Source organism: Companilactobacillus insicii (assembly GCF_003946015.1).
GTDB classification, from domain to species: Bacteria; Bacillota; Bacilli; order Lactobacillales; family Lactobacillaceae; genus Companilactobacillus; species Companilactobacillus insicii.
Window position 1 is genome coordinate 1 of sequence record NZ_RHNU01000010.1, and the last position, 57,671, is coordinate 57,671.

The window sequence follows — 57,671 nt, forward strand, 5'->3', positions numbered from 1 at the left end:
TCTAAAGTTATTGAACACTTTCTGGCAGAGTATTCACTACAGGAAAGACAACAAGTTCAATCTGTAACCATAGATCTCAACGCTAATTATCAAAACGTTATCCATAGATTATTCCCCAAAGCCGTTATTGTAATCGATAGATTTCATGTAATTCAACTTATTGGTAGAGCTCTAGACAAAGCCAGGGTTTCAGCACTCAACTCGATAGATGACAAGAGATCCAGAGAATATAAGGCGTTAAAACCAAACTGGAAGATGTTTCACCTGTTTGACGAAGAACTCAATGCATCCGATATTAGATACATATTCGGTATAAATGAATACATGACTGAGCAGAATCTTGTTGATATCGGACTTAATGTTGATGCAGTATTCAATGAAATCTATCAGACATATCAAAATATACTCAGATCAATCAGGCATAAAGATTTTAAATTACTAAGACAAACGTTAAAGAACTACAGGAAGACCAATACTTCAATGGATACCGTAATTACGACTTTCAAGAAGAATTTGAAATATATTGAGAATAGCTGTAAATTACGATACTCCAACGGTCCAATTGAAGGACTTATTGGAAAGATAAAAAAGCTTAAACATAACTGCTATGGTTTTAGAAACCTAGAACATTTCTTCAAGAGAATAAGATTAATCTTGGCATAAAAAAATCCACACCATTTCTAGTGTGGAAATTGCTCTAAGATGTCTCACCAATACTATTTGACATAGAGCCAGAAAAATATCTAGCTTTTTGATTATATTAAATTTCAAATAATATAGAACTTGTTTATCGATTTAGTTACATCGTATAAAAAATAACAAATGTATTAGTCTCTGGGTGCAAAAAATGTTGGTTGCGGTGAAGGTGGCGTTATGGCTTTAGCCATTACACCACGGGACGAGTTTTGAAATTCGCGCTTTTTTTGCGAAGTTCAAAATCGAGCTTGGAGACCTTGGCTCCAAGCGGTCCCCACAGCGCCAATATTTCTTGTACCCAGAGGCAACACAACCAAACTCTAGAAAGAACCGACTTTGGATTACTGGAGCCAATGTTTTAATCGGAAAAAGCTATGTTCGATTGCGCATTTACTCTGCAATAATTATTTTTTGTTACGTTTAAAACGTGTATCAAACAATGGACTTACTGGTTCATTATCATGAATACGACGAATTGCATCACCGATAAGTGGTCCAACAGATACTTGAACCATACGATCAATAACTTTTTCTTTAGGAAGATTGATTGAATCTGTAACAATCAATTTCTTGATTGGTGAAGCTTCAATTCTTTCGATAGCTGGACCTGAAAGAATTGGATGCGTACAACATGCATAAACTTCAGTAGCTCCAGCATCAATTAATGCTTGTGAAGCCAATGTGATCGTACCCGCAGTATCAATCATATCATCGATAATAATGGCACGTTTGCCCTTAACATTACCAATAATATTCATAACTTCAGCAACATTAGCACGAGGTCTACGTTTATCAATAATAGCAATCGGTGTCTTCAAGAATTCAGCAAGTTTTCTTGCACGTGTAACACCACCATGGTCAGGTGAAACAACAACCGCGTCTTCTTCCAAATGATTAGTTAAGAAATAATCAGCTAGAAGTGGTGCGCCCATCAAATGATCAACAGGAATATCGAAGAAACCTTGGATTTGTGCAGCATGTAGATCAAGTGCAAGTACACGGTCTACACCGGCACGTTGCAACATATTGGCTACTAATTTAGCAGTAATAGGTTCACGTGAACGTGACTTTCTATCTTGTCTAGCATAACCATAGTAAGGAATAACTACATTGATCAAGTGTGCTGAAGCACGCTTCAAAGCATCGACCATAATCAATAATTCCATCAAGTTATCGTTAACTGGAGCTGATGTTGATTGAACTAAAAATACTTCAGCACCACGAATACTCTCTTCAATATTGATTTGGATCTCACCATCACTAAAGCGTGTAACTGATGACTTTCCTAGCGGAATTCCAACTTCTTTAGCAATTTTTTCTGCCAAAGGTTTATTTGAATTCAACGCAAAAATCTTCATTGGTCGTTCGTTATTTTGATATGACATTAATTTCCACCCTTATTTCCAATCTTCACTTTTTGATAATGGTAATCTATCCCAAAAATCTTCTTTGTTAGTTTGTCTCTGTCTAGCAATTGCCATTGCATGCTTAGGAATGTCGTTAGTAATCGTTGACCCTGCAGCAATAAATGAATGATCTTCCATTTCAACTGGAGCAACGATATTTGAATTACTTCCGATGAATGAGTGATCACCAATATTACTGTGCCACTTCTTAACACCGTCGTAATTAACAAACACAACGCCGCAACCAACGTTAATATCTGTTCCAAGAGTGGCATCACCAACATAAGTTAAATGACCTACCTTAGTACGATCACCAATCTTTGCATTCTTAATTTCGCAGAAATTACCAACGTGAACATCCTTGCCAATTTCAGCTTTTGGACGCAAATGAGAATTTGGACCTATATCACTGCCATCATGCATTATCGCATTTTCGACGGTTGAACTAATAATTTTTACATTATTCTCGATTGTAGCATTTTCAAGCCTCGAGCCAGATCCAATCAAGCAATCCGAACCAATGACTGTCTTACCAAAAATCTTGGTATTTGGTTCAATGATTGTATCATTGCCGATTTTAACATCAACATCAATATAAGTATTGTCAGGATCAATAATCGTTACACCATCACGCATATGTGCTTCATTAATGCGAGTTTGCATTAATTTCTCAGCGTTTGACAATGCAACGCGATCATTAACACCCATTGATTCTGATAAATCAGCCATTTGATATGCAGCAATTTTCTTACCTTGATTTTTAAGCATAGAGATTAAATCTGGTAAGTAATATTCACCTTGAGCATTATCATTGTTTACATTGTGGAGATTGCTGAACAACAATTTGTTGTCAAAACAAAATACACCTGTATTTATTTCTTGAATCTTCTTCTCAGTCTCTGAAGCATCTTTTTGCTCAACAATCTTAACAACATTACCATCAGAATTACGGACCATACGTCCATAACCAAATGGGTTATCTGCATGTGCTGTCAAAATAGTAACAGCGGCATTTTGTTCTTCATGATAAGCAAATAATTTTTCGAAAGTTTCAGCGGTAAAGAGTGGACAATCACCATTGATAATCAGGGTAGTCCCTTCCTTATCAGCCAAAACATCTTCTGTTTGCAATACAGCATGAGCTGTACCTAATTGTTCCTTTTGCAAGGCATACTTAGTACGGTCACCTAACAATTCACGGACCTTTTCTGCACCACTACCAATAACAGTTTCAACTATAGAAGGATCGATTTTTTCTACTTGAGTTAAAACATGATCGACCATAGCTCTACCAGCTACTGGATGCAATACTTTGTACAATTTAGATTTCATTCTTGTGCCCTTGCCAGCTGCAAGAATTATTACATAACGATTCGACATTGGAAACTCCCTTTCAGTCACTCAAATATCCTTATATATAATAGCATTATTCACATACTCTACTCAATTATGTTTTTACTCAAAATAACTGAAATCTGTTTTTACTAAATAATCACCAGGTTCCATCTTAAGAATACGATTAACTGTGTCTATTTCCTGCACTTTGAATATAGAAGTAACCTTATTATCTCTAAATTCAGACTTAACATTAATATTTTCTGCGAAGACAGTTGCTCCAGCAAAAATTGCATTGAATTCTGAAATAAGGCTGCGCATACCGTTAATAGTACCGCCACCTTTCATGAAATCATCAACTACTAAAACGCGTGAACCTTCTGGTAAACTGCGTTTTGATAATTCCATTTTTTCAATTCGATCGGATGATCCTGAAGCATAATTAACACTAATAGTTGATCCTTCAGTAATCTTTGAATCGCGACGAACAATCACAAATGGAATATTCAAAAAGCTAGCGACACTCTGTGCGATCGGAATTCCCTTAGTGGCAACAGTCATCACGACATCTATGGCACTTTGTGAATATTGCGTAGCAATCATTCTTCCAATAGTTCTCAGAACTTCGGGATCTGCCAATAAATCCGTCAAATATAAATAGCCACCGGGCAAAATTCTGTCAGGTTCTTCTAATCTTTTAACTGTTTCTGATACAAAATCAGTGGCTTCTTTTTTTGAAATTCCAGGAGTAAAGATAACTCCACCACCAGCACCAGGCAATGTTTCCAAGGCACCAATGCCACGAATCATAAATGTTCGTCTTAAAATACTTAGATCCTCAGAAATTGATGACTTAGCTGACTCATATCTATCGGCAAAGAAAGCCAAAGAAATCAGCGTGTGTGGTCTCTCTAACAAGTAACGAGTCATATCAATTAATCGATCGCTTCTTCGTGTTTTCATATATATCTCTCCTAAAAAACCTGTCTCAGTTAAAATTATAAAGTAAATAGCATAACAATCAATTCATTTTCCACTAACTTGTTAAGATTTTCAAGACTTTTTGACCAATTAGGCATAAAAAAAGAGAATCGCGTCACTCGCAATTCTCTTTTGTTTCTATTATTCAGCGTCTACTACTTCTTCATCGGCGCTTGAATCTGCTTCTGTTGCTTCACTATCGAATGTAATATCAATAGACTTTGTTAGTAGATCAGCATAACTATATGAAACTCTTTCAAAAGAATTTTCATTTTGATCCAAATCAACTACAAAAACTGAATGGAATGTTTCTGCTAAAGTTCCGCGACGACGGATAACTTTTTTACGACCTGCTTGTGCTACAACCGTTAAGTTCTCGCCTAAATGCGCATCTAGACGACTCTTAATTGTTTTCAATGACGTTGGCATATTATAAATCACTCCTTAGGAGTGCAATTGTACCATGGTTTCATGAAAATTACAAGCATATTATCATTTTATGAACTAATTATTTTTTAGTTCTTTGACTAAGGTCATGCGCTAGCTTCTTATACTGTTCAATAGAGATCTGCTCGCCACGTGCATTCTCAGCAATTTCACAGTCATTGAAAACTTCCTTGATCATTGCACGATTTTCATCTGTACGACCTAACCAATTTAAGAAATTGTTCATTAGACTCTTTCTCTTTTGAGCAAAAGCAGAACGAATAACTTTGTTGAAGAAAACTGGATCTTCAATATTTATTTCATCTTTTGGTAATCTTTCCAAAACAGCTACAGCTGAATCAACTTTAGGTCTAGGAATAAAGGAATTTTTACCAACGATACGAGCAATTTTCGCGTCCATTTTTGTTTGAACGGCAATAGTTAATGAGCCATACTCACGGTGCCCCGGATTGGCGGTGATTCGCTCAGCAACTTCTTTTTGCATCATCAAAACTAATGCTTGGAATGGATAATCACTATTAATCAAATTAAGCATGATTGGAGTAGTGATATAGTAAGGCAAGTTGGCAACAACCTTAATTGTCTTACCTTCCAGATGATGTTCTTTAACGAACTTATCTAGGTCAACTTTTAAAATATCCTCGTTAAAAACTTCAATATTATCGTAATAACTTAATGTATCTTCCAATACTGGAATTAAAGTTGAATCAATTTCAAATGCATAAACTTTTTCAGCTACTTGTGCCAACTTTTCGGTCAACGCACCGATACCAGGTCCAATCTCAATTGCTATTTCGTCAGATTGTAAGTTACTTGCATCAACAATATCATCTAAAACTTTTTCACTTGTTAAAAAATTTTGTCCCAAACTCTTCTTAGCACGCAACTTATATTTGCGAAGAATATCATTGGTGCGAATCGGATCAGAAATACTTAATCTATTAATTGTCATGGGAACTTCCTTTATCAAATTTTTCAACTGCAGAGAGCAAATCTTGTGGATCAATCTGTAACATATTCAAGCGATTCAAAAATTGTTTGGCATTTGTATAACCAAGTTTCAATTCTTCTCCAACAAATTCTCGACGCTTTTGGGAATGAACATCCCCAATTAAGCCTAAGTCAATCATGTCATCAGTACTATAATCGTCAACTAAGTCTGAAGTCGTATATACGGCTGCCAACGCTTTTTTTATATCTTCATTCTTAGCATGTTCGATTCCTAGACTTCCGTCACTTTTCTTAGGAACGGCCTTATCTCTTGGCAAGAACGCTTGCTTAGCATCGGGAACAACTTGAGAGATCAACGTGCGAAGACGATTACCATTAAAGTCTGGATCAGTAAAAATAATCACTCCACGCTTTTTTTGAGCGATTTTAATTCTTCGAATCGTCTCTTCATTCAAGGCTGATCCGATGGTCTCGATTGTATCGACATCGCCTAAGCAATCCTTCAATCGATTAGTGTCAGACTTACCTTCTACTACAATTACTTCTTTTATTTTCATTATTTAATGTTATAAACCCTATGTGAGTTGTCAAATGTATGCTTAGCAACTATTTCAGGGTCCATATCCTTATATTTTGCGATTGCATCTAGTACAAAGCGTGTATATCCTGGTTCATTTTGATGTCCACGATATGGCTCTGGTGCCAAGTATGGTGCATCGGTCTCAACCAACAGGCGATCCAAAGGCGTGTTCTTAGCAGATTCATGAACTTCTGGTGCATTCTTAAACGAAACAACACCGCTATATGAAATCATCAATCCTAAATCCAAGAACTTATTCAACCAATCAAGATTTCCATTGAAACTGTGCATAATAATACCGGATTTAGACATATCATGATCTTTTAGAATATTATACATATCTTCAAAGGCATCACCACGGCAATGAATCGAAACTGGCATATCATATTGTTGAGCAACATCTAATTGTTTCAACAAAGTTGCTTTTTGAACTTCTGGCTCAGGATTCTCATCCCAATGATAGTCCAAGCCTATTTCACCTATGGCAACAACTTCTGGCAACTTGATTTGATTGACCAACTGTTCTTCATTGTATTCTTTGGCAAATTCAGGATGCCAGCCAATAACAGCATGAAGTGGTTTATAATTTTGCGCCAAACGGATGGCTTCAATATTGTATTCTTCATTTTGACCAATAATTGCCATCTCATCAACATCATATTCAGCAGCACGATCGATGTACTCTTGAGTTTTACCAGCAAATGCTGGATCATTCAAATGCGTATGCGTATCAAAAATTTTCATTATCCTAAGATAGCCCCATTTTTATGTGAATTATCAACAATGACCAACTTAACATCGTCACCCATTTCTGTAGATAGTAACATTCCGTTACTCCATTCACCACGGATCTTTCTTGGTTTCAAGTTGATGCAGGCAACAACTTTCTTACCGATCAATTCCTTAAAGTTAGGATAGAATTCGTACATGCTTGAAAGAATTTGACGATCAACACCTGTACCATCATCCAAAGTGAACTGCAATAACTTATCAGCATTTGCGGCACGTTTAACATCAAGGATTTCAGTTACGACCATCTTAACTTTGGCGAAGTCATCAAAACTGATTTCTTTAGGATATTCATCCTCTTCTTGTTTTTGTGCTTTTGCCTTAGCTTGAGCTGATTTACTCAACTTACCACTACCATTTTTGGCTTGTTCTTCGGCCATTTTTCCCTTGATATATTCAACTTCTTCTTTGGCATCAAGTCTTGGGAAAATTGGTTCTGGGTCACTAGTTACTGTCTTACCAACAACTGTATCCCCAAATTCCAAGCTCTTATCATTGTCATAGTCCAATCCCAATTGTGCAAAAATCTTAATTGGTGATTGTGTCATTACAGGACTGATCAACAACGCAATCAATCTTAATGATTCTGCCAAGTGACCAAGAACTGATTGTAATTCAGCCTTCTTAGAATCATCTTTAGCAAGAATCCAAGGTTTTGTTTCATCGATATACTTATTGGCACGACTGATAAATGCCCAAACACTAGCAAGTGCTTCGGGAAATTCGAACTTATCCATATGATCACGATAATCTGTTAGCGTGTCAGCATATGATTGTTCAAGATCCTTATCTAGGTCTGTCATATCAGCGACAGAAATAATCTTGCCATCGTCATACTTATTGATCATTGAAATAGTTCTGTTCAATAGATTTCCGAGGTCATTAGCCAAATCATAATTGATCTTATCAATATAGTCTTCTGGAGTGAAGACACCATCATTACCAAACGGCATTGCACGCATCAAGTAATAACGTAGTGAATCTAGACCATAGCGGTTAACTAACATTTCAGGGTATACAACATTCCCCTTAGACTTAGACATCTTACCGTCTTTCATCAACAACCAACCGTGTCCGAAGACTTGCTTAGGTAAGTCGATTCCTAGTGCCATAAGAATAATTGGCCAATAAATAGTATGGAAACGAACAATTTCTTTACCAACGAATTGAACATTTGCAGGCCAGAACTTCTTAAATAATGAATCATCATCACTCATGTAACCAAGTGCGGTTATATAGTTCAACAATGCATCAACCCAAACATAAACAACGTGCTTAGGATCACTAGGAATTGGAACACCCCACTTAAAACTAGTTCTAGATACAGCTAAGTCTTCAAGACCAGGCTTGATAAAATTGTTGATCATTTCGTTTTTGCGAATTTCTGGTTCGATAAATGTAGGATTATCTTCATAATATTTCAACAAACGATCAGCGTATTTACTCATCTTAAAGAAGTATGAAGGTTCCTTAACTAGAGTAACTTCATGACCTGACGGAGCTTTACCACCAGTAACGTTGCCATCTTTATCACGGAAAACTTCGGCTAATTGTGATTCTGTGAAGTATTCTTCGTCATCGACTGAATACCAGCCAGTGTATTCACCCAAGTAAATATCTCCTTGAGCAATTAGTTTTTCGACAATCTTTTGAACAGCTTTAACATGATAATCATCTGTTGTACGAATGAACTTATCATTTGAAATCTCTAGTGTTTTCCACAATTTCTTGATATCCGCTGCCATCATATCAACATATTCTTGTGGTTCCATATTCTTAGCTTCAGCTTTTTGTTCAATCTTCAATCCATGCTCATCGGTACCTGTTAGGAAGAATACATCGTAACCTTCATTACGCTTGTAACGAGCTAACGTATCCGCCGCAATAGTTGTATAGGAATTACCAATTGTCAATTTACCTGATGGGTAATAGATAGGAGTGGTTATGTAAAAAGTCTTATTATCTTTAGTCATTTATATTTTTAAGCCTCCGCAAATAAATAGTTATGCAATATTGTTATAAGTATATCATTTTAAATTTGAGAAAAAACATTAACTGCGTCATCAGAAATAGCCAAAACTTCTGAATCCAAATCCAAGTTTTCTTTATTAATAACTACTAACTTAGTATTTGGTTGAGCATATCTTAGTAATCCTGCAAAAGGATAAACTTTAAAGCTAGTTCCTACGACGACTAGCAAATCGGCATGTTCAACATCTTCAACAGCATGTTCAACATTATCCGGGTTAATATTTTCACCGTACAAAACTGTCGTACCAGGTCGGATGATTCCATTATCTTCGTGATGACGATAATCCTTGAGATAATATTTGTAATCAAATTCTTTACCGCAAGTTAAACAATGAATATTATCATATAAATTTCCATGAAATTCTACGACATTCTTAGCTCCAGCCTTTGTATGGAGTTTATCAACATTTTGAGTAACAATAGCGCCCTTTTTGTTACTTATTTCTGCCATTTTTTTATGAATAATGTTTGGTTCTGCATCTGGAAAGCACATGTTGTGTACCGTAAAGTCATGGAAAATATCAGGATGTTCAACTAAGTTGTCATGACTCAACATATATTCAGGTGGAAAATCATATTTTTCACGTTTATATAAACCATTCTTAGAACGATAATCCGGTATTCCCGACGGCGTTGATACACCAGCACCAGTCAAAAATGTTACAAATTTAGCTTGTTGAAGCAGTTCTTTGAATTCTGAAATTTTGTCTGTCATAATAATCCTCCCTATATTCTTCCAAAACTATCTAATAATGTATTGAACCCCACTTTGAGCAAATGCTTTTTCTACACTTTGTTGATAGTATGCTTGGTAAAACTCCGGTGTAGCCTTTTTAGGATCAATATTCAATGTAGCAACACTTTGACCATCACCAACACCTAACAAAATAAACGCATCTTTCTTAGTAGAACGATTAGTGTAAGGTGAATGCTTGATCTGGAATAATTGATTTAATGATAATCTCAATTGGCGATTAGATACAACTGGTGTTACGTTTAGGAATTCATGATAATGCATCCCTTCATAACCATTGGAAATAATCAAATTATTATATCCTTCCAATACATGAATCAAGGCACGTCTGAATTGGAATGGAACTGTCATGTCATTTTTCTCAACTTGTTCAACAAAACCAGCTGCAACCTTGTATGAAACAGGGAATTCCATCTTCCATTCAGCATCTTTAGCATGTTCACCGAAAATAATGCCGTCAAAGATGATTAAGGAACGATAGAATCTCATGTTAGCGAGATCCAACTGTACGTTAGGGTTCAAAGCGTGTTCAACACCCTTTAAATATTCACTCCTGATTTCATCTGTATAACTACCATCTTCAGTTTGTTTCTTAACTATTTCAGCATGTTCCAAGCTTTCAAATAATGAGTTAGCGGTTGAAAGAATTCTACCATCATCATCTTCTTTGCCAGTTGTTACGGCACAGGAAATAATTGGTTCACCTGAATTTTCTAATTCAATATGATAAAGTTCATGTAACAAAACAAAATCTTTATATTTTTCATTAGTAATAATCACTTCGATTTTGCCGTCTTTGTTTTCATGGCTTGCCTGATCAAGTGTTAAAAATTCATGATTAGAATAGTCACTATAAACAACAACTGGTCTACCAACCAATTGTTCAATTTTTCTAATCTGATTTACAATACTATCAGATAGATTTTTTATATCTATTTGTTCCATTATTATTACCTCACTACAAATATTTTTTTAAGGAGATGGGTTTATATGGAAATAAATGTACATTTGATTGATGGACTATTGCCAGATAAATATGGTAAATACGCTCCAGCAAACGATATTAAAAATGGGAAACCCATTATTAGTTTCCCAATTAAACTATCAAATATTCCCGCAGGTACAAAGTCAGTCGCTTTAACATTCACCGATCCAGATTCTATTCCTGTTTGTGGATTTGAATGGATACATTGGACAGCTGCTAATATTTCTCCAGAACAATTGGAAATTCCTGAGAACTTCAGTCGAACAGCGACAAAATCAATAGTTCAAGGAAAGAATAGTTCAGCGAGTCCTTTATTAGGTGATACTGACGAAGACCTTAAAGTTGGATACAACGGACCATACCCACCTGATAATACACACGATTACATATTAAAAGTATACGCCTTAAGCGAAATTCTTGATATTCATGAGGGTTATTGGATGAATGAGCTTCTCCACAAGATGGCTGGAAAAGTTCTGGATTCAGCTCAAATAACCCTACCTAGTCGTGCTTAGTTAATCTTTTTCTTGTATATTCATTTTGTGAAAATAATTAAAGACATAACCTTCTCTAACACCGAAATTCGAAAAACGAATTTCTTTAGAGGGGGTTTTTTTAATTATCTCAGAAATAATTAAAATACCACCAAGGATGACTTCATATCTGCCATCACTAAGTTCTTTGATTTGGCTTCTCTCTTCATTAGAGGCGTGAACTAAGCGATTAAACAACTTATCGATTTGATCAATAGTTACGATGGAATTATGAAGAGTCTTCTTACGTTTACCTTCACGATTCAAAATACTCGTAACAGCACGCAAGGTGCCACCTAATCCTACAAACGTTGCATTTGCGTTCATCCATTGTAAGCTATCCAAATGTTCAGAAATCTCACGTTTTGCGGCATTTAATTCACTTGATTTAATTGGATCACTCTTTAAATATAGATCCGATATAGATATTGCACCGATTGGTATACTCAACCCGTGTTTAAGTCTGCCTTTTTTAGCTAAACTTATTTCACTACTTCCACCACCAACATCCACAATTAGTGCATCTCTAACTCTCATTGTGTTGCGGACTGCAACGTAGTCATAAAAGGCTTCTTCTTTTTCATCAATAATATGGAGCTGCAATCCTGTTTCTTTTAAGACTGCAAAAATTAATTGTTCTTGATTTTTTGCCATACGAACAGCCGCCGTGGCAATTAAACTAATTCTGTCTACTTCATATCTTTGGATCCTATTTTGAAACTTCTCAAGAACATCAATTGTCTCTTCAATTTGTTCATTCGTCAATAATCGACTCTGTGCAATCGACTTTCCTAACCGAACAGGCTCTCGCCAACGGTCCAATGTCTTAAAACGATTCCGCTTTGAAGATTTATACACCGATGTCCTAATGGAGTTAGATCCGATTTCTATCACTGCTAACTTCACATTGCATCACATCCCATTGTGATAATTATATAAAAAAAAAGACCTACATAGTAGGTCTATCTTCACAAAGTTATAAAAACAAGTTATTTTTTATTTATATCATCGGCTTTTCCCATACACCACGAGTATCAATACCCGTTTCATAGGCTAATTTTTCCATTACTTCAACTTCTCCGTCAGTTAATTTTACTTTGGAGGCACTTGCAGCATCTTCCACTTGAGAGGCCTTCGTTACACCAAGGATCGGCACAGTCCCCTTTGAAATTGCCCAAGCGGTTGCAATTTTAGCAACGGATACATTCTTATCTTTAGCAATATCGCGCATTGCTTGAATCAAATTAGTCAGCTTTGGCATAACTGGATTGTATTCTTTTGCACGGCGACTACCATTTGGCATTGGATTGTTCACATCATACTTACCTGATAATGCACCTTGTTCAAGAACCATATATGAGAAAAAGACAATATTATTTTTCTTACAATAGTCAATAATACCAGCCTGCTCAGAGGCACGATATAACAAACTATAGTGATTTTGAACTGCTGAAACTTTCAATCCAGCATCTGCCAAAATACTAGCAGCTAACTTCAAGTCATCAAGATTATGGTTAGATAGTCCGATATGCTTTATCTTTCCTGATTTAACCAAGGGAATCAGCTGTGGTGTCCATTTCTTAACATCTGCAGAATTATGAATCCAATAAATATCAGTATAATCTGTATGCAATCTCTTGAGACTGCCATCAAGCATCTTTTCCATTGGATACTCCACATCTTCAGCAATTCTAGGCGTGAACTTCGTGGATAAAATCACATCTTTACGATCCACATTTTGTAAATAACTACCTAAAATGGTTTCAGAATCTCCCATCGCATAAACGGCAGCGGTGTCCCACAGATTCAATCCATATTTCATACCCGCATCAAAAACTGACTTTAGATTATCTTCAGTAAGGTGATTACCAAAAATCTGATCTCCACCATTATTACCAGATCCCCAAGACCAAGTTCCCAGCGCTACTGGTGGAATGGTTAATTTATCATCAAGCTCTACCATAATGATTATCCCTCTCAATCAATAATTTTATACAATCAACTTCATTATAGTATTAATTAAGAAAGCAAATCAGAGTTAAGCTGCTTTTGTTCATTATAAAACTGCTTATAAGCAAGGTAGCACGAAATAAATGAACCAATACTTGTAGATGCTAATAACATAAACGTAACCATAATTTGGTATTTAATAGCCTTAACTGGATCAACACCTGCAATAATCAAACCAGACATCATCCCTGGCAAAGCGACGAGTCCCAGTGTCTTAATTGAGTCAATTGTTGGCTGCATGCCACTTTTTATACTCTCACGAATAATATCTTCAGAAGCTAACTTAATGTCAGCACCTAGCGCGAGTTTCTCGAGGATTTGTTGATGCCTATCAGTGAACGATTGCTTCATATTGCGATAACAAAGTCCAATTGCAACCATAATATTGCTGGCAATCATTCCTGTGAATGGAACTATCTGTTCTGGAATAAATTGAATCGAACCTGTCCAAACTAAAGTACCTAGTGTAATAACTGTACCCACTGAGATGGCTAGTAGAGAGAACTGAAATGCCTTTGGAATACCGTTACCACGCTTACCAGCATTCCAAGAAGCATTGATGACAATTATCACAAAAAATGCCATGGTCAGCCAAACGTCATTTGCTTTTATAACAAATTTTAAAATATAACCGACAATTGTTAATTGAATAATTGCTCGAACAACGCCGATAATAATATCTTTGTCAATTTGAAGTTTTTGCCAATATCCAATAACTAATGCGATGATAACCAAAATAAATCCCAGTGCTAATGTTGAATTAGAAACTGTTAAATTAGACATTTAAACCACCTCGCCATTCTTAATCGTAATTTTATCCATTGCCTGTTCAATCTCAGAGTCATCGTGAGTAACTCGAAGAATCGTCAAACCATCATCTTGATTAAATCGATTCAAAATACTATGGACAATCTCTTTGTTTTCAGTATCCAAACCAGTAGTAACTTCGTCTGTAATCAGGACTTCTGGTGGAAAAATCAGATTTCTCAGCAAAGCTATTCGCTGTTTTTCACCACCAGAAACATCATTAACACTTTTATTTATATAACTCTCGTCCAAATTAACGTAATTCAAGAACTTCACTACTTGATCCTTATCAAATTCCTTACCACGAACAATATAAGGAAATTCCAAATTATCTTTAATCGTTTTTCCAAACAAAGTTGGTTGTTGAAATGCATATGACACACGGCGTCGATATTCAGTAGGCTCATAAGAGCTTATTTTTTTACCATTAAATAATGCCTCACCGGAAGTAGCACTAATCATCGATGCTAAAATACGCATCAAAGTACTCTTCCCACTACCGGATGGGCCAACAACTGTAATGTATTTACCTTGCTCAATATTCAAGCTAATATTTTTTAATATTTTCTTCTCTCCTACTTGATAAGAAAGATTCGTTAGTTCAAAAATGTTATCCAAATCATTCACCCCATAATTATTTTTGAAAGCCTCAACGTCACTTATGCTACTCATTGAATTATCTTTCATTATCTGCCAAATTACCAATAACTAGGATTAAATTATAAACAAATTTAAAAGTAACTAATTATCGTTATATTATTCGATTAATACAAAGCATTTGAATGGTTGATAATATTTAATAAATATTTTTACAAAAGTTGAACCGTATACGCCATTATATTTATATACAATGACAGTGAACGTAAATTTGAAGCTTACCACGAACTTCAATTAACTACATTGGAAGCATTCTAAAACATAAATAAGGGGTAATACGATAATGATGAGGAGAAAAGAATACTTCAGAAAGATTTTTTTAATATTTTTCTGCTTTTTAAGTTTAGTTTTATCTTTTAGCTTAATTAAGACTGCACAAGCAGCAAGTAATATTGACGGTATTGATGATGGCATTACCGATTGGAGTCAAGGTAGTTCGAACCGAGTTGGACTAAAAGACATCGGGCATGGCCTGAATTTGGGTTATGCCTTTGGTCTAGCAAGTGATTTAAACGCAAATGTAACCACCGGTGGAGATGGTACCATTGTCCAAGATTCAGACGCTGTTTCTGCGGATAACATGCATTATTCAAAATTCAATGTTTTTCTCAAAACTCCAGCAGGTAAATACGTTCCAACAACCACTCAAGGTGGACTATTTGGCGGTACTAGTTTAAGTGTCGCAGCCACGCAAGTGTCAATGTCCTCTCCGGGATTTTTGATTCTGCCTACTGAAAATGCAACTGGTAATGGAAGCCGTGGTGTAACATCGCAAGAGTACGGTATTCTCTCTAACACGACAATCAATAATGTCGCTAATTCTTTTACGAATAAAAAATACTACTTCGGAACCGATGGAAAAAATGCTGCATACAAAATTGTCGGAGACTTCAATCGTAAAGATACAACTGGGAAAAACATGTTCGGTACATACAAAAACCTTAAGGTTGAATTACTATTGCGGGTATCACCAGGTAATGCACCTATAATTCAGCGAGAATTGTATATTAAAAATAACGATTCTTCTACACAATCATTTGGTGTCTTATTCGGTGAAGATACTTCATTTGGTAACGCAAAAGGATATGAAAACGACTCTGTTCCTATCATGGATCTAGGTGATAAGAGTGGTCTATTTATCGAAAACCAAAGAAAGAGTGCCGATGATCCACTTTATAAACTAATGATCACTAATAGACTAAAGGACGGGCCTACTAGCTATGCTGGATTAGATATAGATTCTAATTCCACTAACTGGTTAAAGGGATTTTCCGGTAAATCATTCGGTGGATCCGGCGATGAAGCCAAGGGATATTCATATGGTACAAATGTCTTAGGGTCAGGTATGTATGTCAACTCTGCCTATGCTCAAAAATGGAATTACACGACTTTAGCACCAGGAAAGATCGCTCACTTTGCTACAGCCATTGGTGTTACTGAATCTCCTTATGCATTACCTGTTCCAAGTAAATCATTTACTAACGAAACATCAAAAGACGGCAAGAACCGTGTTGGTGATACTTTAAAATTTGCCCTTAAAATCAGTAATTATGGGTTCAACAGTAATTGGGGTTATAAGCAACTAGTAGATAAAATTCCTGATGGACTCCAAATAAAGGCCGGATCCATTAAAATGACTAGTGCTAATGGAACAACAACATCCATCTCTGATTCTGATTACGACCCTTCCACAAGAACGATAACTATTCCAATGGCAAACGAATCTATCGCCGATGGAAAACAAAATACAGTAACGTTTGAAACAGTAATAGCTTCTTCCGCAAGTTCCAAAACATTAACCAATACTGGTGAATTTACCGGTACAGATAACGCAACTGGCTCTGATTCAACTACTTATAAAGCTTCAGTAGATGTTCCTGTGGAAAAATCATCATTTGAATATACATTTACTAATTACGTAAAAAACGAAACGAATGGTGAAAATAATTTTGCAAGTTCTACAAAGGCAAAAGCTGGAGATATAGTTGATTATCAAGTTATCTTCGGTGTCAACAGTACCAGTAAAGACTACCTAACTGGTGGAACAATGAAGAACCCAGTTCCTGATGGATTGGAAATTGAAAAAGCTATAATCTATGGATCTGATAATGAACCTTGGGACGTAACTAAACTTCTAGGAAATGGTTTGAATATTGCTAAGATACCTAGTGGTACTAATGTTCGACTAGAAATCCAAGCCAAAGTAACCAAAGCAACAGCAGGTACAATCACAAGTACGGCTCTAATGACCGGTACAACAAGTACTGGTGCTTCAACTGGCGATATTGTCTCCAATGAAGCAAGTGTCCAGGTATCTGATGTTGTTGGGTTCACTGAAACTCCAAGTACTATCGACTTTGGTTCACTAAACTTTACTGGTCAGAACAAAAAACTGACTAATGTAGCCACAACCGGACAATTAATCGTTAATCATCCGACTGATAACAACTATAGTGTTTCAGTAGCTTATGATAACGACAATGCAACAACACAAATAAAGAACAATAATGGAGATACTTTATCACCATCAGCCGATGGATTGATCTTCATCAGAACACGTAAAAGCTCTCCAGATGATAAAGGAACATGGACACCAATTTCTCCTGGTGGAACGCCTATTCAGACGGGTACATTCAACGGCAGTCAAAATCTGACTAATTATATTGGTGTTGGTGATTGGAGGTTAAATATCGGCTCAGACACTAAACCCGGTTCTTACAATGGCACATTAACCTGGTCAATGGCAGATTCCATTCCAAATAATTAACCAAAAATAGATTGAAACTTTGTTGGTAATTTCAAAATAAAATTTCAATCTATTTTTTTATTTATTAACAAAAATAACCCTTCACTATATATGGAAAATATTCTTTAAAAGCTTTTTTATAAGTACTGAAATAGCCGTGAAATTAATATACCATGTTGATAATGAATCAAAATATAATTATCCAATCTGGGGGATATTGTTTTGAAAGCGAAGGCTCTACTTAAGAATCCATTGTTTATATTGTTCATTTTTTCGTTAGGATTAATTTCTACAATACCTGTTCAAACGGTAACTGCTACCCAAAGATCTCAGAGCTCAAAAATAACTTGGAACCCGAATAGCGTTTTTGATGATGGTATCTACACTTGGCAACATCAAAGTAATAATAAAGTAGCTAATTTAAAAATAAATGACGATCTTCAATTAGGCTACGCATTTGGCTTAGCTCAAGATACTAGTGGCAATGTAACAACAGGTGGAGATGACACAATAGAAACTGATAGTTCTGCTTCAGGACAAAATATCCAATATTCTAAAATAAATACCTTTTTGAATAATAGAAACAAATATATCAGTGCATTATTCCAACAGGGATGGACTGGATCTACTGCTAAAGAATCTGTATCACCTACATCCCCTGACTTTATGCTAGTTCCAAATGAAAATACCTCTTCAGTAACTGCAAGTAAATACTCAATCTTATCTAATTTTTTATCGGGTAAAAAATATTACGTAGAATCGCTGAATGCCAACACTCGACCGGCATATAAAATTGCTGGAGACTTTATACGAAACGATAGTTACGGAAAATATAACTTACAAATGGAAATCGTTCTCCGTCCATCCCCAAGTAACGCCGCTATTGTGCAACGAGAGCTATACATCAAAAATAATACTAACTACACTCAAAAATTTGGAATACTCTACGCTGAAGACACTCAGCTAGATGGAGAAGATACAATTCCAATATACTCTCTAGAAAACAATAACGGTATTTTCATTCAAAGTATAAATTACAAATTATTGTTCGATCGAAGTTTACCTGATGGGCCATCGAACTACACTGTTTCTCCATTTAATTCTAGTTTCATGGATTGGACCAAAGGATTCTCTCCTGCCAATTTTTCAGGCGTCGGTACCGAAAGCCTAAACTTGAAATATGGTGCTTTAATTACAAGCAGCCTTCTCGATTCATCATATACAATGAAATGGCCTTACACTACATTAGAACCAGGTCAAATCAAGCATTATGTATCATCGGTTGGTATCTCTCAACCAAAATATGCAATTCCTAAAGTAACAAAATCCTACATAAATAAAACCAATTCAGATGGTAAAAACAGAATCGGTGACAAGTTGAATTTCAATCTAAAAGTTTTTAATGTGGGATTTAAAAGTAAATGGTCATACACTAAATTAATTGATCAAATTCCAGATGGATTACAGATTGACCCACAAAGTTTAACCATTACTCATCCAGATGGTTTGTTTAGCAAATTACCATCTGAAAATTACAATTCCTCGACAAAAACATTAACCATTCCACCTGCATTAACAGTTAAGGATGGCGAATCATGCACTATATCATTTGATGCAACAATCTCTCCAATGGCTTCTGGAACTACAATCACTAATGTTGGTCGATTTTATGGTATTGATTACGATACCACCGATACCGAGGAAAAAGAATACATAGCTTCCACTAATATACCCGTTGAAAGAAAATCATTTGATTATTCATTTACGAAACAAGTCAGAAATGTATCTAACAACGAAACGTACTTCAGTGATAGCACAAATGCCAAAATTGGCGATAAAGTAGAATTCAAAGTTAAATTTCAAGTAAACTCTACCAGCAAAAATTCACTATTATCAGATAGCTTCATTCATGAAACATTACCCATGGGATTGGCAGGAAATGTGGGTGTCACTGTAATCACCGACTACACTGACAGTAGTCTAAATGGTCAAACTTCATTTACAGATTCTCAAAATCTTCAAGCTTGGATCCAAAAAATAGATCCCGGAAAAAGTGTAACAATTGTATTCCCTGCAACAGTCACTAATACGGCCTCCGGTAGTATGTCTAACATTGCCACAATAACTAATGTCAGAACTAGTGGTAATGAGACGTTAGGAACGCTCTCAACTAATAACGCCAACGTGATAATTCAAGGAAGCAACACTAGTGGATTTACTAAAACACCGGATTTAATAGACTTCGGAACAACAAACTACTATGGAGAAAATCAAAACTTAACTAATACTTCTACGATTGGACAATTAATAGTTAGTCATCCTAAACCATCAAATTATTATGTAGCAGTATCTTATGACAATGAAGATTCTAAAACCCAATTAAAAAACGAAAATGGAGATACATTACTACCCACAAACGATGGACTTATATTCATAAAAGAACGAGAAAATAGTCCCAGTGACATTGGTTCTTGGATGCCTATAACTACAGATGGAACCCCTATTCAATCTTCTTATTTTAATGGAGATCAAAACTTAACAAACTATATTGGAGTTGGAAACTGGAAGTTACACATTGGCCCAAATACAAAACCAGGAAAATATACTGGTATTTTGACTTGGACTATGGAAGACGTTTTAAGCTAACAAAAAAAAGCCGGAAATATCCGACTTATCTACATATTTATTTAGTAATTTCTTCAACAACTTTAGCCATAGCCTGTGCTTTAAACTCTTTTTGAGCTTGTTGCATAATTTGCTTTTGTTGAGCCTGGCTCATTGAAGGATTAACCATCATTGCTTTTGTTACAGCAGCTTTGACGTAAGCTTCACCTTCAGACTTCATCTGAGTTTGAATCTTTTTACTATTAAGCTCTTTGCTTAGTTTGTTTGCTTGAGTAGTTGATAGTACTAACCAATCATCACCAATTTGGAATGTATTACTTTGTTTTATGAATTCCTTGTTATTATCAGAAATACCAAACAAGAAAGAATAGAATCCATTCTTATATTCCCAACGGGTTGTTTTTTGATTCAAAGTATTTGTACTTGAACCCTTCTTAACTTTATTAGTAACGTGAATATCTGCTTTAGTATGGTTAGGGTTCTTTGCATTGGCAGTTTCAGGCGTACGATATACGTATACGTCTTCTTTGCTGTTAGTCCCAAGTTCTTTATAAAGTAAAAGATTAGCACCTTTTTTAACAGTTTGAATCTGTACTGTCTTTTCACTGGTTACTTTTTGCATACCAAAGTGACCATATTCATTTGACACCAGCATCACAATACTTCCGATAAACAGAACTATGAAAACTCCTGCCAAACTATAACCAACTTTTTTATTTTGGATAAAGACCGCAAAATAATATGAAAGAACAGCACAAACAATAATCGATACAATAATCATTAATTATCACCTGCCATTTCAACATTCATATTTTCAAGATCAACTTCTTTTGATTTAGCAGTATTTTTAACCATGAAAGTAATAGCTAAAGCAATGACACAAAATAGGATTGCAACACCAAAGGCTGCATGATATCCACTCAATGTTGCATTAAAATAACTATCCTGATATTTAAGTGGTGAATGAGCAAGTAAGCTTTTGCCCGGCTTCAAATTATTCGTCACGTTCGTTAGAACACTGACTAAGATAGCTGTACCCATAGAACTGAAAACCTGGCGAACAGTATTATTTACAGCTGTTCCGTGACTCATTAAGTTCAATGGCAAAGCATTCATTCCATCAGTTGTAACTGGCATTAGAACCATTGAAATACCAAACATACGAACCATGTATAGAACAACAATATCTAGAACTGGTGTTGTCTTTGTTAAGAATAAGAACGGAATTGTTCCTGCTGTTAACAAGAACATACCCATACGAGCTAAGTCCTTTGGTCCGAATCTATCAAATGCACGACCAGTAATAGGACTCATAACACCAATTAAAATGGCACCCGGTAGCAATGTTAATCCGGAATGGAATGCGCTCATTCCTTTAACAATTTGCAAGTATAATGGCAAGATCATTTCTACACCAACCATAGCCATATTAGTTACAGAAGACAATGCGGCAGCAACCGCAAACTTCTTTTCTTTGAAAACACGTAGTTCCAAGAATGGTGTATCCATCTTCAATTGACGATACCCAAACAAAATAACAACGATAACTCCACCAATAATAGTACTTAATACAATTGGTGAACCCCAACCATTGTCACCAACAGATGAGAATCCGTACAAGACTGAACCAAATCCAACTGTTGATAAGATCAGCGACAAAATATCAAGTTTTGATCGTTTAGTTTGAATAACTGGCTTCATATAAATAAAAGCTAAAATAAGTACGATCACAACAATAGGAATAATCATTCCGAATAAATCACGCCATGTAAAGTTATCGATGATCCAACCTGACAAAGTAGGTCCAATGGCCGGTGCTAAACCGATAACTAATCCACCCAATCCCATGGCAGTACCACGCTGATTGGCTGGGAAAATTGAAAGCATAATAACTTGCATAAGTGGCATTGTAATACCAACACCAACAGCTTGAATCAAACGTCCAGCTAAGATGGTTCCAAAGTTTGGCGCTGTAAAACACATAATCGTTCCAATTAAGAACGTAGACATGGCAATAATATATAAGATCTTATTACTAAAATTATTACTTAGCCATGCGGTAACAGGAATCATAATACCGTTAACCATCAGGAATCCAGTAGTCAACCACTGAACAGCTGAAGTTGTAACATTGAATTCTTTCATTAAGGTCGGAAACGCAGTAGTTAAAATTGTTCCATTAAGAACAGTACAGAATGTTCCGACAAGTAAGACCATAACTAACAAATTACGATTAAATGGCTTACCATTAACATCCAAATGTTCACTACTATTTTGCATAATAGTAATTTCCTTCTTTCATTTTCTATTTATTACTATCGGGGATTTTTACTTTATCGAGATTGGCGTAAACTTTGGCCAAAATAACGTGCAATTCATCTTTTTCAGTATCTGTAATTCCAGAATAAATCGTCTTATTTGAATCTTTGAATGCAGCTCTGAGCTTATCTCCAAACTCTCGCCCCGCTTCAGTAATTTGGACAATTTTTCTACGACGATTAGTTTCGTCAATTTTTCGATGAACCAAACCATACTTCTCAAGTTTTTTTAATGATCGAGCGATGATTGCTCCATCAAACAAAGTTACTTCACCAATCTTCTCTTGGTTATAACCTGGATGTTTAGTAACTATCATCATTATTATGCAATCGGCAATATTCAAATCTCTTTCCTTAAGAAAAGATGACAAAATTCTCTTTCGCTGCATCATAAATCTCACTGCAAAACCTATTAAATCGTAGTCGTCCATTGTTCTCCTCATAAAATTAAAAATTTATTTCTAAATAGCAACAAAAAATATGCTATACCCAATTGTTGATAAAATCAAGAGTTAAATATAGCATATTTTTGTGAAACTGTTTCCACATTAAAAAAGCCTGATAAGTTGCACTCTACTAAAAAAGACGGAGACATTTTGTCTTCTCCGTCTTTAATTCAATTATAATCATAAATCTAAGTAATGCTCAGAGATTACCGTTCTTTAACGCGCTCTATTTTAAATCCTTAAAATAATCAACACCAATGGCAGCTCTAACTTCTGCCAACGTTTGATTAGCTACTTCATTGGCACGATCACTACCATCTTTTAGAATTTGGTAAACCCCAGGAATATCCTTCTCGTATTCAGCACGGCGTGCACGAATTGGCTCAAGAATTCCTTGCATGACATCATTTAAGTAACGTTTAACTTTGACATCACCCAAACCACCAGCTTGATATTGCTCTTTTAATTCAGCAATCTTAGCCTTGTCATCGCCAAAAGCGTCGAGATATGTGAAAACTGTATTACCCTCAACTTTACCAGGATCTTCTACGTGCACATGATCAGGATCAGTATACATAGACATGATCTTCTTAGTCACAACATCAGCAGGATCTGACAAGTAAATACCATTACCCAGCGACTTACTCATCTTCGCATTACCATCTGTACCAGGTAAACGCCCTTGACCCTTAGGTGGGAAGACACCTTCAGGCTCAACTAATACTTCTTTGTTGTATGTATTATTGAACGTACGAACAATTTCACGTGTTTGTTCAAGCATTGGTTCTTGATCATCACCAACAGGAACTGTATCTGCCTTGAAAGCAGTAATATCAGCAGCTTGACTAACAGGATATGTTAAAAATCCTGCGGGGATACTTTGACCAAATCCCTTTTGCTTGATTTCTGATTTAACAGTTGGATTTCTTTCAAGACGTGAAACATTAACCAAATCTAGATAGTACATTGTTAGTTCGTTCAAAGCTGAAATTTGTGATTGTACCAAAATATTAGTCTTGGCAGGATCGATTCCTACTGATAAATAATCCAAGGCAACTTGAATCAAACTGTTACGAATTTTCTCAGGATTTCTAGCATTATCGGTCAAAGCTTGCATATCCGCAATCATGATGAACATGTTATACTTACCCTCATTTTGTAACTTAACACGGTTCTTTAGTGAACCTAAGTAATGTCCGATATGTAGCTTACCAGTTGGTCGATCACCTGTTAAAATTGTATTAGTTTTCATATTACTTCCTCCATTTGTATTCATCAAAACAAAAAGCGTCCTATTAATAATATAATAGGACGCTCTCACGTGGTGCCACCTGTTTTGTAGAAATATATCTACCACTCATTAGCTGTAAGGCGGCTAACCATATCCATTTCCTAATTCAAGGGCGATGACTTTTTCAGACTAGAAGTCATTCTCTGATTCAACTTACTTGAATTAGTACTAAAAAATGCTTATGCTTTAATGTACTCAATTGCTATAAGCATAATTAAAAACAACCAAATTGTCAACGAGAGGTAACTTATGACCGTTAACGAAACTAAAGAACAAGAACAAATTAGAGTCGATCAAATTGCTCAAAAAATCGACGATAAAATCAATCGAGCTACTGAGAATCTTGAAAAGGCTCATACAGAAACTCACAATATTTACCGAAACTATGGTGAGAATACCAAGGTTAACACCTTTGAAGTCGATGACCAAATGGAAACCAATGCTTCAGTGCAACAACAAAAGCAATTGGTTGCCTTAGCCGTTGAAAATGAAAATATTCTAGAATCAAATAAACTCAAGCTGGAGAACTTACAAGGTTCTCCATACTTTGGCAGAATCGATATCGTTGAAGATGGTGAAGAAGATACTCTATATATTGGAACTTCGACTTTACAAGATGACGATGGTGAATTCTTAATTTACGATTGGCGTGCTCCTATTTCGGGTATTTACTACAATGGTGTACTTGGAAAGGTAAGCTACCCTACTCCCACCGGAAAAGCTGAAGTGGATCTCAAAAAGAAACGTCAATTTCAAATTATCAACAACAAAATTAAAAATATGTTCGACACAAACGAAACGGTTGGAGATGAAATTCTTCAATCTGTCTTAAGTGAATATAGTGACGAATATATGAAAAATATTGTGGCAACGATTCAACATGAACAAAATACGATTATTCGTGATACTCATTCTGACGTGTTGCTAGTTCAAGGTGTCGCGGGAAGCGGCAAGACATCTGCCATTTTGCAGCGAGTTGCCTATTTGCTTTATCACAGCAGATCAACCTTAGACGCTGACAAAATCGTTTTATTCTCACCCAATCGTCTCTTCAGTAATTATATTTCTGAAGTTCTACCGAGTTTAGGTGAAAGAAACATGCGCCAAGTTACATTCAATGAATTTGTTTCATTGCGTTTAACAGGCATTCAAGTAGAAACACTATTTGAACGTTATGAAAAAGATGAACGTAATCTTCCACAAACCACAGTAGATATAAGATTATTCAAAGAAAGTGCTGATTTCCTTGAAAACTTAGAATTAACTGAAAAAGAAAATAAAGAACATACTTTATACTTTGAAGATATTATCTTCGAAGGAAAACCATTCTTTACTAAAGAAGAAATATCTGAAATTTATGATAAGCAAAATACAGCCTTTAGTATTCCTGACCGATTCCTAAAAACTAAAAATATTTTGATTAAGCGTCTTAAAAAACGTATCCACAATGATCGTGACGAAGATTGGGTTCAAGCCGAGATTGATAACCTCGGCGATGAAGACTTCCAACAAATAATTACTGATCATAATATTGAGGAATCGACTAATCAACGCTCTATCATCGCAGAAGAATTCCTAAAAGAACGTTATGCTCCTATATATAATGCACTGATCAATAATTACTTCTTCGATCCATATAAAGAATATGTCTTCTTACTATCAAATATGAAACAAAACTTAGTATCAGATAGAGTATGGCAGACCATGATTGAATCTATTGATCACGCTGTAGAGTCACATAAATTAGGATTAAGTGATGCGGTCGCAATTCTATACTTACGCGATTTCATTACCGACAATGGAATCAACCATAATATCCAACACATCTTTATCGATGAGATACAAGACTACACAATGGCACAATTAAAATATATTTCTCATTCATTTCCTAATGCAAAGATGACATTGCTCGGAGACAGAGCTCAAGATGTGCTGACTAGCTCTTACCGAAACAAAGATGTCATCACAGCAATCTGTGAATTGTATAAGGGTAAAAAAGTTACAACCATTACTCTCAACCAAAGTTATCGTTCAACTGCGGAAATCACAAATTTTGCAAAGTCACTTCTACCTAACGCTGACGAGATAAAATCTTTCTCTAGAAAAGGTGAAGTTCCTACGATCAAAGTCTTTGAGGATGAGTCTGACTACTATAAGGGTCTCAAAAAGACTGCGCAAGAACTAACTGACAAATACGAGACTGTAGCAATCTTAACCAGAAACCAAGCTCAGGCCGAGCAAGTATATGCTCATTTCAGTGATGAATCTATTATTACCTTAGTCGATGCAGGTTTCCGTTCCATTCCTAAGGGAATTATTGTTCTGCCAATATATCTAGCCAAGGGATTAGAATTCGACGCTGTGATTGGGCACAATGTATCGGCTCAAAACTATCCTGATTCAAGGAGCCGAGATACACTGTATACTATCTGCACACGTGCAATGCACAATCTGACTATCTGTATTGAAAAAACACCATCTCCATTATTGGACAATATAAATATTGAAGATTATGATACCTCTTCAGCAATTAAATAAGTTTCGTAAAGTAAAATACTTGCTAACGAAGCACAAGTCGCTAAGCCAAAGATCAACTGTAATTTACTACGACGAGTATAGCCAAGATAAGTTAAAATAACTCCCATAACAAAAATGACGAGTAATGGCATCAATACATCGTCAACAAATAGTGAATCTAGCATTAACAAGAACAGAAGTGTCATCATTGCTCTTGATCGAGAAATATTAACTATCAATAATGCTTCGAAAATTTGAAATACAAACATTACTATTGATATTTTAGATAAGTCCCACATTGGCAGTCACCTTCTAAAAAAACAATAGCTAACTAATGTAAATATTCAGTAAATTTAATGTAAATTATGTGTAAATATTAGTTTTCAACTTAAAAAAATATCCACCGATGAATAATTCATCAGTGGATATTTTTTGTTTAAATTAAAATTGTACCAACAATGGAACTTACAATGGCAACTAACATAGACATCTTTTCGTCTTGAGTATACAAGTAAGTCAATGCATAGCACCAACCGAGAGCCATCATCATAAAGAATTGTAATAATGAACCTGGCAAACTAATAGCACCAGCAATAATACCACTAAAAATAATTCCGATGATTGCATTCGAAGCAGTGCTCTTTCTAAAGAAATAATTGAAGAAAAATCCTGTTTGAACCAACTGTTGTTGAATTGTAATAATAAATACATTTGCAATTATATTAAAAATAAATACTTTTTGATCTGAACTAATAACATCGTCATTTTTAAAACGTGGTAATTTGCCCGTAACTTGTAAATAGCTGACCATAATTCTCAACGCACATACTAAAATGATCATCAACGTCACTAATCCGATGTTCGAAGTCAATGAACTCATGAATCCTCTGGGATTGTCAGAAAATGAACGTCTCTCCCGCAAATAACGCCTTGCCATCAAGAATAAGAATACTAGACCTACTGCAAAAAATATTGCAGTCAAAATCATATTTAATCCTTTGTCAGTTGCAGCAATGTTTTTTAAACTCAATGTGATTATAGAAAATATAATCCAAATTATATATCTGACTAAATCTGTTCCCGGAGATTCTCCTACTCGCATAATTAATATCTTCCAATCAATAATTTTACTTTGCTATTATATCATATACGAATACTTCAATTTTGTGAGCAATTCATCTATTATTAATTAGGTATACGGAGGGATTTTTATAATGAATAAAAATAAACGAATCTTTTATCTAGACTTCATTCGCGTAATAGCAATTTTTCTAGTAATTTTCATCCATGTTTCCGCCATTGATACGACACTCCATATTGGAAGTACTCAATGGCAAATTACCAAAATTCTTAACTATTTTGCCCACATCAGTGTCCCATTATTCTTTATGATTTCTGGATCACTTTTACTCAATAGCAAAAAAACAAAATCAATCAACTACACTTGGAAACAAAGAATTCCTAGAGTAGTGATTCCTTTTATACTTTGGTCTATTATTTCACCAATCATTGTCGGAATCTATGCACATTCACTATCCATACACAATGTCCTTTCATCAATAAAGATGATGTTATATCAACCAACATCCCCTACGCTATGGTTTATGTATCCATTAATTGGAATTTATATTATTTCTCCAATTATTAAAACTTTTGTAGAAAACGCAAATAGACAAATGCTCTGGTATGTAACGATTATATGGCTAATAACTAACTCGTTATTACCATCAATCGCTAGTGTAATGCCAAAAAACTGGGTCAATGCTCTGACAATTTATCCAGTGGCACAATTCTACTTGGTAGGTGGTTTTACTGGTTATTTCATACTTGGATACTTATTAACAAAAATAAACATTCATGATTTAAACAATATCTGGTTATGGATTGTAGCCTTAGTCGCCGGATTTGCTGGAAATTATATATCCGAGATTTTCCCCAAAATATTCGATGCATTCAATGGGTACTACGTAACATCCATATTCATCCCAATTATGTCAATTGCAGCATTCATTCTACTTCAAAAATGGGGTGAGAAAATTCACTCAAATAGAATTATCAAAACGTTTGAATTCCTATCACCTTTAGTATTTGGAATCTACCTAGTTCACAACTTATTAATCTTATATATGGAACCTTGGTTTATGTCTGTCTTACCATTCGGCGGACTGGCAGCAACATTAATTCGCTATATCGCTGTAGCAGCCGTTTCGACTTTGATCATTTGGATCATCAGTTTGATCCCTGGACTTAATTATTTATTAACTGGAAGCAAAAAAAAATAAATCTCAATTGAGGTTTATTTTTTTTGTGCTGGAGCTAGACCTTTAATCAATAACTCGGTCCACTCTTGTGTATAAGGAACAATCCTTTCATACACGTCAGGACTAGAAATACCTTGAACTAACGCCTGGAAGTACAGTAGTAAGAATTCATCCGAATACTTCAAGTCAACTTTGCCTTCTTTTCGACCTCGATGGAACAAATCTAGCAACATCGTCACACTATTCTCTTGATATGTTTTCATCAATAACGTTAAGCCATGATCTTTTTTCTCAGTATAAAAGTGCATCATGTCATTATAAAATTGCTTATCAATTTTTTCCAAGGCATTAATTTTATTTTGACTCAAAGCAATCATTGTTTCTTCAAACGATAAATTTTGTTCTATAATTTTTTCTGCACTACTAGCCAGCTTACTTAAAAAATCTGTATATACTGCTTTAAACAAATTATCTTTACTATCAAAATACTTGAAAATAGTAGTTTTACCAACATTAGAACACTTGGCAATTTCTTCCATAGTTACATCTTCAGCACCTTCACTTGTATTCAACAGTTTAAAAGTTGCATCCAACACTTGTTGCTTCTTTTCTTGTGTTCTTTTTTCAAATCCGTCCATAATTGTTCCTCACTTTAAAACTATCACTAGTTATATGGTTCATTACTTATTATATTGTAATATATTATGTATCAATTAACGAGTATTAGTTCATAATTTTACTTGAAAACTATTGACTAAGCGATAATAAGTATATATTATTGAACTCATAAATGAACTTTAGTTTAGAAATATTTATATATAGCTATTTTATGAACTATAGTCTGATAATCAGAACATTATTTTTAAACCGGAAAGCACGTTATAAATATTTTGAAGGGAGTCATTTTATTATGACGGAAATTGTTAAGGTTCAAGGGTTACAAAAGAGATTCGGTAAATTCCGTGCCTTAAGAGATGTGAACTTTACGGTGAATTCTGGCGAGGTTGTGGGTTTCATTGGTCCAAATGGTGCCGGTAAATCTACAACAATTCGTACAATTCTTGGTATAATCAAGCGCGATGCGGGTAATGTAACAGTCTTTGGCAAGGATGTTTGGAAGAATAGCTATCAGATCCACCAAAAGATTTCTTATGTTCCTGGTGATATTGCTCTATGGGGGAATCTCACAGGTGGTGAAATCATCGACCTATTCATGAAGCTTCATGGAAATGGTAGCCATAGAAAACGCGACTATTTGATCAAGAAGTTTGAATTAGATCCAAAGAAAAAATCAAAAAATTATTCCAAAGGTAATCGTCAAAAGGTCGGACTAATCGCAGCATTATCTGTGGACTCTGATTTATATATTTTTGACGAACCCACTTCTGGATTGGATCCATTGATGGAAGCTGTTTTTCAAGACGAGGTCGCCAAAATCAAAGCCGATGGCAAGGCTATCCTGCTATCATCACATATTCTTAGTGAAGTCGAGCGACTCGCCGATAAAGTTGTAATTATTCGTCAGGGTACAGTGGTTGAATCTGGGACATTGGATCAGTTGCGTCATTTAACACGATCAACCATCACAATGGTTTCAGAGCTTAATGCATCTGATATGAGGTTCGTTAATGGTGTACACGACTTTTCTCAAAAAGGAAACCTCATTACATTTTCAGCAGACAATGAAAATATCAATGATATTTTAACTGAGGCTACAAAATTTGGACTCAAAAAATTTGAATCAGTTCCTCCAACTTTGGAAGACCTATTCATGCGTCATTACGAAGGATAGGGGGGAAACATTATGCGTGAAAAATTTGCATATTGGGATACTCTATTCTTCCAATATTTAAAGCGTGATTGGAAAAAAACAACCATCTGGATTATCGGTCTAGGGTTATTCTCTGGTGCTTTCATCCCTGCATTCAAGGAATTAGCTAAAGGCAACGGACTACGTGGTATGTACGAAACCATGCAAAATCCGGCTATGATATCAATGGTCGGACCCACACCAGTTAAAAACGCTACTGCTTATACAATCGGTGCAATGTATTCTAACGAAATGTTATTATTCTGTGGATTATTTGCGATGATCATATCTGCTCTTCACGTAGTTAGCCATACTAGACATGAAGAAGATCTTGGTTTAACTGAATTAGTCCGTTCATTCAAAGTTGGACGACAAGCTAACTCGGTTGCGGTCGTTCTCGAAACTGTTGTTATTAATATTCTTTTAGGAACGTTCACAAGTCTTGTCATGATAAGCTTTGGTGTCACTGCTCTATCTAATGAAGGTATTATATTATTTGGCAGTTCTCTAGTAATCGCTGGATTCATCGGTACGGCCATTGGGATATTAATGTCTCAACTAATGCCAAACTCTTCTGGAGCAACTGGCAGTTCCATTGGAATAATTGGCATTCTATACATAATACGTGCTGGTACAGATGTTTCCAACTCAAATTATTCGATGTGGAATCCAATGGGATGGACATACTTAACATATCCATTTACTAATAACGACTGGACACCTATCATTTATGGTGTGATTTTCTTACTAGTATTAGGATCAATCGCATTTGTACTCGAAGAAAATCGAGATATGGGGTCTGGCTATATTCCAGAATTCCAAGGAAAATCACATGCTAATATTACAATGCTATCTGTACCTGGATTCCTTCTAAGAATAAATCGCGGCATCAGCATTAGCTGGCTACTAGCTTTTGCAATAATGGGAGCTGCATACGGATCAATATACGGTGATATGCAAGAATTTCTTAACAGCAGCCCTTTGGTGAAGCAAATGTTTACTATGTCAGGACATTCAATCGAAGAATCATTTACTTCAACAATCATGATGGTAATGGTTGTAATGGCTACCATTCTACCAATCGTAATCATAAATAAATTATTTACTGAAGAAAGCCATGCCAGATTAAGTCAGATTTTTTCAACAAAAGTAACTAGAGCAAAACTATATTGGACAACTATTTGTCTGGCAATCATCATGGGAACGCTTGGTATAATGATTTCGTCGCTTAGCTTAGGTGAAACAGCTCTATCAAGCATGGATAGCAAGTCAGTTATGGATCTAAGCGAATTTGTTAAAGCTGGACTTAACTTTTTCCCTGCTGTATTGTTCTTCATTGGATTGGCTGGAATCACTCTTGGATGGATTCCTAAATTATCAAAGATCGTTTATGTATACCTAACTTATGCATTCATGTTAAATTACTTCGGAGGTATTTTGGATCTACCAGATTGGTTCAACAAAACAGCTATTCAAAGTTGGATACCTAGAATGCCAATAAGTAAGTTTGATGGTGCAACTTTTGCTACCATAACTATTATTAGTGTGGTCATGATCATCACTGGATATGTAGGATATCGTAACCGAGACTTAGTTGAAGGATCATAACAAATTATAAAAATCCCCTCGTATTTATTTTGCAAATACGGGGGGATTTTAATTATTGTGCTTGTTATACATTGATACTTGAATACATATACCTGACATTACTTCTGTGATTCTAGCATACTTGGTTGCGATGATTCACTCTAATCTTCTTTACGCTTCTTAATCACTATAAATGATAATAAGAATAATCCTAGTAACGTTATCACTCCGCCGCTTGAAGACGCCATCTCTGGTAGTGTGCGTTTCTGAGCTGTATCAGTTGAATTATTTGAAGCTCCAACTGGAGTGCCAGATATAATAGGGTTCGCTAAAGTTTTAATACCATTAGATGCACTGGAAGCAATTGGTACATTTTTGTCATCTGTATCAGTAATTATATTTGGTAGTTCTTCCACAACATTAGGATTTTCACTTCCTGATTCTGTCTTTGGAACTTCCGTATCAGGATCTGGATTCGGGTCTGGTGTTGGTTCTGGATCTGGATCTGGATTTGGATCTGGATCTGGTGTTGGCTCCGGATCTGGATTTGGATCTGGGTCTGGTGTTGGCTCCGGATCTGGATTTGGGTCTGGATCTGGATTTGGATCTGGGTCTGGTGTTGGGTCTGGATCCGGATCTGGATTTGGATCTGGATTTGGGTCTGGATCTGGCGTTGGAATTGGGTTCGGATCAATTGTTATATCTTCGTCGTCCTCTTCTTCCTCTATTTCTTTATCTTCTTCTGGGTTATAAACACTGTCTTGCAAGTCCCATCTGTGGGATTCACCACCATTTATTTGTACCCTGTTAGCGACGATATTTCCGTCTAAATTATGACAAACCCATACTGTTGCTTCAGGAGCTAATACGCTTCCTTGGAAAGAGTTATCCATTTTAATCGTTCCGCGGTATAATCCATCACTCGATGTGCTGTCATAAAAGTTCCACAATATATGATTATCATCAAAGATTTCAGTTGCCTGATTTCCCCTATTTGTTCCATCCGAATATCTAATTTCAATCTTCGAATTCATATGATATGTGTCAGCACCCTTGGTATCAACATTAACGATTATTGTTGGACCAACTCTATGTGGGCTTAACCCAACAACCCTGAGATACGTATTTCCATTGAGAACATCAGCGGTTAAATTAATAACCACTTCCTTTTGGTCATATTCATCAACATAGATTTCACGGGTATTAAAATCTTCAAAACTCGCATTAGTCAATTCCTTATCTGGAGTCCTTTTAGATAGATTAATGGACTGATTGTTTAATAACGCAAACATTTCTTCAAAGTCAATGTACTTTTCATCGCCAATATCTTGAAATAATTCATCTAACTCCAAGTGAGGTATCGGAAGTCCATCAGCTTTAATACTTTCAGTAGACGTATCTAACTCCACGTCCTTACCGAATACTACTTTGTTGTGCCTCGGATCTTTTTTAGATACAAAAGAACTAGCATTTATATTCACTAAATTCTGTATATAAAAAATATCTTTTTCGAGCGTTCCCTGATGAATACCTGTTCCAAAATCAACATGTCCATCTAGTTCTTCAACTGCTAAATTACCGTTAGTATGTGTTTTGAGAGTTGCTGATTTTGCAAAAATGTGGAAATATGCAGCATAACCTAATAAATTATCTGATACATCCTTTCCAAAATCATCTTGAACTGTTCCACCACTCGGAACTTCATAATTGCTTGTATCTATTGCTGCTTTAACATTCTCCGTTTTCATAACGTCCATTGCTACTGGTATATTAATTGCCGGATTTATCATTAGAAGACCTAAAGATAATCCGGTCATAACCACAATTAGTTTTTTCCTCATAATCTTCACTTCCCATTTGTGACTTTTTTAACTTAATTTCATGATATATAATTCCCTGTTATCTTGTCACGAAAAAACACATGTACACAAAAAGAGTCTGGGACAAAACTCCCAGCTAACATTATTAAGACTAATTTAGCGGCAACTGGACGCCCATTATATCCGCCACAGTTTCTATTAAAACTTTTCTTGTTTGGTTATTTACGGCGTACTTTTTCAGGTCGTAAAATCGTTCAAATGGCTAAGGTGGCCACGCTCGATAAGAGTGGTCACATCAAGATTGGTATCGCCACGGCGAACAATCAGATTCAGCGGGTCGTCATGCTGAAGCAAAACAGCCAGACCATGACTTACGAGTATGAGAACGGTAAGGCCGTTCGCAAGATTACGCGGAGTGCCACGGGTAAGCTGTTATCCAGCAAAGCCATCACGCCAGTGGCTACTTTGAAGTTTAAGTTAGTTGCGACGTTTGATCTTCAGGAGCAAACTTACTAGGGGACCATTTCACCTCAAGGTAAGATCGATATTCCGGTTTATCTCGGGTGGATCGCATAATTAAAAACTAAGATTAAGGGGTCATCCAGAGCATTCTGGGTGACCCTTTTGATTTTGAGGCTTAGTTTTAAGTGTTAAACTAAGGGGGGAGGTGAAGGTTAATGGCAAAATCTGAAATTGAAAAGTTGGATGCAGGCGAGCCTTACCATTTTCTCGATAAGGCGGTCGCTGAACGGAAGGCGCGGGCGGCTGAACTCTGTCAGGAATTCAACAGCATTCCAGCAACTGACCCGGCAGCCCAGACCGCCAAGATCAAGGAAATCCTGGGTAGCCATGGGAAACGCGTCTCGGTTCAGGCCACATTCAATTGCGACAATGGCTGCAACATTCACGTGGGCGAGGACTTTCTGAGCAACTATAATCTGACAATTCTGGACATTGCGCCAGTGACTATCGGTCGCAACGTGATGATTGGCCCCAACGTGGATATCTATACCGTTAATCATCCACTAGTGGCGACCGATCGCCGAAGCTACACGGCTCAGGCCAGTCCGGTAACCATTGGCGATGACGTCTGGATTGGTGGTAAGGTGGCCGTCATGCCCGGTGTCACGATTGGGAGTAATGTGGTTGTCGCTGCCGGGGCGATTGTGACGAAGGATGTGCCGGACAACGTCTTAGTTGGTGGTGTGCCAGCTCAGGTAATCAAACGCCTGCCGCCCATTGGCGCTTCGTAGGCTAAGCGGGACGATGTGGCCCGGCTCTTACGTTAATTTTGATAAAAATGAGTCTGGGACAAAACTTCCAGCTCACATCAAAAAAGGTAGTTCTGAGAAATTATTTGATTTCTCAGAACTACCTTTTTTGGCTTATGTATACACAGAGATGACGATCCCTGCTATTCCTAAGGCGCTGAACCCAAAAAGAAAAGAGATCGTTAGCTCCATGCAAATGAATTATACCAGTAATCAACCCCCTTTAAAACTCAATCTAGTTTGGCAACCTCAATCAACTCACGTTGCTTGGGCCATCAACGCTATCGTTAATGATATTCCAACTCACATTATTAAGACTAATTTAGCGGCAACTGGACGCCCATCATATCCGCCACAGTTTCTATTAAAACTTTTCTTGTTTGGTTATTTACGGCGTACTTTTTCAGGTCGTAAAATCGTTCAAATGGCTAATGAAAACCTTGTGATGCGTTGGTTTATTGGCAATCATTGTCCCATCCCAAGCTATCGAACCCTCAACCGTTTTCGGAGTAATCCTAAAACTAAATTGCTAATCACGGGATTATTCAAGGCTTTTCGTGATTACCTAACCATGCTCGGTCTCTTTGATAAATCGGCATTATTTATTGATGGAACCAAAATCTTAGCTGATGCCAATAAATATAGTTTCGTTTGGCGTAAAGCTGTTGAAAAGGCTGAACCTAGACTCGATGGTAAAACCGCGCGGCTTTACCATGAATTAGTTAACTATCAATGATTTGAATAAGCAGATTGAACAGGAAAAGCCTAAACGTGGTGGTTCAGCTCTCAAACGCCGCCGTCGTAAATTAAAACACTTGCTCCATCAACTAACGACTGACTATTTGCCACGCAAGCAAAAATATGAGTTCGATAATGCAACTTTCGGCGACCGCAATAGTTTTTCAAAGACTGATTTGGACGCTACTTTTATGCGTATGAAAGAAGATCCTATGCTGAATGGACAACTAAAGCCAGGCTATAACTTGCAAATCGCCAGTCAAAATCAATTTGCACTTTATTATCAGTTATTCCAACGTCCAACTGATACTCGAACCCTGATTCCATTCGTAACCCATATCTTTAAACAAACACCTAACGCCGTTCACTGGATAGTTGCTGACGCTGGTTATGGGAGTGAAGCCAATTATCAAAAACTTACTGATGATTTCCAAGTCCACTATTTGATTCCTTATGGAATGTATGAAAAAGAACAAACTCGTGCCTACCACCAAGACCGCCGTAAAGTTGCTAACTGGCATTATGATGAAGTAAATGACAAATACACAGATCTGGATGGTATTACTTTTGCTTTTCACAATTACAGTACACGTCATGATCGCTATGGCTATGAGAAACAGTTCAAGATCTATCGTACTGTCCAATACTTTGAGGATCCTAGCCGAGAAGCGCTTGCTACGACGAAGAAAGGCAATCGCCGCCAGATAGGTGTTAATTATAATTGGTTATATTTTAAGAACAAGGCTAAAGAACAACTGACCAGTAAAATCGGTCATGATTTGTATGCTCGACGCAAGATTGAAATCGAACCAATCTTCGCTGACCTGAAGACTTACTTGAAATTCAAACGCTTTTCGGTGCGTGGTCTAACAGCCACCAACAACGAGATGGGAATAGCTTTAATGGCTGAAAATCTATCAAAATTATCTAAAATCGTTAAACAACCAGACCTAGGGCCAAAAAAAAGTGGTGTCAATCGCCACAGACCGGCAATTGACACCACTTACTTATTCAGATTCTAGGGCTTTTGTCCCAGACTCTATCGTATAAATACTAATTTTCTTTACGTTTTTTAATACCTAAGAATGACAATAATGCCAATCCCAAGACACTTAGCCAAGCAGAACTCTTGGCACTAGTTTGTGGCAATGTATTTCCATTTGATCCTGTACTATTTGAAGCCGTTGTTGAAGAATTATTCGAACCATTAGTAATTGGTGTATCTGGAATACCGTCACCATTTGTATCAATCTCTGGTACATCAGTATTTTCATTCCCATCAACATTAACTCCTGGTTCCTCAGGTTTCACTGGAGTTTCTGGATCTGGTGTTCCTTCATTGTTATCTTCATTTCCAGGCTTTTCCGTATCAGGTGTTTCATCATTATTATCCTCGTCATCAGGATCTTCTGTGTCTGGTGTTTCACCGTTGTTATCCTCGTCATCAGGATCTTCTGGATCTGGTGTTTCACCATTGTTATCCTCGTCATCGGGGTCACCATCGGTCCAATCCCCATCTTCACCAGGTTCTTCTGGATCAGGATCAGGTTCACCTTCCCAATCGTTATCGTCTTCATCCCCATCACCATCGGGATATTCAGGATCCTCGGGATCTATGCCGGGAACAGCTGGTGCAGGAAGAGGTTGGATAGTTTGAAATTCTTCTTCGTCTTCATCTTTATTAGTGTTATCTTGTAAATCCCATCTGTGAGATTCACCTTTGATTGTTACTTTATCAGCAACAATATTACCGTCCAAGTTATGATGAACTGTAACATCAGCCTTTGGTGCAAGAACACTACCTTGGAATGTGTTATTAAAGTCTAATTTACCATCAAATAACTTATCTGGTGATGTACTATCATAAAAGTTCCACAACAAATGATTATCACCAAAGTACTCTGTTTCGTGATTATTTCTTTCACTACCATCATCATAAATAACTTTGATTTGAGAACCAGAAGTATATGGGGTAACTCCTTGAGTATCAACATTAATTATTACTGTTGGACCATCTTCCGTACTTGCTAATCCCCTAATAGTTAGAGGCGTATTACCCTGCAAAACATCAGGGGCCAAATATATAACAATTTGATTATCAGCGTTAGGCTTCATATCCGTTAAATCAATAACACGATTGTTTGGATCAGAGAACTGACTATTAGTAATCAATGCCTTATTCCCTGAACTTACAATGTCACTTGCCTCTAATCCAGCCAATTCTTGTGACTTTGGTTCCAAATGATTTTTGAACATATCACTAAAATCAATATATGGATCTTTTCCCGATTTATCTTGATACGTTTCAGCAGCAGTCAAATGATCTATATAGACTTGCTCATCAGTATCTCCAAACGTAACCAATGGGCGATTTGGATTAGATACATCTACTTCAATACCGTTACCAAAGACAATCTTATTTGTTCTAGTATTACCACCCGATACAAACGAACTACCAGCAATCTTTTCGATTTCTTGGATATATGAAACATCGTAATCTACTAATTCCTCTTTGATATTAGTACCAAAATTTACCTGTCCATCTAACAAACCCGTTGCTACATTACCATTAGTGTGAGTACTCAAATGTGCTTCATTAGCAAAAATATGGAAATATGCAGCATATCCTAATTCGTTATCCTCTGGGTGTAAGTTGAATCCAGCGTGATTGCTGGAACTATAATTTTTAATATCATTCGCAAATGTTCCACCATATCTTACATCGGGATTATCAGCTCTAATTGAAGTTGCTTGAACGCCATTCTTACTTGTCTCCTGTTCAGGTGCATTAGCAACTGCCTGGCTCAAAGGTTGTCCTTGAACAGATTTGAACGAGATACGACTAGGCTCAACATTTTGTGAATCATTCTGTGATTCTGTATCTTGACCATTATTTTGACTATTCATCTTTACATAAGTTGCAGAATAATCTGGTTGTTTTGACGGATCAGCCTGTGTTGCGGTTGAACTAGCTGTAGTCTGGCCACTAACAGCTTGTGTTTGTGCAACTGGATTATTTCCATCGACATTTTGTGTAGCATCAGTATCATCAGCTAACACATTATTTGAAACTACGAGAAATGAAAGAACAGCGGTACTTGTTGCCACACATGACAAAGACCACTTTTTTCCCTTTTTAGTATTCATAAAGATAAGTCCCCCTCGATACATTAACACGTTGAAACAACTCCAGCATATTAACGCTAGATATAAAATATTATTAATATTTTCATTATCACGCTATTTTTTTTTCACGTCAATTTCATATCAAAAAAACACCACAATCGGTATTTGTAGTGTCTTCAATTATTCATATTAAATTTTAACTATTATTTAGTGCATAAGTGTATGGTATATGTGCCATTTGTGGAACCTCATCCCAAGGTACTGGGTAACCCGCTCCATGGGCACAAAAGACAGAATCTGGCGTATTGTCTAGGTCTGATACTGGCTTGTAGTCAAATTCTTTAATAATTTCATCTGAATTATGACATGGGCGATAACCTTCTACCACACACTCGAATGCACCTTGACCATGAGTATAAGCATTCACTTCTTTTGCATAATCCCGCATTTTAGAAACAGGAGCTGTCCCAGTTAATATGGCTCTTCCCGTACTAGAATCAGGGGTATCAAAGTTACCATTCATTCTTTGAATATCACTCATTGCGCGTCCCACTTGATCTTGCTCCAGTTCTAAGCGAAATCTGTACCAAGGTTCTAACAATTGACAGTTATCTTGCTGTTTCAATTCCATCAATCCCTGTCTAACCGCTCTCCAAGTTGCCTCTCGAAAATCACCACCAACCGAATGAACATTGCTAGACTTCCCACTTATTAGGCTTATTTTGACATCAGTTAGAGGTGAACCGGTTAGAACACCGAGCTGTTCTTTTGCACCCAGATTAGTCAAAACTTGGTGTTGCCAATTTTTTCCAAGGACTTCCAAGCTGCATTGAGAGTCAAAAGTTAACCCACCGCCTCGTGTCACAGGCTCCAGCAACAAATGTACTTCTGCATAATGACGAAGAGGTTCAAAATGTCCTACTCCTTCAACCGGCCTAGTAATGGTTTCCTTGTACAAAATACTACCTTCACCAAATTCAACATTTAGATCGAATCTATCCAACATTAATTGTTGTAGTATTTCTAGTTGAACTTCTCCCATTATTTGAACGTGTGCTTCTTGTAAATGACTCGACCAAGAAATATGCAGCTGTGGATCTTCATCCTCTAATTCCCTTAATGCCGTTAGGCACTTGTGAATATCGTTGTCCATTGGCTCTAAAGCATAATTTAAAACCGGCTGTATCTCAGGTAATTTAGCATTTTTTTCATTACCTAATCCCTGCCCAGGATAAGTATCAGTCAATCCTGTGATAGCACAAACATCACCAGCTTTCACCTCTTGACTAAGTACAAACTTATTTCCATTGTAAACACGGAGCTGATTGGCTTTTTGATCATTCAAGACAACTGATTTCGTTGGCAAAACTCCACTGGTAACTCGAACCCATGTTAATCTTTCATCATTTTCATCATGCGAAATTTTGAATACTTGTGCACAAAAATCAGTATCATATTCATTTTCAATCGACCATTGTTCAATACCATTTAAGAAACTATCAATTCCATCTAATTTTAGGGCAGAACCAAAATAACAAGGGAAAACTTTTCTATTTTTTATCATCGATTGGACAATATTATCACCAATCTTTCCAGAATTTAAGAAGTCTTCCAGTACATTATCATCTTGCATTGCAATTTCTTCGTACGATTCATCCGGAATTTCAGTCTCAAAATTAATACATCCAGTCGAAAATGTATCCTGTAATTGATCCATGACTTGTTTCTTATTTGCACCAACAGCATCCATCTTATTTACAAAAATAAAAGTCGGAACATTGTACCGTTCTAGTAATCTCCAAAGAGTTCTAGTGTATCCTTGAATGCCATCAGTGGCTGAAATAACAAGAATTGCATAATCCAGCACGCTTAGAACTTGCTCTGTTTGTGAAGCAAAATCCATATGTCCTGGGGTATCTAGTAAAGTCAGCTTTAAATCATTGTATTCTAAAATTGCTTGATGAGAAAAAATAGTGATACCACGTTGTTTTTCTAATTTGTCAGTATCTAAAAAAGCATCGCCATTATCAACTCGACCAAGTTTTCTTAATATACCCGCATGGTAAAGCATTGCTTCAGAAAGCGTGGTTTTACCAGCATCAACATGTGCTACTATTCCGGCTACAATGGACTCCATTTATACATACCCCTTCAATCGTAAATATAAATTTCATTATACTTATTTAGTGTTAACTTTTGTTGTAAAAAGGCCTTTATACTTTTAAATTCCAGTATATAATCGAAAATAAATACCTGTGGAGAAAAATAATGTTCAAATACATCATCTTTGATTTAGACGACACCCTATTAGATTTTCATAGAGGTGAAATCGAAGGAATTCATAAAATTTTAGAACAACAAGGCATACAAGACATAGATCAGGGACTTCAAACTTATTTATCCATAAACAAACACGTTTGGGAACAGATTGAAAAAGGCGTACCAAGTCAAAAATTATTGGATACTCGATTCTCACTAACTTTTTCTAAACTTGGTCTTACCGTCGATGGTAAAGAAATTGAGAAGAAATACCGAAGTATGCTTAATCATAATTTCTACACAATAGACGGTGCGGAACAACTATTACAAGTTCTAAAAAATATGGGGTTAATCTTATTAGTAGGTACCAATGGTGTTAAAAAAACACAAGTAGACCGTCTTACTGGATCTGGATTAGACAAGTACTTCGATCACTATTTCATTTCCGACGATATTGGATTTAACAAACCAGATATACGATTCTTTTCTCCAATTTTTAAAAAATATCACGATTTATCAACTAATAATGCAATTATGATTGGTGATAGCTTAAAGTCCGATATTCTTGGTTCGCGTAAAGCGGGACTTAAAAATATTTGGTTTAATCCTAACAATAATGCAAATACCTTTGAATTTAAGCCTACTTTCGAAGCTCATAGCTATAAAGATATTGAAGACATATTGAAAAAGTAAAGCGACCTTGCATTTGTGTGAAAAGGCTTTCAAAAAAAAAAAAAACAGAGCTATACTATTCTTAGGATTTAAATGAATGTTAAATCATTCCTAGACTTCTTCCTATCTGAGATATACGCACAGTTCCCAAGATTTCGTTGAATCTACCTACAAATTATACATCCACAATAAATCCTAGTTGAGTTAATTCAATAAAGGAAGTGACATATGATGATGTATTCATATATAAAATTAGGTCCTAGAGATGGAGTCTTGTTAATTGCAGTTCTTATTATGTTGGTTTTAACACTAGTCTTTAAATGGTCGATATGGGAATTTTTGTTTTCTGCTATTGCAATCATAATTTCATTCATAGCAGGAAGAATGAAACCAAATACGAAGAACGTGCTTGCTTTCTTGAAAAAATAGTTTAGATTGGAACAGTATATTCTATGAGCGTATATTCAATTATTAAAAATATGAGAGAAAATAAATAGAGTCATCACCAACTTGAATAATCAAATTGATGATGACTCTATTTAGATTCTACACTTTGCAACTTTTACTGAACTGACAATTTTTTAAGAGCTTCAACTACATTAGGCCGTCCCAATATTACATCTAAGGCTTCTTTTTTATTCTTCTTTATAATTTCATCTATATATATATTCGAAGTTTTTATATTTTCCATTTTATCTACCTCTCAAAATAAAATTTTGAACTCTTCATCACTTCTATAAGTCCAATATACTACGCCTTGATACTTTTTCTTTTTATACATTATTCTATATTCTTTCATAAACTCAATATAACATAAAAGTCGTAATTTTATTGATAGTTCACTACGACCCTGCTCTGCGATTAAATATTGTGGCTGACTTTGAAAATATTATGAATTACCCCGCTGACCATATTTTTCATCTGTCAGATATATCGAAAAAGTCTGCGAATCATAATAGAAAGATATTAATTTCAAAAATAAACCTATAAGTTTCCGAAAAGCATACAAGATAAAGAGAGCAATCAGTTTCATATCCTATTTGATAAGCATGGTATATTTTTAGTTCAACAGCCATACGTGCAAAGAACCTATCAAATCAACGTTTGTAAGCCATTATTTTGCACAGAGCCTTTTTTACGACTATAAAAATCACGCCTGTGCAAAGTACTTTGCACAAATGCAATTTTGTCGTAAAAAATGAAAAAAAAAATTCCACAAATGCTAATTTAATAACATTTGTGGAATTCATTAATGTAAATTGATATTCTATGATTTACTTTATAAGCCATCTATCGGACTTGAACCGACGACCCCCACCTTACCATGGTGATGCTCTACCTAACTGAGCTAAGATGGCAATTTCATCTATTATTTTACCAAAGGTACATTACAGATGAAATATATAAAACTAAAATGCTTCGATTATTTCAGCAACTCCTGTAGCAAAGAAGAAAAATGCTAACAGAAAGACAATAATTCCTCCAGCTAGTACTGGATTGAATAACAATACAATAGCAAAAATTAGATTAATAATCGCTAGTATAACGATTAATAAGTAATATTTCTTGCCGAAGAAATGGTAAAATCTGGATGTAACTAATTGGAAAACTGCATCCATAAAGAACCAGATGGCAAACATATAGACGATTGCCATAACACCAACATTCAAATTAGCGATGAAAATAATACCAATAATAATGTCCAAAATAGATGCAAAAATTGTCCAACCGCTACGAACACCAAGATACTTTGTCATCTGGGAACCGAACCATAGTTGATAGATTCCACGTAAAATAACAAATACACCAAAAATTGTAGCCACGGTAGATAGACTATTCAATGGATACCATAAAACTAAATATCCTGCGTACAGTGATACTAACCCTATAATAAAACCAAACCAATCAAAACGTCGTTTGGAATAATTCATACAAATACTCCCTCTCACAATTATATATACTACTTATTTTAACATTATTGATCCTCAAGTTTTAATTAAATGCGTTATAATGTTAATATAACTAATAATGTTTTTTAGTCTAAACGAAAGGTCAAAAAATTGTCTCCTAACAAAGAAAATTATCTTAAGACTATATACGAACTGAATTATGACTTCACAAAAATAACCAATAAACGTATTGCGGAAATCATGAATGTCAGCGCACCATCTGTAACAGAAATGCTAAATTCTCTAGCCGCTGACGGCTACTTGACGCACTCACCTTACAACAAAATAACTCTCACACCAAAGGGAAATCACATCTCAGAAAAGTTGGTCAAGACACATAGATTATGGGAAGTATTCTTGAATCAATGTCTTAATTATCCGGTCGATAATGTGCACAACCATGCGGATGCATTGGAGCATTCTTCCGACAAGGATTTAATGGATCACTTAAATGATTTCTTAGGACATCCCCAACGTTGTCCACACGGTGGAATTATTCCTGGCAATGGTCAAGGAGAAACTGATGCCGACGATAAACTACTAAGCATGATTCCTGATGGAGATACAGTTCAAATTGTACGTATCTCAGATAATTATGACTTCTTACAATACTTCGGTAGCTTGAACATGAAAATAGATGATACAATCAAAATAATTAAGCACGAAAAGTTCGACAACTCACTGGTTGTTGAAAAACAAGACGGATCTAAACTTACAATTGGTGCCAAAGCCATTGATTATATTTTCGTCGAAGAACGTTAAAAGACAGCCGATGGCTGTCTTTTTTTTTACTTCTTCTTGTCAAATAATTCATTCATAGCTTCAAGTGCAGTTCCGCCATACACATATGCTGGGCCGCCACTCATAACTAAAGCAGTATTAACAGTCTCTGTGATTTCTTCCTTCGTTGCACCAGCTTCAATAGCATTATTCAAATGATCTAGAATACAACCCTCACAGCGAATTGAAATAGCTACACACAAGCACATTAATTCCTTTTCCTTATGTGATAGTACACCATCTTTTAAAGCTGAAACGTGCAAACTCAAGAAGTCTTTTCCAGGTTCACCTGACATCTCTGTAACCAATCCATAATTCTTATGAATGGAATCTAATTTCTCACTATAATTTGACATCGCCATACCTCCAGTTTTTAATACGAATTCATGATAACGCTTACCAAAAAAATAATCGAGTCAGAATAAAATAAAAAAAGAATACCTATCTCATCAAGATTGGGTACCCTCTTATAATTTTATTTATTTTCGATGACATTTTCAGATTCATCCACTTTGAACTCATACCATCCAAAAAGTCGCTTAATATTTGCAACAGTGCGTTCAAACGAAAATGTACCTAATAGTAATATACAAGGTAAATATTGAATCAAATAACGACTACGACCACCTTCAAATAATAGTAAGAACATAAAACCACCAACCAAAGATAATCTCAATAATTGGATTAAGTCACTACGTGGTCCAAATCCTAAGGCAATAATAATTAACAAGGTTATCCACCACAATTGCGCTGCAAATCTGAAATCAGCTATATGCCGTCCATATAAGAAAACGTAGTTTTTTATTTTATTACTGATACCTTTATTACTAGGTTTTTGATTCTCACGGAAGAAATGCCCTTCCTTTAACCAAGCAAAAGTTCCATCGGCAGTATTATTACGTTGTTTCATTATTAAAAACTTAATATAACCAAACGGACCAAGTTTTTTTAAACGTTTAGTCAACATTTTAATCGAATAACTTGTCTTTTCTTTTTTAGTTCTTAGAATAGACATTTCAACTGCTTGCTTAGTATCGTAGCCACCTTCTCCATAAACCCCCATTGCCATAAAATGAATAGGTGGAATTGCTAATGATTTGTCTATATTAATGTAAGTTTGATTCTGCGTTTTGTTATTAGCGACCTTATAAGTTAATCCCGCACTACCGCCAACTAGTGTTAACATTGCTAGTGTCAAAATAACTTTGTGCATAGTAAAGTGTTTTTTTTGAACAAGCCAAGATAAAAGTTCAATAATCACAATAGCGATGACTGGAACAATTGCTGATGGCTTAACAAAATACGTCAACACTACGCTCACGCCGAAGCCTATTGCGGATAAAGCAAAGAATATTTGATTAATTAGTGTATTAGAAGAAGCTAACTTCTTCATAATGAAATAACAAAGCAAAAATAACGACACGAACGGCAATACCCAGGCATCAGTATAGGGCATAATAATGCTTGGAAATAGTGCTAGCCATGCACAATGAATATACATAGCAGTACCTAATAATTTTCTCTTAACAATAGCTACACTTAGTAAATTAAATGTTGCTGACAAGTCTACTAAAACCAAAGTAACATAATCAAAAAACTGCCATGAAGTCAGTCCACTTATTTCCGTTAACCAGTGCATGAACAATGTCGTCAACAAGTTATTTGGATAAAGACTATAATATGCTGTCATATTAGGTTCTTTAGCATTTTCAGCGCTAATCGCCGCGTAATGTAAAGCACCGGCATCAAATCCGGCTTCCGGATGAACATAAGTGACAAATAATACTTGTGCAATAACCACTAAAATTAGCATTATACCAGCTGTTAATATTTGATGGGTGATCAAAATATCAAATAGCCACTCGTGAATTCGAGGATAAGCATAATTCATAACCAAAATCACAACAATAGCAATTACGAGAATAGTCGTTACCATGGTAGTACTTGTACCAAAAGTATCATTATCACCGATAATAATATTTGGTGATATTAACGCAAAAAAGAGAGTCAAAAAGAACAAGACTCTCCAAAAAACATTAATAACTGTATGACTAAAATTATAAAATCTACGCATCTGATTCTTCCTGATTTTTAATTTCTGATTCTGTTGGTAATTGACGTTCCGTTACATCAATACAATAAGCTCTAGTTGGTGAATCACTTACTTCAATTCTCATTAACATAGCACCATTGGATCTTAAAATAGCATCAATCTCATTGAAAAGATATTCTGTTACATTTTCAACAGTTGGATTAATTACTTTAAATTCAGGCAAATCATTAAGATATTTACCTGATAGTGCATCAATAGCTCTGTGTAAAGATTTTTCAATATCAAAAAACGATACCATTCCTTCATAGGCATGTAGTTCACAAGTTATCTCCCAAGTATGGTTGTGTTTCTTACCAGTACCTGACTTCCAACGAACCGCATGACTAGCGTTAACATACGATTTAATCTTATATGAACGTTGTTTTACCATTAATTATTTTCCTTCCTTATCTTTACGACGTTGCTCCCGAATAGTCTTGATATCATCGCGAACAACATATTTAAGTTGGTGCATTTCGGTATGAATTCCACGTAATTTCCAAGTGGCTTTGGTTGTCATGCCGTTGACAATTCCAATTAAACGAATCCACGAACAAATAAACATATAGATTGGCAAAGTAAATGTTACCCACCAAAGATGTAAATAATAACTTTGTTCTTTAGGATACTTTCGTAGCAAAATACCCACACTTAAATAATTAATTACACCTACAAAAGTATATAAGACATAAATTAATAAATAAGATAAAACCAATATCAATGCAGAATATCCAAACGCTATCAAAACAAAACTAGCAAAGAACCAAATCATTCTTGGAAAACTAAATGTATGATCAATAATCATCCGACGCACCAAAAAGTTTTTGAAGAAACGATTCAAGCCTGCCGTTTGCGACATGTAATTATGTGTAACCTCCATCTCACCACGCTGCCATCGCTGACGTTGCGTATATAATTCCGAAAATCCAGAGATAGGTTCAACATAAAAAATTGCATCCGCACAAATCACTACTTTTTTTCCCAATCGCGTTCGAATCTGAAAAGTCATATCAGTATCTTCACCAATCGTATCGATATCATATAAGAAAGTTTCCATCAACACTTCACGTCTAAATGCTGAAAAAGCACCTGACATTGTAAATAACTGGTCTCGAGAAGACTCAATTGTTCGACCAGACAAGAATGCTTGAGCATATTCGTAATATTCATTCTTAGCTAGGATACGATGCCAAAATCCCTTCACACCCTGAACAAGTTCTTCTTTTGGTAAAATTGCTCCCGTCATAGCAGCGATACTCATATCGTTCTCAAATCTCAAGACCATATTCTCTACGGCATGAGGCTCTAGTATACCATCACTATCGATATTAATAACATATGTTCCGATACTTTCATAAATAGCAGTATTTAGAGCTTTAGCTTTGCCGTTATCAGTATTAACATACCTCAAAATAAGTTCTGGGAAAGTATTCTGAGCTTTAGCATAAGCTCCGAAACTATCATCAGTACTTTGATTGTTAGCCAAAACTATTTGCATTGCATCTTTAGGATATGTCTGATTATTGATTGATCTTATACAATCAAACAGTGTATCTTCAGAATTATAAACTGGGACAATAATAGAAACATATGGCCATTTACCTGGTGGAACTAACTTTTTCTCATGCAAGTGCATGTGCATCAATTTAATAGTTGAAATAATTGCAGGAATTATTTCAACTACAATTGGAATAAGCGCCCATGTGATCCAGAAACCCATTCTGGTTAATGCTAAATTGATCCAGTACATCACTCTTTACGGCTCCTCCAATCTATGAACTCTCGATAAATTCCACGTGCTAATTGAGAATACGTGAAAACATTGTAATACAGTGCAATAACTAGTACATAAAAGACCAAACGACCAATAACTGAGTGAGCTAAAAAGAATGATTGACCACCAGCAAAATGAACAATTGATATAACTACAATCAATCGCAAAACATTACTTAAATAAATAAAGAGTATCCCAAAAATACTGTAGAACACTTTTTCTTTACGTTTATACATTGGAAAGAAAACTACTAATGATATAAAAGCACAGGTTTCAATAATTCCTGAACACTCATAGTCAATTGACATAACTACGGGATTACCGTTATTTGTAATGTAAACCAATCCAGTTTTCAGCATAACCGCACTCCACGAAGTTATCTTACTAAAAAGATCAACACCATGAATAACTGCATGTGTAAAAAACCAAACCCAGTAAGGTTTACTGATAGCTGTGAGAATAAAGAAAAGCCCCGCACTACCAACTATAAAGAAGAAAGCTGATAGCCGGGCTCGCTTTAGCACTGACAAAACATATAGCCACACTACAATTCCTAGTATGATGTATACATTCATTTAACATCAGTCCTATTATTTATTTTATTAAATATATTAATCAAACTACTTACCAGAGATACGTTGTTCATTATGACCCAAGTATCCAGCTTTCTTAAGTTTAACGTAACCAAAAATTGCTACTAAGGCTCCAGCTCCAGAAATAAGAATTGGACCTGTTGAACCGCCAGCAGTTGTAACTTTATCATTACCAATATTAGGATTGTACATAGTAATTGTTTGACCAGACATGTTAGATAAGTTCAACTTAGTTAGATCAATTTTGAACTCACCGACATTATTCTTGCCATCATTAGTAATATAACCGTTACCCACAGTTCCATATTGATGACCTTCATTGTAGTCTCCAGCTGTAAAGCTAACTTCCTTAGTTTCACCTGAACCTACATTCATATCATCCTTTGACCAAACATAGATCTTTTTGCCACCGATATCAAAGTTGTAATCACCATAACCAGGAATATTACCATACTTCATCTTCACGTAAACATAAACATGGTTACCATCACTAACCATAGCCGTATATCCGTTATAACCTTCGGTTAGTTTCATGTTCTTCCAGTCTAAATACTTACCGTCAATATTGATATTCAAATTATCATTGGCATTATTCGCATTGGCATCAGTAGGTGTATCGCCTTTCTGACTCTTATCGCCTTTGTCAGCAATTACACCAGTGGTTGTAGCACCACTACCAATAGAATCTACTGTTGAACTTACCGCATCACTACCAATATTAGGGTTAGTCATCGAAATCTGCTTGCCAACATCGGAATTAGGGAGATTGAACTTACTTAAATCAATTCTAAATTCGCCAACGTTATGTTCATCTTCTTTAGAAACATATCCCGTACCAATAGTTCCGTATTGTGTTCCGTCAGAATCAGATCCACCGGTTATACTGATCTGCTTTGGTTGATCACTACTCGTATCAGGGAACCAAGCGTGATATTGCTTACCATCTATATTAAAAATATAATCTCCATGGCCTGGGACAGCAGCATACTTCATCTTCACGTAGACATCTACATATTGGCCATCACTCTTCATGGCTGTATACCCGTTATAACCCTCAGTTAAGCTTGCATCTTTCCAATCGGAAAATTGACCATCAATTGCAACATTTGAAGCGGCACTTACATCAGATGAATTCACAAGTGATGCTAATCCAAATAATCCTAAAGAAACCAATCCTATCATTACTAATTTACGTAATCTCATAATGTCAGTTTTCTCCCCTCTGAAGCCTCACTTATTTCATATAAAAATAATATTAATAAAAATATTTATACCTAATGATATTTTAACTCAACAAACCCTAATTATAAAGTTGTCTATTTTTAACTTTGTAATATAACCTTTTCACTTTAGTTATTTATCATGACATAGTCAATGAATATTTAAAATAATTAATTTTAATAACAAAAAAACACACCTTTAAGTGTGTTTTGAAATTTATATTTAAGCTGCTGCCTGTCCACTTTGCGCCTTATCTAACTCAGATATCTTGGTATAAAATGCTGCCAAAGTTAACTGTTCATATGGATGCAACCATATAGACAAGATTTCATGTGTCATAAGATTGACGATTTCCCACAAGAAGAATTCAATGCAGATGAATAGCAACATAGTTTTATGTCCTCGAATAACACGAGCACTTCGACTAAAACTTGCGAATGCCATTCGTAATGACCACTTACCAGTCTTATCCACATCATCTTTGAATACATAAAAACTTTGACTGAACATCAGAAAGAACCAAATACCAGGGATAAGATAAAATGCCAAGCCCGCTTCAACGAAAATACCCATTAATGCTGTGATAAACAATACTGGGAAGAAATAACGACCGCTGAATACTTGCAAGCTATCCTTGAACGCATTAACTTCATAATCAGGATTGCGCATTTTGTTAACCATCGTATAACCTACACCTGCACAAACCAAGACGAAGAAAAACATAAATGCATACACGATCACATTACTACCAGGAGTCAAACTAAGTGCATATTTAGTGGCAGTACTAGGATCAGTTGCCATCTGCTGCGTAATAGCTGTTAACTTCTTACTAGCCTCTTCAGGATTACTCATACTAACGCCTAATTGTGCTAGCCATGAATTATAAATCTGTGTCCCAAAGTACATTGCAACTAATCGCATTAAAATCGGAAAAATATTTAATGCAATATTACCTTTGATATCTTTGAAAAATGTTTTGTGTGCTGTCCTTCTAATCTCTAAGGAAGTAACACGATTATTATTATTCATTAAAATCCCTCACAGTAACGAATATTATAACATATCGATTGTGAGTTTCTACTAGTTACCGCCGACCTCAATTGAACCATTTACAGTTACAACTCTTAACAAATTCTCAGAGTCGGAATTGTTCTGATAACTCTTACCTTGTCCTTGACCATAGTAAGCTACATTGCCATTAATCGTGGACAAATCCAATCCTTCTACATTAACACCTTTGGCTGAAAAACTACCGTTCTTTAGATTGAAAGTATTCTTACCTTTAACGGTTGATTGATTGATTCCAACATGACCGTTTCTAGTAGCAAAGGTTAAGTTTTCAAGCACACTCTTATAAGCATCTAATTGAACATTATTCGTATGAATGATTGAATTTTTTATATTGCTTTCAGACATCTGAATATTAGAATTGGCTGAATTCTTCAACTCAAAGTTTTCAATATCTGATCGTTGAAATTCTAGAAAACTCGAATCTAATTCAATATTTTTAGCATTCTTAATTTCAGAGTCGATAAAATTAAGACTACCGTTTGAACCATTTGATATTAACAAATTATCTATTTTCACACCATTAACATCCATGCCTAACTGGTTCATATTGAGGTTCAATTCTTTTAGAGTCGAACCCATTGGCATCGTAACAGTAATTCTTGGATTTTTATATCCGGAAATAATATCACTGTATTTACCAGATGCATTTCCACTAATATGTAACGTACCATCTGACACGTAATAATCACTAGTACGTAACTTATCTCCAACAATGTGAACCTTATATCTATCACCTGTTTCGATATTTACGCTATACGCATCACTATCAACCTTGATCTTATCAAACTTCTTAACTGATTCAGTCTTGTCTATTTGTTTAGAAATCTTAAAACCATGATCCCATAAAACAGTTTTTTCTGCTCCCATAACTAGGCCACCACCTAAAAGGAGACCACCAATGATGATTAAATAAAAACCTATGACAAAATATTTACGCATTATCTTTGACCTCCTTTACTAGGTGTTTTTCTTCCGTACAATAATTTCTTACCGACCCAACGGAAGAAGACAACTACTAATTGGAAGACCCATTTAAAAATAGCAATTATTAATGGAATTAAGAAGAAATCTACTCCAAGAACCAATAGACCACCACCAACATAGAATAATGTTGTCGCTACTGATTGAGTAACAACGGCCAATCCCATAAATATGGCCCCGACTCCTAAAATAACTGATAGAGCTACCAAGAAGACAAATAACAAAATACAAATAACAGCCATTGCCACAAATGAAGCTAATAAAAGTACCAGTATAATTGCAACCGGAATGGCAATTGGAGTCGCAAATAACCCTAAAATAATAAGCCAAATCATGCGTACATTTTTCTTAGCCTTTTGTTCTGTCGGAATGTTTCCATCGTCAACATTTTGGTAATTCTCCTCTGACATTTTGATTGAATAATCAGTCAGAACTTTTCTAGCTAGATGTTTTGGCGTGCCCAACTCGTTAATAATCTTATCTGATGTATCTAAATTAGCATCTATAATAAATTCTCGATAAAATTCCAAAACATCTTTGCGTTCGTCGTCATCTAATTGATTTAAATAAACTTCAAACTCATTGATGTATGATTCAACAGCTTTAGTTTCCATCGTTTCCCTCCAATATAGCATCTGTAGCTTTTTTTAATTCCCGCCAATTCTCACGTATTCGCATTAATTCCTTAGTTCCTAATTCAGTAATCTTGTAATAACGTCTATTTCTGCCTTCATAAGCTTGATCATATGTTTCTAACCAGCCTTCTTTTTTTAACCGTCTAAGAATTGGATACATAGTTGATTCAGAAATTGGAAATACCTTCTGAACTTCACGAGTTATCGCATATCCGTAGTAATCCTCTCGAGTCAATAAAGCGAGGACAGATCCTTCAAGAATCTCAGTTGATGCTTGAATAGCCATATTATCTCCTCATTTCTTAATATTATACGAACTATCAATACTATACGACGTATAATATCATCGTACAAATAATATAACGTAAGCTATAACGTAAGTCAATTAATTTAGCACAAATTAATTCTTGACAACCGATAATTTTGGCTATATTATTGTCACAACATTTAAACACATACAAAAAACGACGACAGAAGAGTAATTTACTTAGTTGGTTCAGAGAGTTGACGGTGGTGCAAGTCAATCCACTTAGTAAACGAAACACATCTGTAAGTTGAATAACTGAAATCCTAGTAAGTTATTTCGGTAGTTCCGTTACCACTTAAGTTATGCAATAACTTTTTGAGTCTAATATCGTGAGGTATTAGAAATCAGAGGTGGTACCGCGAAATTCGCCCTCTTAGTCTTTTGACTATGAGGGCTTTTTTTATACCACATTATTGGATAACTTTCTGAGGTTAGTATTGTGAAATACTAACGAATCAGAGGTGGTACCACGATCAATCGTCCTCTTAGCATTTTTTGCTAAGAGGATTTTTTTGTAGGTTTATATAGGGGAGGAAATAATTATGAATTATATTTTTGAAATCTTACCATCGCTCTTAAGCGGGACAGTCATGACATTGAAAATTTTCTTTTGGACTTTGATTTGTTCACTTCCATTAGGAATCCTAGTTTCGTTAGGCAGAAACTCCAAATTCAAACCACTGAGTTGGTTAATATCATTTTATATTTGGGTCATGCGAGGAACTCCATTACTTTTGCAATTGATCTTCGTATTCTACGGCTTACCAAATATGCCATTCGCACATATTGTTTTTGAAAGATATGATGCCGCATTATTTGCCTTCATACTAAACTACACGGCTTACTTCGCAGAAATATTCCGTGGAGGCTTTGGAGCAATCAGTGATGGGCAATTCGAAGGCGCAAAGGTATTAGGACTAAGTTACTTCCAAACAATTAGAAAAATTGTTGTACCTCAAGTTGTAAAAATCGTATTACCATCCATTGGTAATGAAGTAATCAATCTAGTTAAAGATTCATCATTAGTATACGTAATTGGACTAGGTGACTTACTACGTGCCGGAAATATTGCAAGCTCGCGTGATGTCACATTAGTACCATTAGTCTTAGTTGGTATTATCTACCTACTTCTAACACTGGTATGTACATGGATATTAAGATTATTAGAAAAACGCTTTAGCTATTACAGAGACTAATTCAGATAGTGGAGGAAAATACATATGCTCAAACTAAAAAATATCACCAAGAGTTTTGACGGAAAAACAATTTTAAATAATCTCAATCTTGAAGTTAAAGATAATTCGATCTTAAGTATCGTCGGACCTTCCGGAGCTGGTAAAACAACGCTCCTACGTTGTATTGCTGGACTAGAAACCGTAGATTCTGGATCTTTCTTATTGAACGATAAACCTTTTGATCCTGCTGACGAATCATCCAAAGAACGTGTCGTTGGCGTTGTATTTCAAGATTTCAATCTCTTCCCTCACCTATCAGTTCTTGAAAACATCACACTAGCTCCTATGATGGTTTTGAAACAAGACAAAAATACAGCTAAGCAAAACGCTGAAAAAATTCTCAAGCAGCTAGAACTAACTGACTTGGCTAAACAATATCCGTTTGAATTATCAGGTGGTCAAAAACAACGTGTTGCAATCGCTAGAGCATTGGCAATGCAACCAAAAATTCTCTGCTATGACGAACCAACATCTGCACTAGATCCAAGTCTTCGCGATGCAGTTGCTGAAGTTATTCTTAATTTGAAAAAAACTGGAATCACACAAATAGTAATTACCCATGATCCTGAATTTGCTAAAAAAATTGCTGATCAATTACTAGAAGTTAAACCAATCGCTAATAAATAATCAGAAGGGGGATTAATATTATGAATAAAAAAATCATCAAACTCATTACCCTCCTAGCCTGTTTTGTTATGATACTTAGCTTGAGTGGTTGTGGAGACAAGAAGTCAGTCGCTCAAGAGGCTAATACCGCCGATACTTGGGCAACTATAAAAAAACGTAAAAGAGTTATCATCGGCCTTGATGATACATTTGTACCAATGGGATTTCGTGAAAAAAATGGTAAATTAGTTGGTTATGATATCGATCTAGCTAAAGCTGTTTTTAAGCAATACGGAATTGAAGCTGACTTCCAACCAATTGATTGGAATATGAAAGAAACTGAATTACGTAATCGTACGATTGATCTAATCTGGAATGGCTATACGATTACACCTGAACGATTGAAACAAATAGCCTTTTCACGCCCATACATGGCTAACAGACAAGTATTGGTTACAAAGAAGAGTGAAAACATTAATAGTTTTGCCGGTATGAAGGGCAAAACACTCGGGGTTCAAACTAGTTCATCTGGTGCTAGTTTATTAGATGAAAAACCTGCAATGTTGAAAAACTATATTAAAGATAAGACACCGGTTATGTATGATTCTTTCAACAACGCCTTCATGGATCTAGAAGCCGGAAGAATTCAAGGTATGTTAATCGATAGCGTTTATTCTGGATATTACATTCAACACGAAAAGAATCCTGCATCATATCAAACTACTGTAGGTGGATTTGACGGTGAGGATTTCGCCGTTGGTATGCGTAAAGGTGATAAAACTTTGAAACGTAAAATTGATTCAGCACTACAGCAGCTTGCTAATGATGGTAAACTACAAAAAATCAATAAGAAGTGGTTTGGTACTAACGATAATTCTTTGATTCAACCTGAGAAGTAGTGTTTCTATTGCCGGTTCCGAGATATTTTACCTGCCGTGGGGACCGGTTCGAGCCATGGTCTCTCACCTCGACTTTGAACTTTGCATAGTTCGCAAATTTCAAAGCTCGTCCTGTGGCTTTCGCCACACTCACGGCTGGTAAAATTCTCTCCACCTCCAGCTAACATAATTCTTAATCAAGAAGCTATACTTACTACAATTATTATACAAATTAGACGGAGGATGAAAGTGATGAGACAGCAGGCTAATCACTTTCATCCGAAGTCGGAAATATAATACAGAACAATCTACACAATGAAAATTAAGAATAGTTATCAAAAAACGCCCAATCCATTCATGAATGAGCGTTTTTTGATTTGAAATTTAAATGATAAAATCCTTTTTCGCAATATGAAATCTAATTTCACGAGCCGTTTCGCCACTTGATTGTTGCGTAGAATCAATAACATTATTCTCGTACTCACCTACATTGGCAAATTGTTCCCACATCGTCTCAACGAGTTTAATATTAGTATCTTCATCCAATTTAGCACGACCAATTGCACGTTTCATAGTCACATCTCTATTTGCCCTCAAAATAATATAGTGTACCTCATATCCTTGTTGAACCAATTTCTTCCAAGGATCTAAGAACCACGGGCCAACGATACCATCAACAATAACTTCATATCCGCCATCAGAAAATGATTTGGCAGTTTCTAGAAAAGCATCGATAACCACTTCATTTTGAGATTTAGCCTCCGGCAAAAATGGAGCAACATACCCCTTTTTTATATAGTGATAGAAATCATCAGTTAACAAGTGTACTGATTTCAATAACTCAGAATTTCCTGCCAATATATCCGAAACAGTACTCTTACCCGTGGCTGGAGATCCGGTAATAATCACTATTCTGCCTTTTCCCAAGACATCATCTCCCATCAAAAATCATTTAAAGCTTAAAGATTATGTCACAACTAAATCACGACTACCAATGTATTTTGACAATAAAAATTGATTAAGTTAATGTTACACTATACATAGATTAATATCTATATGAGGTGAAAAATGAATTATAAAAATTATGTAAACTCTTTAAA

General features: G+C 35.7%; 56 protein-coding genes, 1 tRNA gene and 1 other annotated feature (1 of these 58 running past the window's edge). Of the genes, 19 read left to right on the top strand and 38 right to left on the bottom strand.

The window, feature by feature from the left end:
• Nucleotides 1–663: transposase (locus EKM79_RS04455; RefSeq protein ID WP_164506003.1), on the top strand; the 663-nt coding region annotated here is incomplete at its 5' end.
• A 437-nt stretch (nt 664–1,100) separates the two neighbouring features.
• Here the strand turns inward: EKM79_RS04455 and EKM79_RS04460 are convergent.
• The 10 genes from EKM79_RS04460 to EKM79_RS04505 all read right to left on the bottom strand — a co-directional run bounded on the left by EKM79_RS04460 (nt 1,101) and on the right by EKM79_RS04505 (nt 10,915).
• A complete protein-coding gene (locus EKM79_RS04460) occupies nt 1,101–2,081 on the bottom strand; it encodes a ribose-phosphate diphosphokinase (protein WP_125566298.1) in 981 nt (326 codons plus the stop codon).
• A 12-nt stretch (nt 2,082–2,093) separates the two neighbouring features.
• Nucleotides 2,094–3,482, bottom strand: coding sequence for a bifunctional UDP-N-acetylglucosamine diphosphorylase/glucosamine-1-phosphate N-acetyltransferase GlmU (glmU, locus tag EKM79_RS04465; RefSeq protein ID WP_125566300.1), 1,389 nt, complete (start codon nt 3,480–3,482; stop codon nt 2,094–2,096).
• A gap of 75 nt (nt 3,483–3,557) precedes the next feature.
• Complete coding sequence (purR, locus tag EKM79_RS04470) at nt 3,558–4,400, bottom strand: pur operon repressor (RefSeq protein WP_125566302.1); 843 nt, start codon at nt 4,398–4,400, stop codon at nt 3,558–3,560.
• Between the two features lie 159 nt (nt 4,401–4,559).
• Nucleotides 4,560–4,847, bottom strand: a complete 288-nt coding sequence (locus EKM79_RS04475) for a Veg family protein (protein WP_125566304.1) — start codon at nt 4,845–4,847, stop codon at nt 4,560–4,562.
• A 79-nt stretch (nt 4,848–4,926) separates the two neighbouring features.
• Nucleotides 4,927–5,817, bottom strand: a complete 891-nt coding sequence (gene rsmA / locus EKM79_RS04480; RefSeq protein ID WP_125566306.1) for a 16S rRNA (adenine(1518)-N(6)/adenine(1519)-N(6))-dimethyltransferase RsmA — start codon at nt 5,815–5,817, stop codon at nt 4,927–4,929.
• Nucleotides 5,807–6,373 (bottom strand): ribonuclease M5, encoded by a 567-nt coding sequence (rnmV, locus tag EKM79_RS04485; protein ID WP_125566308.1) that lies wholly within the window; start codon nt 6,371–6,373, stop codon nt 5,807–5,809. The genes rsmA and rnmV overlap by 11 nt, the downstream gene beginning before the upstream one ends.
• Entirely contained in the window at nt 6,373–7,140 is a 768-nt protein-coding gene (locus EKM79_RS04490; RefSeq protein WP_125566310.1) for a TatD family hydrolase, read from the bottom strand. Before EKM79_RS04490 ends, rnmV begins: the two co-directional genes overlap by 1 nt.
• On the bottom strand, nt 7,140–9,158 hold the full coding sequence (gene metG / locus EKM79_RS04495; RefSeq protein WP_125566312.1) for a methionine--tRNA ligase: 2,019 nt from the start codon (nt 9,156–9,158) through the stop codon (nt 7,140–7,142). The genes EKM79_RS04490 and metG overlap by 1 nt, the downstream gene beginning before the upstream one ends.
• Before the next feature lie 59 nt (nt 9,159–9,217).
• A complete protein-coding gene (locus tag EKM79_RS04500) occupies nt 9,218–9,919 on the bottom strand; it encodes an NAD-dependent protein deacylase (RefSeq protein WP_425454022.1) in 702 nt (233 codons plus the stop codon).
• Between the two features lie 39 nt (nt 9,920–9,958).
• The gene (locus tag EKM79_RS04505) at nt 9,959–10,915 is read right to left on the bottom strand and encodes a hypothetical protein (RefSeq protein WP_125566316.1); all 957 of its coding nucleotides are present in this window, start codon (nt 10,913–10,915) and stop codon (nt 9,959–9,961) included.
• 45 nt (nt 10,916–10,960) lie between these two features.
• On the opposite strand from EKM79_RS04505, the gene EKM79_RS04510 reads away from it, so the two are divergent.
• Nucleotides 10,961–11,470, top strand: a complete 510-nt coding sequence (locus EKM79_RS04510; RefSeq protein ID WP_125566318.1) for a YbhB/YbcL family Raf kinase inhibitor-like protein — start codon at nt 10,961–10,963, stop codon at nt 11,468–11,470.
• Here the strand turns inward: EKM79_RS04510 and EKM79_RS04515 are convergent, their stop codons facing one another.
• From EKM79_RS04515 to EKM79_RS04530, 4 genes are all read right to left on the bottom strand, one after another.
• A complete protein-coding gene (locus EKM79_RS04515; protein ID WP_125566320.1) occupies nt 11,471–12,394 on the bottom strand; it encodes a Ppx/GppA phosphatase family protein in 924 nt (307 codons plus the stop codon).
• Between the two features lie 94 nt (nt 12,395–12,488).
• Complete coding sequence (locus tag EKM79_RS04520) at nt 12,489–13,451, bottom strand: aldo/keto reductase (RefSeq protein WP_125566322.1); 963 nt, start codon at nt 13,449–13,451, stop codon at nt 12,489–12,491.
• A gap of 56 nt (nt 13,452–13,507) precedes the next feature.
• Complete coding sequence (locus tag EKM79_RS04525; RefSeq protein ID WP_125566324.1) at nt 13,508–14,281, bottom strand: ABC transporter permease; 774 nt, start codon at nt 14,279–14,281, stop codon at nt 13,508–13,510.
• A complete protein-coding gene (locus EKM79_RS04530; RefSeq protein WP_125566432.1) occupies nt 14,282–14,977 on the bottom strand; it encodes an ABC transporter ATP-binding protein in 696 nt (231 codons plus the stop codon).
• Between the two features lie 268 nt (nt 14,978–15,245).
• Here EKM79_RS04530 and EKM79_RS04535 point away from each other — a divergent pair, with 268 nt between their 5' ends.
• Together EKM79_RS04535 and EKM79_RS04540 are read left to right on the top strand one after the other, a co-directional pair.
• Entirely contained in the window at nt 15,246–17,729 is a 2,484-nt protein-coding gene (locus EKM79_RS04535; protein ID WP_125566326.1) for a hypothetical protein, read from the top strand.
• 201 nt (nt 17,730–17,930) lie between these two features.
• On the top strand, nt 17,931–20,354 hold the full coding sequence (locus EKM79_RS04540) for an isopeptide-forming domain-containing fimbrial protein (RefSeq protein ID WP_125566328.1): 2,424 nt from the start codon (nt 17,931–17,933) through the stop codon (nt 20,352–20,354).
• Nucleotides 20,355–20,391: 37 nt separating this feature from the next.
• Here the strand turns inward: EKM79_RS04540 and EKM79_RS04545 are convergent, their stop codons facing one another.
• The 4 genes from EKM79_RS04545 to trpS all read right to left on the bottom strand — a co-directional run bounded on the left by EKM79_RS04545 (nt 20,392) and on the right by trpS (nt 24,349).
• Nucleotides 20,392–21,114 (bottom strand): DUF4811 domain-containing protein, encoded by a 723-nt coding sequence (locus EKM79_RS04545; RefSeq protein WP_125566330.1) that lies wholly within the window; start codon nt 21,112–21,114, stop codon nt 20,392–20,394.
• On the bottom strand, nt 21,114–22,613 hold the full coding sequence (locus EKM79_RS04550) for an MDR family MFS transporter (protein ID WP_125566332.1): 1,500 nt from the start codon (nt 22,611–22,613) through the stop codon (nt 21,114–21,116). The genes EKM79_RS04545 and EKM79_RS04550 overlap by 1 nt, the downstream gene beginning before the upstream one ends.
• Before the next feature lie 25 nt (nt 22,614–22,638).
• A complete protein-coding gene (locus EKM79_RS04555) occupies nt 22,639–23,082 on the bottom strand; it encodes a MarR family winged helix-turn-helix transcriptional regulator (RefSeq protein WP_164506004.1) in 444 nt (147 codons plus the stop codon).
• Nucleotides 23,083–23,323: 241 nt separating this feature from the next.
• On the bottom strand, nt 23,324–24,349 hold the full coding sequence (gene trpS / locus EKM79_RS04560; protein ID WP_125566336.1) for a tryptophan--tRNA ligase: 1,026 nt from the start codon (nt 24,347–24,349) through the stop codon (nt 23,324–23,326).
• Between the two features lie 288 nt (nt 24,350–24,637).
• Here trpS and helD point away from each other — a divergent pair, with 288 nt between their 5' ends.
• Nucleotides 24,638–26,926, top strand: a complete 2,289-nt coding sequence (helD, locus tag EKM79_RS04565) for an RNA polymerase recycling motor HelD (protein ID WP_125566338.1) — start codon at nt 24,638–24,640, stop codon at nt 26,924–26,926.
• Here the strand turns inward: helD and EKM79_RS04570 are convergent.
• Together EKM79_RS04570 and EKM79_RS04575 are read right to left on the bottom strand one after the other, a co-directional pair.
• Nucleotides 26,899–27,204: a hypothetical protein gene (locus EKM79_RS04570; protein WP_211331270.1), complete on the bottom strand. Its 306-nt coding sequence runs from the start codon at nt 27,202–27,204 to the stop codon at nt 26,899–26,901. The two genes, helD and EKM79_RS04570, sit on opposite strands and share 28 nt — an antisense overlap.
• Before the next feature lie 137 nt (nt 27,205–27,341).
• Complete coding sequence (locus EKM79_RS04575; protein WP_125566343.1) at nt 27,342–28,007, bottom strand: CPBP family glutamic-type intramembrane protease; 666 nt, start codon at nt 28,005–28,007, stop codon at nt 27,342–27,344.
• A 112-nt stretch (nt 28,008–28,119) separates the two neighbouring features.
• On the opposite strand from EKM79_RS04575, the gene EKM79_RS04580 reads away from it, so the two are divergent.
• The gene (locus tag EKM79_RS04580; protein ID WP_125566344.1) at nt 28,120–29,187 is read left to right on the top strand and encodes an acyltransferase; all 1,068 of its coding nucleotides are present in this window, start codon (nt 28,120–28,122) and stop codon (nt 29,185–29,187) included.
• 14 nt (nt 29,188–29,201) lie between these two features.
• On the opposite strand, the gene EKM79_RS04585 is transcribed toward EKM79_RS04580, so the two are convergent.
• The gene (locus tag EKM79_RS04585) at nt 29,202–29,804 is read right to left on the bottom strand and encodes a TetR/AcrR family transcriptional regulator (RefSeq protein WP_125566346.1); all 603 of its coding nucleotides are present in this window, start codon (nt 29,802–29,804) and stop codon (nt 29,202–29,204) included.
• A gap of 272 nt (nt 29,805–30,076) precedes the next feature.
• Here EKM79_RS04585 and EKM79_RS04590 point away from each other — a divergent pair, with 272 nt between their 5' ends.
• Entirely contained in the window at nt 30,077–30,958 is an 882-nt protein-coding gene (locus EKM79_RS04590) for an ABC transporter ATP-binding protein (RefSeq protein ID WP_125566348.1), read from the top strand.
• Nucleotides 30,959–30,970: 12 nt separating this feature from the next.
• Nucleotides 30,971–32,584: an ABC transporter permease gene (locus tag EKM79_RS04595; RefSeq protein WP_125566350.1), complete on the top strand. Its 1,614-nt coding sequence runs from the start codon at nt 30,971–30,973 to the stop codon at nt 32,582–32,584.
• Between the two features lie 140 nt (nt 32,585–32,724).
• On the opposite strand, the gene EKM79_RS04600 is transcribed toward EKM79_RS04595, so the two are convergent.
• Nucleotides 32,725–34,404, bottom strand: a complete 1,680-nt coding sequence (locus tag EKM79_RS04600; RefSeq protein WP_125566352.1) for a collagen-binding domain-containing protein — start codon at nt 34,402–34,404, stop codon at nt 32,725–32,727.
• A gap of 345 nt (nt 34,405–34,749) precedes the next feature.
• Between EKM79_RS04600 and EKM79_RS12325 the strand changes: the two genes are divergently transcribed.
• The 4 genes from EKM79_RS12325 (at nt 34,750) to EKM79_RS04620 (ending at nt 37,414) form a co-directional block, all read left to right on the top strand.
• Nucleotides 34,750–34,899, top strand: coding sequence for a hypothetical protein (locus tag EKM79_RS12325; protein WP_211331271.1), 150 nt, complete (start codon nt 34,750–34,752; stop codon nt 34,897–34,899).
• A gap of 161 nt (nt 34,900–35,060) precedes the next feature.
• Complete coding sequence (locus EKM79_RS04610; protein WP_125566355.1) at nt 35,061–35,636, top strand: sugar O-acetyltransferase; 576 nt, start codon at nt 35,061–35,063, stop codon at nt 35,634–35,636.
• A complete protein-coding gene (locus EKM79_RS04615; protein WP_164506005.1) occupies nt 35,623–36,390 on the top strand; it encodes a transposase in 768 nt (255 codons plus the stop codon). The genes EKM79_RS04610 and EKM79_RS04615 overlap by 14 nt, the downstream gene beginning before the upstream one ends.
• Before the next feature lies 1 nt (nt 36,391).
• Entirely contained in the window at nt 36,392–37,414 is a 1,023-nt protein-coding gene (locus EKM79_RS04620; RefSeq protein WP_125566359.1) for a transposase, read from the top strand.
• Nucleotides 37,415–37,445: 31 nt separating this feature from the next.
• Here EKM79_RS04620 and EKM79_RS04625 read toward each other — a convergent pair whose 3' ends face one another.
• On the bottom strand, nt 37,446–39,539 hold the full coding sequence (locus EKM79_RS04625) for a collagen-binding domain-containing protein (RefSeq protein ID WP_164506006.1): 2,094 nt from the start codon (nt 39,537–39,539) through the stop codon (nt 37,446–37,448).
• A gap of 175 nt (nt 39,540–39,714) precedes the next feature.
• A complete protein-coding gene (locus tag EKM79_RS04630) occupies nt 39,715–41,655 on the bottom strand; it encodes a GTP-binding protein (protein ID WP_125566363.1) in 1,941 nt (646 codons plus the stop codon).
• A 131-nt stretch (nt 41,656–41,786) separates the two neighbouring features.
• On the opposite strand from EKM79_RS04630, the gene EKM79_RS04635 reads away from it, so the two are divergent.
• Nucleotides 41,787–42,470, top strand: coding sequence for a YjjG family noncanonical pyrimidine nucleotidase (locus EKM79_RS04635; RefSeq protein ID WP_125566365.1), 684 nt, complete (start codon nt 41,787–41,789; stop codon nt 42,468–42,470).
• A gap of 207 nt (nt 42,471–42,677) precedes the next feature.
• Nucleotides 42,678–42,878, top strand: a complete 201-nt coding sequence (locus tag EKM79_RS04640) for a hypothetical protein (RefSeq protein WP_125566367.1) — start codon at nt 42,678–42,680, stop codon at nt 42,876–42,878.
• Nucleotides 42,879–43,011: 133 nt separating this feature from the next.
• Here EKM79_RS04640 and EKM79_RS12455 read toward each other — a convergent pair whose 3' ends face one another.
• From EKM79_RS12455 to EKM79_RS04650, 3 genes are all read right to left on the bottom strand, one after another.
• Complete coding sequence (locus EKM79_RS12455) at nt 43,012–43,140, bottom strand: hypothetical protein (RefSeq protein WP_281273204.1); 129 nt, start codon at nt 43,138–43,140, stop codon at nt 43,012–43,014.
• 593 nt (nt 43,141–43,733) lie between these two features.
• Nucleotides 43,734–43,807: transfer RNA gene (locus tag EKM79_RS04645), tRNA-Thr, on the bottom strand.
• Nucleotides 43,808–43,858: 51 nt separating this feature from the next.
• Nucleotides 43,859–44,380, bottom strand: a complete 522-nt coding sequence (locus EKM79_RS04650) for an HdeD family acid-resistance protein (RefSeq protein ID WP_125566369.1) — start codon at nt 44,378–44,380, stop codon at nt 43,859–43,861.
• A gap of 129 nt (nt 44,381–44,509) precedes the next feature.
• Between EKM79_RS04650 and EKM79_RS04655 the strand changes: the two genes are divergently transcribed.
• On the top strand, nt 44,510–45,160 hold the full coding sequence (locus tag EKM79_RS04655; RefSeq protein WP_125566371.1) for a metal-dependent transcriptional regulator: 651 nt from the start codon (nt 44,510–44,512) through the stop codon (nt 45,158–45,160).
• A gap of 26 nt (nt 45,161–45,186) precedes the next feature.
• Here the strand turns inward: EKM79_RS04655 and EKM79_RS04660 are convergent, their stop codons facing one another.
• The 10 genes from EKM79_RS04660 to EKM79_RS04705 all read right to left on the bottom strand — a co-directional run bounded on the left by EKM79_RS04660 (nt 45,187) and on the right by EKM79_RS04705 (nt 53,831).
• Complete coding sequence (locus tag EKM79_RS04660) at nt 45,187–45,534, bottom strand: carboxymuconolactone decarboxylase family protein (protein ID WP_125566373.1); 348 nt, start codon at nt 45,532–45,534, stop codon at nt 45,187–45,189.
• 119 nt (nt 45,535–45,653) lie between these two features.
• Nucleotides 45,654–47,252, bottom strand: coding sequence for a TIGR03766 family XrtG-associated glycosyltransferase (locus EKM79_RS04665; protein ID WP_125566375.1), 1,599 nt, complete (start codon nt 47,250–47,252; stop codon nt 45,654–45,656).
• Nucleotides 47,245–47,661, bottom strand: coding sequence for a 6-carboxytetrahydropterin synthase (locus tag EKM79_RS04670; protein WP_125566377.1), 417 nt, complete (start codon nt 47,659–47,661; stop codon nt 47,245–47,247). Before EKM79_RS04670 ends, EKM79_RS04665 begins: the two co-directional genes overlap by 8 nt.
• A gap of 3 nt (nt 47,662–47,664) precedes the next feature.
• A complete protein-coding gene (locus EKM79_RS04675; protein WP_125566379.1) occupies nt 47,665–49,020 on the bottom strand; it encodes a TIGR03111 family XrtG-associated glycosyltransferase in 1,356 nt (451 codons plus the stop codon).
• The gene (xrtG, locus tag EKM79_RS04680; protein ID WP_125566382.1) at nt 49,020–49,619 is read right to left on the bottom strand and encodes an exosortase family protein XrtG; all 600 of its coding nucleotides are present in this window, start codon (nt 49,617–49,619) and stop codon (nt 49,020–49,022) included. Before xrtG ends, EKM79_RS04675 begins: the two co-directional genes overlap by 1 nt.
• A gap of 45 nt (nt 49,620–49,664) precedes the next feature.
• On the bottom strand, nt 49,665–50,840 hold the full coding sequence (locus tag EKM79_RS04685; RefSeq protein WP_125566384.1) for a Firmicu-CTERM sorting domain-containing protein: 1,176 nt from the start codon (nt 50,838–50,840) through the stop codon (nt 49,665–49,667).
• Between the two features lie 240 nt (nt 50,841–51,080).
• Nucleotides 51,081–51,887, bottom strand: coding sequence for a DUF975 family protein (locus EKM79_RS04690; protein WP_125566386.1), 807 nt, complete (start codon nt 51,885–51,887; stop codon nt 51,081–51,083).
• 51 nt (nt 51,888–51,938) lie between these two features.
• Nucleotides 51,939–52,868 (bottom strand): DUF4097 family beta strand repeat-containing protein, encoded by a 930-nt coding sequence (locus EKM79_RS04695; protein WP_125566388.1) that lies wholly within the window; start codon nt 52,866–52,868, stop codon nt 51,939–51,941.
• The gene (locus tag EKM79_RS04700; protein WP_125566390.1) at nt 52,868–53,524 is read right to left on the bottom strand and encodes a DUF1700 domain-containing protein; all 657 of its coding nucleotides are present in this window, start codon (nt 53,522–53,524) and stop codon (nt 52,868–52,870) included. Before EKM79_RS04700 ends, EKM79_RS04695 begins: the two co-directional genes overlap by 1 nt.
• Nucleotides 53,514–53,831, bottom strand: a complete 318-nt coding sequence (locus EKM79_RS04705) for a PadR family transcriptional regulator (protein WP_125566392.1) — start codon at nt 53,829–53,831, stop codon at nt 53,514–53,516. Before EKM79_RS04705 ends, EKM79_RS04700 begins: the two co-directional genes overlap by 11 nt.
• A 172-nt stretch (nt 53,832–54,003) precedes the next feature.
• Nucleotides 54,004–54,228: a binding site (T-box leader), on the top strand.
• A gap of 166 nt (nt 54,229–54,394) precedes the next feature.
• Here EKM79_RS04705 and EKM79_RS04710 point away from each other — a divergent pair.
• From EKM79_RS04710 to EKM79_RS04720, 3 genes are read left to right on the top strand one after another with little or no spacing between them, the layout of a single operon-like run.
• Nucleotides 54,395–55,048 carry an amino acid ABC transporter permease gene (locus EKM79_RS04710; RefSeq protein ID WP_125566394.1) on the top strand — a complete coding sequence of 218 codons (654 nt, stop codon included), beginning with the start codon at nt 54,395–54,397 and terminating at the stop codon, nt 55,046–55,048.
• 24 nt (nt 55,049–55,072) lie between these two features.
• Nucleotides 55,073–55,714, top strand: coding sequence for an amino acid ABC transporter ATP-binding protein (locus EKM79_RS04715; RefSeq protein WP_125566396.1), 642 nt, complete (start codon nt 55,073–55,075; stop codon nt 55,712–55,714).
• A gap of 20 nt (nt 55,715–55,734) precedes the next feature.
• A complete protein-coding gene (locus EKM79_RS04720; RefSeq protein ID WP_125566398.1) occupies nt 55,735–56,592 on the top strand; it encodes an amino acid ABC transporter substrate-binding protein in 858 nt (285 codons plus the stop codon).
• A 363-nt stretch (nt 56,593–56,955) separates the two neighbouring features.
• Here EKM79_RS04720 and EKM79_RS04725 read toward each other — a convergent pair whose 3' ends face one another.
• A complete protein-coding gene (locus tag EKM79_RS04725; RefSeq protein WP_125566400.1) occupies nt 56,956–57,498 on the bottom strand; it encodes a P-loop nucleotide/nucleoside kinase family protein in 543 nt (180 codons plus the stop codon).
• 141 nt (nt 57,499–57,639) lie between these two features.
• Here EKM79_RS04725 and EKM79_RS04730 point away from each other — a divergent pair, with 141 nt between their 5' ends.
• Nucleotides 57,640–57,671: the beginning of an ArsR/SmtB family transcription factor gene (locus EKM79_RS04730; protein ID WP_125566402.1), read on the top strand. The gene runs 274 nt beyond the window's last position; the window shows 32 of its 306 coding nt (coding positions 1–32); the start codon lies at nt 57,640–57,642; the stop codon falls past the right edge of the window.

Coding starts and splice junctions, on each gene's coding strand:
- EKM79_RS04460 (WP_125566298.1), bottom strand. CDS start 2,081: ATGTCATATCAAAATAACGAACGACCAATGAAGATTTTTGCGTTGAAT.
- glmU (WP_125566300.1), bottom strand. CDS start 3,482: ATGTCGAATCGTTATGTAATAATTCTTGCAGCTGGCAAGGGCACAAGA.
- purR (WP_125566302.1), bottom strand. CDS start 4,400: ATGAAAACACGAAGAAGCGATCGATTAATTGATATGACTCGTTACTTG.
- EKM79_RS04475 (WP_125566304.1), bottom strand. CDS start 4,847: ATGCCAACGTCATTGAAAACAATTAAGAGTCGTCTAGATGCGCATTTA.
- rsmA (WP_125566306.1), bottom strand. CDS start 5,817: ATGACAATTAATAGATTAAGTATTTCTGATCCGATTCGCACCAATGAT.
- rnmV (WP_125566308.1), bottom strand. CDS start 6,373: ATGAAAATAAAAGAAGTAATTGTAGTAGAAGGTAAGTCTGACACTAAT.
- EKM79_RS04490 (WP_125566310.1), bottom strand. CDS start 7,140: ATGAAAATTTTTGATACGCATACGCATTTGAATGATCCAGCATTTGCT.
- metG (WP_125566312.1), bottom strand. CDS start 9,158: ATGACTAAAGATAATAAGACTTTTTACATAACCACTCCTATCTATTAC.
- EKM79_RS04505 (WP_125566316.1), bottom strand. CDS start 10,915: ATGGAACAAATAGATATAAAAAATCTATCTGATAGTATTGTAAATCAG.
- EKM79_RS04510 (WP_125566318.1), top strand. CDS start 10,961: ATGGAAATAAATGTACATTTGATTGATGGACTATTGCCAGATAAATAT.
- EKM79_RS04520 (WP_125566322.1), bottom strand. CDS start 13,451: ATGGTAGAGCTTGATGATAAATTAACCATTCCACCAGTAGCGCTGGGA.
- EKM79_RS04525 (WP_125566324.1), bottom strand. CDS start 14,281: ATGTCTAATTTAACAGTTTCTAATTCAACATTAGCACTGGGATTTATT.
- EKM79_RS04530 (WP_125566432.1), bottom strand. CDS start 14,977: ATGAGTAGCATAAGTGACGTTGAGGCTTTCAAAAATAATTATGGGGTG.
- EKM79_RS04535 (WP_125566326.1), top strand. CDS start 15,246: ATGATGAGGAGAAAAGAATACTTCAGAAAGATTTTTTTAATATTTTTC.
- EKM79_RS04545 (WP_125566330.1), bottom strand. CDS start 21,114: ATGATTATTGTATCGATTATTGTTTGTGCTGTTCTTTCATATTATTTT.
- EKM79_RS04550 (WP_125566332.1), bottom strand. CDS start 22,613: ATGCAAAATAGTAGTGAACATTTGGATGTTAATGGTAAGCCATTTAAT.
- EKM79_RS04555 (WP_164506004.1), bottom strand. CDS start 23,082: ATGGACGACTACGATTTAATAGGTTTTGCAGTGAGATTTATGATGCAG.
- trpS (WP_125566336.1), bottom strand. CDS start 24,349: ATGAAAACTAATACAATTTTAACAGGTGATCGACCAACTGGTAAGCTA.
- helD (WP_125566338.1), top strand. CDS start 24,638: ATGACCGTTAACGAAACTAAAGAACAAGAACAAATTAGAGTCGATCAA.
- EKM79_RS04570 (WP_211331270.1), bottom strand. CDS start 27,204: ATGTGGGACTTATCTAAAATATCAATAGTAATGTTTGTATTTCAAATT.
- EKM79_RS04575 (WP_125566343.1), bottom strand. CDS start 28,007: ATGCGAGTAGGAGAATCTCCGGGAACAGATTTAGTCAGATATATAATT.
- EKM79_RS04580 (WP_125566344.1), top strand. CDS start 28,120: ATGAATAAAAATAAACGAATCTTTTATCTAGACTTCATTCGCGTAATA.
- EKM79_RS04585 (WP_125566346.1), bottom strand. CDS start 29,804: ATGGACGGATTTGAAAAAAGAACACAAGAAAAGAAGCAACAAGTGTTG.
- EKM79_RS04590 (WP_125566348.1), top strand. CDS start 30,077: ATGACGGAAATTGTTAAGGTTCAAGGGTTACAAAAGAGATTCGGTAAA.
- EKM79_RS04595 (WP_125566350.1), top strand. CDS start 30,971: ATGCGTGAAAAATTTGCATATTGGGATACTCTATTCTTCCAATATTTA.
- EKM79_RS04600 (WP_125566352.1), bottom strand. CDS start 34,404: ATGAGGAAAAAACTAATTGTGGTTATGACCGGATTATCTTTAGGTCTT.
- EKM79_RS12325 (WP_211331271.1), top strand. CDS start 34,750: ATGACTTACGAGTATGAGAACGGTAAGGCCGTTCGCAAGATTACGCGG.
- EKM79_RS04610 (WP_125566355.1), top strand. CDS start 35,061: ATGGCAAAATCTGAAATTGAAAAGTTGGATGCAGGCGAGCCTTACCAT.
- EKM79_RS04625 (WP_164506006.1), bottom strand. CDS start 39,539: ATGAATACTAAAAAGGGAAAAAAGTGGTCTTTGTCATGTGTGGCAACA.
- EKM79_RS04630 (WP_125566363.1), bottom strand. CDS start 41,655: ATGGAGTCCATTGTAGCCGGAATAGTAGCACATGTTGATGCTGGTAAA.
- EKM79_RS04635 (WP_125566365.1), top strand. CDS start 41,787: ATGTTCAAATACATCATCTTTGATTTAGACGACACCCTATTAGATTTT.
- EKM79_RS04640 (WP_125566367.1), top strand. CDS start 42,678: ATGATGATGTATTCATATATAAAATTAGGTCCTAGAGATGGAGTCTTG.
- EKM79_RS12455 (WP_281273204.1), bottom strand. CDS start 43,140: ATGGAAAATATAAAAACTTCGAATATATATATAGATGAAATTATAAAG.
- EKM79_RS04650 (WP_125566369.1), bottom strand. CDS start 44,380: ATGAATTATTCCAAACGACGTTTTGATTGGTTTGGTTTTATTATAGGG.
- EKM79_RS04660 (WP_125566373.1), bottom strand. CDS start 45,534: ATGTCAAATTATAGTGAGAAATTAGATTCCATTCATAAGAATTATGGA.
- EKM79_RS04665 (WP_125566375.1), bottom strand. CDS start 47,252: ATGCGTAGATTTTATAATTTTAGTCATACAGTTATTAATGTTTTTTGG.
- EKM79_RS04670 (WP_125566377.1), bottom strand. CDS start 47,661: ATGGTAAAACAACGTTCATATAAGATTAAATCGTATGTTAACGCTAGT.
- EKM79_RS04675 (WP_125566379.1), bottom strand. CDS start 49,020: ATGTACTGGATCAATTTAGCATTAACCAGAATGGGTTTCTGGATCACA.
- xrtG (WP_125566382.1), bottom strand. CDS start 49,619: ATGAATGTATACATCATACTAGGAATTGTAGTGTGGCTATATGTTTTG.
- EKM79_RS04685 (WP_125566384.1), bottom strand. CDS start 50,840: ATGAGATTACGTAAATTAGTAATGATAGGATTGGTTTCTTTAGGATTA.
- EKM79_RS04690 (WP_125566386.1), bottom strand. CDS start 51,887: ATGAATAATAATAATCGTGTTACTTCCTTAGAGATTAGAAGGACAGCA.
- EKM79_RS04695 (WP_125566388.1), bottom strand. CDS start 52,868: ATGCGTAAATATTTTGTCATAGGTTTTTATTTAATCATCATTGGTGGT.
- EKM79_RS04700 (WP_125566390.1), bottom strand. CDS start 53,524: ATGGAAACTAAAGCTGTTGAATCATACATCAATGAGTTTGAAGTTTAT.
- EKM79_RS04705 (WP_125566392.1), bottom strand. CDS start 53,831: ATGGCTATTCAAGCATCAACTGAGATTCTTGAAGGATCTGTCCTCGCT.
- EKM79_RS04710 (WP_125566394.1), top strand. CDS start 54,395: ATGAATTATATTTTTGAAATCTTACCATCGCTCTTAAGCGGGACAGTC.
- EKM79_RS04715 (WP_125566396.1), top strand. CDS start 55,073: ATGCTCAAACTAAAAAATATCACCAAGAGTTTTGACGGAAAAACAATT.
- EKM79_RS04720 (WP_125566398.1), top strand. CDS start 55,735: ATGAATAAAAAAATCATCAAACTCATTACCCTCCTAGCCTGTTTTGTT.